Origin of the sequence: Rhizobium sp. AN68 (assembly GCF_030758035.1) — a bacterium.
In the GTDB taxonomy this organism is placed as follows: Bacteria; Pseudomonadota; Alphaproteobacteria; order Rhizobiales; family Rhizobiaceae; genus Agrobacterium; species Agrobacterium tumefaciens.
Window position 1 is genome coordinate 334124 of sequence record NZ_JARWMI010000002.1, and the last position, 57671, is coordinate 391794.

Consider the following 57671-nt stretch of genomic DNA (forward strand, 5'->3'; position numbering starts at 1 on the left):
AGATACGTCCCGCAGCCGAGGTGGCGTCGATCCACATCGCGCAATGGCCGGATGCGAACAGCGTCTGGTTCTCGTTAAAGCCGTTGGTCGCCGCACCGGGCGGGCCGTAGGAGGTCATCAGCGCAACATAATCCGAGATCGCCTTTTTCCACGGCTCGCTCGTCAGCTGCGGCTTCCAGTCCATGTCGAACCAGCGTCCACCATAGGTATTGATCATGGTACCGAGGAAAGCCATGTTCTCGCCCCAGCCCGGCTTGCCGCGCAGGCAAATGCCATATTGCTGTTTCGACTTCTCCGTCAGCTTGGCCGCGAAGTCCTTGATCTGGTCGTAGCTCGGATTATCAGGCATTTTCAGGCCGGCCGCGTCGAACAGGTCCTTGCGGTAAAGGGTGAACGAGCTTTCGGTATAAAACGGCACCGCGTAAAGCTTGCCGTCCACCGTCAGGCCCTTTTTGATCGGATCGAGCAGATCGGCGTAATCGTAATCGTCGCCGAGATCATCGACCGGAGCCAGCCAGCCCTGCTTGCCCCAGATCGGCGCTTCGTAACCGCCGATGGTCATGATGTCGAACTGGCCGCCATTGGTGGCGATATCGGTGGTGACGCGTTCGCGCAGAACATTCTCTTCCAGCACGATCCAGTTGATCTTGTTTCCTGTTTCCTTCTCCCAGGCGCTGGAAAGCTTCTGCATGATGATCATGTCGCCATTGTTGACGGTGGCGATGTTGATTTCTTCCGCCTGCGCAAGTCCGGCCAAAAGGCCCGCTCCAACCACAGACGACGACAGAATTCCAATGAATTTGCTCATGAGACCCGCTCCTCCTTTACGGATGTCCACGCATAACAATACATGCGTAAATTTTTATCTCGCAAAATCGCGCCATTTGTCAACATCCAAAAATAAAATGTGACGTGAGCACTCTTGGATATATTGCTATAAATAGCTGTTTTAAAGTCGATAATGTCATCAAAAATAATTACATGATCCGCTTTACTTGTTGCATCGCAACAAAAACACCATCAAAAAATATCTTGACGCGCGTAAATTTTAACTGATATCCGGAAAATAACAGAGCCGGGACGCCGGGGATTTGCACCCACCGGAAAGGTGGGAGCCGAATGCATATGGAGGAGATGATGAGGCAGGTATCCGCACTTGCGCCGCACGCGAAAGGCCCGACCATTACGGCGGGTGAAATCCTCGTGGAAATCATGGCGACGACAGTGGGCGACGGCTTTCTCGAGCCGCAAACGCTGATCGGCCCCTTTCCAAGCGGCGCGCCCGCCATTTTCATCGATCAGGTCGCGCGTTGCGGCGGCAGCGCCGGCATTATCGCGGCTGTTGGCGATGACGATTTCGGCCGCCTCAACATCGAGCGGCTGCGCCGTGACGGCGTGGACATATCGGCCATCGCCACCATTGCGGACCGGCCGACCGGCAGCGCTTTTGTCCGCTACAGGGAAAACGGCGCACGGGATTTCGTTTTCAACATCGCCCATTCGGCAGCGCGCGAAACGCACATGACTGATAAGGCGCAGGCTCTCATCGAACAGGCGGGCCATGTGCACGTCATGGGATCGGCGTTTGCGATTGCCGGTATCGGCGAGATCATTCTCGAGGCGATCAAAAGCGTCAAGGCGCGCGGCGGCTCGGTGTCTTTCGATCCGAACATCCGCAAGGAACTGGTGCAGGGTAACGAGGGCCGCAAGCTGATCGACGATCTCCTTGATGTCACCGACCTTCTGCTGCCTTCCGGCGAAGAACTTCAAGCTGCCTCCGGTCTGGATGACGAGGACGCAGCGATAGAAAAGCTCCTCGCCTCCGGTATCGGCGAGATCGTGCTGAAGCGCGGCGCGCAAGGCGCCAGCCACTTCAGCCGCGCCTATGGCCGCATCGACGCCCCCGGACTGACGGTCTCGGAAATTGATCCGACCGGCGCCGGCGACTGTTTCGGCGCAACTTACCTCACCTGCCGCCGCCTCGGCATGCATCCCGAAAGAGCGCTCACCTATGCCAATGCATCAGGCGCGCACAACGTCATAAAGCGCGGCCCCATGGAAGGCGCTGCCAGCCTTGCCGAACTTGACGCCTTCATGACCGCGCTATTGTCGGAGGAAGTCCTATGACCGCCATTCTGGAAAATCTCGCCGCCGCGCGCCGTGCCGGCAAGCCGGCAGGTATCACTTCGGTCTGCTCTGCCCACCCCGTTGTCCTGCGCGCCGCAATTCGCCGCGCCGCTGCCGGTCAAACAGCCGTGCTGATCGAGGCCACCTGCAACCAGGTCAATCATCTCGGCGGTTATACCGGCATGACGCCGCGCTACTTCGTTACCTTCGTCAATAGCATTGCGCAGGAAGAGGGACTGCCCGGCGAGCTCCTGATTTTCGGCGGCGATCATCTCGGTCCCAATCCCTGGCGCGAGGAGAAAGCCGAGGACGCGCTGACAAAAGCAGCCACCATGGTCGAAGCCTATGTCACAGCCGGTTTTCGCAAGATTCATTTGGATGCGTCGATGGGCTGCGCCGGTGAGCCGGCCGCACTGGATGACGTTACGATTGCCAATCGCGCGGCAAAACTCGCGGCTGTCGCCGAAAAGGCAGCCGCCGAGGCGGGGCTGCCAAAACCGCTTTACATTCTCGGTACCGAAGTGCCGGTGCCGGGCGGCGCCGATCACGTGCTCGACACGGTGGCGCCCACCGAGCCGCAGGCGGCGCGCATGACCATTGACCTGCACCGTGAGATATTCGCGCAGTACGGTCTTTCCGATGCGTTCGAACGGGTCATCGCCTTTGTCGTGCAGCCCGGCGTGGAATTCGGCAGCGACAATGTCGTCGCTTACAATCCGGATGCGGCCACGGCGCTCAGCGCCGTGCTGGACGGCGAACCGCAACTGGTCTTTGAGGCACACTCGACGGATTATCAAACGAGAGCAGCGCTTGGCGCCCTTGTGCGCGATGGATATCCGATCCTGAAAGTCGGTCCGGGGCTGACCTTCGCTTACCGCGAAGCACTCTACGCTCTCGATATGATCGCATCCGAGATGGTCGGCGACTATGGCGACCGGCCGCTGGCGCGGACCATGGAACAGCTGATGCTCGGCGCGCCCGGCGACTGGCAGGGTCATTACCATGGTGATGACATCACGCTCAGATTGCAGCGTCACTACAGCTACAGCGACCGCATTCGCTATTACTGGACAAGGCCCGAGGCGCTCGCAGCCGTTTCCGCCTTGCATAAGGCGCTTGACGGGAAGACAATTCCCGAAACCCTGCTGCGCCAATACCTCGGCGAGCTGCCGCTCGCCACGGTTGCAGGCAAGGATATGGAGGAGGTTCTGATCGCCGCGGTGGATCAGGTGCTGGCAACCTACCATGCGGCGACGGGCGAAGGTCGCGGCTAAGACAATCGTCAAGTTAAATTCGGATGCCCCGGCGGAGACGTTGCGGGTATCGGTCATGGAGGGGACTACCAATGGCAACACGAAACACGAGCGGTCTGGCGCGGGTTATGCTTACGCCTTCGGTGCTGCTTTTGCTGGTGTGGATGATCGTGCCCCTGGCGATGACGCTGTGGTTTTCGTTCCAGAACTACAATCTGCTCAACCCTGCCAATGTCAGCTTCGCGGGCCTGTTCAATTACCAGTATTTCTATACCGATCCGGCCTTCTTCCAGTCGATCTTCAACACGCTTGCCATCGTCGGCGGCGTGCTTCTCATCACTGTCATCGGCGGTATTGCGATTGCGCTTCTGCTTGACCAGGACATCTTCGGTCAGGGCATCGTGCGCATCATGATCATCTCGCCCTTCTTCGTCATGCCGCCTGTCGCGGCGCTGGTGTGGAAGAACATGATCATGCATCCCGGTTACGGCGTGCTTGCCGATCTGTCGCGCTTCTTCGGCCTGCAGCCGGTCGACTGGTTCGCGCAGTTTCCGCTGCTCTCCATCATCATCATCGTCGCCTGGCAATGGCTGCCCTTTGCCACGCTGATCCTGCTCACCGCCCTCCAGTCGCTCGATGGCGAGCAGAAGGAAGCGGCCGAGATGGATGGCGCCAACTTCATCAACCGCTTCATCTACCTGACGCTGCCGCATCTTGCCCGCGCCATCACCGTCGTCATCCTCATCCAGACGATCTTCCTGCTCGGCGTTTACGCGGAAATCCTCGTCACCACCAATGGCGGCCCCGGCTATGCCTCGACCAACCTTGCCTTCCTCATCTATCGCACGGCGCTTCTGGGCTACGACGTCGGCGGCGCATCGGCCGGTGGCATCATCGCCGTCGTGCTCGCCAATATCGTCGCCATCTTCCTGATGCGCGCCGTCGGCAAGAACCTCGACCGTTAAGGAGAAGCGATCATGGCCCGCAAGACAACGACACGCGCAAAGATCGGCTTCACCATCGCGGCATGGGCCGTGGCGTTGCTGCTGTTCTTCCCGATCCTTTACGCCTTCCTCACCTCGATCAAGACCGAGCCGGAGGCGATCGCAGGCTTCAGCCTCATTCCCTCGGGCACGCTCGAAAACTACATCACCGTGCAGACCCAGCGCGATTACTTCAAGCCGTTCATGAACTCGGTCGTGCTGTCGCTCGGCTCGACGATCATCGCGCTCATGATCGCCATTCCCGCCGCCTGGGCCATGGCATTCTCGCCGACCAGGCGCACCAAGGACATTCTGATGTGGATGCTCTCCACCAAGATGATGCCGGGGGTGGCGGTGCTGGTGCCGATCTACCTGATCTTCCGCAATGCCGGCCTGCTCGATACCCGCATTGGGCTGACCGTCATGCTCACCTTCATCAACCTGCCGATCGTGGTGTGGATGCTTTATACCTACTTCCGCGAAATCCCCGGCGAGATTCTGGAAGCAGCCCGCATGGATGGTGCCTCGCTCTGGAACGAGATCGTGCATGTACTGACCCCAATGGCGGTTCCGGGCATTGCCTCGACGCTGCTCCTGAACGTCATTCTTGCCTGGAACAGAATCCTTCTGGACCATCCGGCTGACGACCACCAATGCGGCACCGCTGACGGCCTTCATCGCCTCCTTCTCCTCACCGCAGGGGCTGTTCTGGGCCAAGCTCTCGGCCGCCTCGATGATGGCGATCGCCCCCATTCTCGTCATCGGCTGGTTCTCGCAGAAACAACTCGTGCGTGGCCTCACCTTTGGCGCCGTGAAATAAGGAACGACAATAATGGGCAGCATTTCCCTTCAGAACGTGTCCAAGCTCTTCGGCGAGGCAAAAGTCATCCCGTCGATCGATCTCGACATCCATGACGGCGAGTTCGTCGTCTTCGTCGGCCCGTCCGGCTGCGGCAAGTCAACGCTGCTGCGCCTGATTGCCGGGCTGGAAGACGTCTCCGGCGGCAGAATAGTCATCGACGGCAACGACGCCACCGAAAAGGCCCCGGCCGAGCGCGGCCTTGCCATGGTGTTCCAGTCCTATGCGCTTTATCCGCATATGAGCGTCAGGAACAACATCGCCTTCCCGCTGAAGATGGCCAAGCTCGACAAGGCCGTCATCGACAAGAAGGTCGACGATGCCGCCCGCATCCTCAACCTCACCGATTATCTCGAACGCCGGCCCTCGCAACTGTCCGGCGGCCAGCGCCAGCGCGTGGCCATCGGCCGCGCCATCGTGCGCGAACCGAAGGCGTTCCTGTTTGACGAGCCGCTCTCCAACCTCGATGCGGCGCTGCGCGGCACCATGCGGCTGGAAATCTCCGAGCTGCACAACACGTTGAAGACGACGATGATCTACGTCACCCACGACCAGGTGGAAGCCATGACCATGGCCGACAAGATCGTGGTCCTCAACCGCGGCAATATTGAGCAGGTCGGCTCGCCCATGGAGCTTTACCGCTCGCCTGCCAACCTCTTCGTCGCCGGCTTCATCGGCTCGCCGCGCATGAACCTGGTGACCGGCGAGTACGCCCGGCAAAAGGGTGCGACCACCGCCGGCGTGCGGCCCGAGCACCTGACACTGTCGAAAGAAACCGGCCTGTGGCAGGGCAAGGTCACGGTCGCCGAACATCTCGGCTCCGACACCTTCCTCCACCTCGACGTCCCCGGCATCGGCCCCATCACCGCCAGAACCGACGGTGAATTCGAATGCAAACACGGCGATACCGTCTTCATCACACCCGATGATGCCAAAATCCACAGGTTCGATGACAAGGGCATCGCGATATGACGCCTTAAGTTCAGGCCTCGTCGATCCTTACACCGTTTCGGTCAAAAACATGAAGCCGTTCCTGCGGGAAACCGACCCGCAGGGACTTGCCCGGCTGCAACAGCGCCCGATCAGACGAAAACAGCTTGAAGGGCAATCCATGCACGGTCAGGTGCAGGATGATGCCGAGACCCGTCGGCTCGACGAGATCGACGGTCGCCTCGACAGCACCATCCGCAGGCGAGACGGTGACATGTTCCGGCCGGATACCGAGTGTAACCGGCTCACCATCGGCAAGCTTCACGTTGCGGCCGAGTTCGAGGCGTGTGCCATCGCCGAGCACGACGAAACTACCGCCATTCTCCCGCCCGAGCCGTCCTTCCAGAAAATTCATGCCAGGCGAACCGATAAAACCAGCGACGAACAGATTGGCTGGGCGATCGTAGAGATCGAGCGGTGCGCCGATCTGCTGCACATGGCCAGCATTCATCGCGACGATACGGGATGCAAGCGTCATCGCCTCGATCTGGTCATGGGTGACATAAACCGAGGTAGCGCCGAGATCAGCATGCATGCGCTTGATTTCGGCCCGCATCTGCTCGCGAAGCCGTGCATCGAGGTTGGAGAGTGGCTCATCGAACAGAAATGCCTTAGGCTGGCGCACGATGGCCCGGCCCATGGCGACGCGCTGGCGCTGGCCGCCGGAAAGCGCCTTCGGACGGCGTGCCAGATAGGGATCGAGACCGAGTTTCGCCGAAGCACCGGCCACGGCCGCCGCGATTGTTTCCTTGGTGCTGCGGCGCAGGCGCAGGCTGTAGCTCATATTGTCGGCGACGCTCATATGCGGATAAAGCGCATAGGACTGGAACACCATGGCGATATCCCGGTCCTTCGGCTTGCGGTCGTTGACGCGCTCACCGTCGATGGTCAATTCGCCCGCTGAAATCTCCTCCAGACCGGCGATCATTCGCAGCAGTGTCGATTTTCCGCAGCCGGATGGGCCGACGAGGACGATGAATTCGCCGTCCTCGATCTTCAGATCGACCCCGTGCAGGACCGCAAGGTCGCCATAGGTCTTGCCGACATTCTTCAGCTCGATGGAAGCCATGGGATTATCCTTTCACCGCGCCGGCCGTCAGGCCCTGCACGAGATAACGTTGAATGAGCAGGAAGAAGAGACAGGCCGGAATGAGCGCCAGCACACCCGCCGCCATCATCTGCCCGAAATCGACGGAAAATTTTGAAACGAAGGTCAACAGCCCGACCGGGAATGTGGCGCTCTGGTTGCCCGAAATCAGCATCAGCGCAAACAGCAACTCGCTCCACGCGGCGGTGAAGACGAAGCCCAGCGTCGCAGCGATGCCCGGCAATGTCAGCGGCAGGATGATCTGGCGGAATGCCGTGAAGCGGCTTGCCCCGTCGATCATCGCCGCCTCTTCCAGATCCTTCGGAATACCGTCGAAGAATGACTGCATGAGGAAAGTGGCAAACGGCACGTTGAAGGCGGTGTAGACGATGACGAGACCCGTCAGGCTGTTGGTGAGGCCGAGCGGCGACAGCATCTTGAAGATCGGCGCGACCAGCATGACCAGCGGAAACATCTGGGTAATCAGCATCAGCGCCACGATCCAGTATTTGCCCTTGAAGCGGAACCGCGACAGCGCATAACCGGACAGTGACGAGAGTACCGTTACGGCAAGTGCCGTGGAGCCGGCAACGATGACGCTGTTCTTAAAAAATGTCGGGAAGGCACTGTTTTCTATGACATATCGATAATGATCGAGCGTCGCGTGCGACGGCCACATTCGCACGCCTTCGCTATAAAGCAGGTCGTTCGGCGTGACCGAGACCTTGAGCAGCCAGAACAGCGGAAACAGCGCAAAGACGATATAGGCGAGGATCGCCAGGCGATGGGCAAGGGTGAGGAATATCCTTGATGTCATCGGTCAGTCCTTCTCGATAAGGCGTTGGCGCAGGAGCACGATGAGCATGGAATAGGCCAGAAGCAGCACCAGAAGTACCAGCGCGATGGCCGAGGCATAGCCGAAATCAAGCCGCCGGAAGGCCTGCGTGAAGATGTAGCTCGCAACGATCTGGGTGCGGTCTGCCGGTCCGCCATTGGTCATGACGATGATGAGATCGGCAAAATTGGCGATCCAGACGGTGCGCAGCAAAACGGTGATGGCGATGGTGGGTGCGAGAAATGGGAGGGTGATGGAGGTGAAGCGCTGCAACGGGTTTGCCCCATCGATGGAAGCGGCCTCGTAAAGATCACGCGGGATCGCCTGAAGTGCGGCAAGCAATGTGATGGCGAAGAAAGGAATGCCCCACCAGACATTGGCGATGATCGGCCCCCACATGGCAAGCTGCGGATCGGCAAGAATATTGTTGGGCGCGGAGAGAAGCCCGAGCGAGACCATCCAGTGCGGCAGCGGTCCTATGACCGGATTGAACAGCCACGCCCAGTTGAGACCGGCAAGAAAGGTTGGCACGGCCCATGGAAGAAACACCAGCGCCTGGGCCAGCCCCCTGCCCGCGAACGGCTTGTCCAGCAGCAGCGCCAGAATGAGACCAAAGAAAAACTGCAGGAATACCGAAGCCCCCGTCCACCACAGCGTATTTTTCAGCGCCCGGTAAAAGGCCGCATCCTGCGACAGTGCCTCCAGATGTTTCAAGCCAACGAAACCGCCGGAAAAAGGATTGAGCAGCTGCACGTCGCGAAACGCATAGGACAGGCCGAGCACCAGCGGCACCAGCATGACGGCAACAATGAGCACGAGAACCGGCGCACTATAGAGCCAGGGTTCGGCCCAGTCGGCAAAACGCTGCATTGCCGGCTTGCCGGCGCGGTTGCGCGCGGCCACGGGTCCGGCGCCATGGGCATAGGACATGATTGATCGCTCCTGATCGGACGGCGGGGCGGACAGGTTTTTCTAACGCTTCTGGCCAGCCGGTCCGCACGTTTTGGAATGGGGCCTGCCGTTTGGGACAGCCCGCAAGAACGGCCGCGCGGGTTCAAACCTCGCGCGGCCAACCGTGTGGTTTATTTGGAGGCGAGGAACTTCTGCTGCGCCTTCGTCATATAGTCAGCCCATTGCTTGGCGAGGTCTTCCGGTGAGATATCGCCAAGAAGCGCTTCCTGCGATGTTTTGATAACAAGCGAATCCTTGAAGAATGCGAATTCCTCAAGATAGGTCGGCATCTTCGTCGGCACGGCGTTCTTGTCCGCCAGTTCGTCGAACCAGCCCTTGAACTGCTCGCTGGCGTAGAAGGGGTCCTTCTCCGCCGACTTGTGCACCGGCAGCGCACCCGTCTTCTTGTTCCACTCGATATTGCCTTCCGGCCCTTCCAGAGTCTCGACCAGTTTCCAGGAGAGGTCCTTGTTGGCGGATGCCGACATGATCGACCAGCCGGCGAAACCGATGGTCGGGAAGGTCTTGCCGTCAGGTCCCTTCGGCATGGTCATGACGCCGAAATCTTCCGGCTTCATGCGCTGGGCAATAGCGATAAGGGCGTCCGGATCCTGATCGAGGAAAGCGCAGGTGCCGGAATAAAATCCCGCGACGATCTCGTTGAAGCCCCAGTTGACGCTGTCTTTCGGCGCCAACCCGTTCTTGTAGAGATCGATCACATAGGTCAGGCCCTTCACCCAGCCAGGGCTGTCAAAGGTGGAGGTGCCGTCCTTGGTGAAGAACTCGTTCGATCCCGCCATGGACGCGCCGAACATGACCCAGCCGTTAAGTCCGCCCGGCCCGCCACGCAGGCAATAACCGTATTTGCCGGGAAGTGCTGCGACCTTCTTGGAGGCATCGGCGAATTCGTCGAGCGTCTTCGGCGGCTCCTTCACGCCAGCCTGTTCCAGCAGTTTCTTGTTGTAGAACATGGCCCGGAGATAAAAGCCGTAGGGAAGCATATAGGCCGTGTTCTTCACATCACGGCCGAGTTCCAGCGTGCGTTCACTCAGACCCTTGGTGTATTCCCATTTGGCGAGGTAGGGTTCGAGACTTTCGAGCATGCCGTTATTGGCATAAAGCGAAAGCCAGGTGTCGGGCATTTCCATGACATCAGGCACATCGCCGGCGGAGACCATCGTGGCGAATTTCTGGAAGGCCTCGCTCCAGGGCAGCGAGATGATCTCCACCTTGGTGCCGGGATTGGCAGTTTCGAACTTCGAGACGATGCCCTTCAGCGTTTCCGTCCGTTCGGGACTTGTAATGACCTCGACCAGTTTCAAGGTCGTATCCGCCAGCGCCGTTCCGGTCATCAGGGCGGTAAAGATTGCTGCTGCTACCAGTTTTTTCATGTCGTTCTCCCCTTTTTGTCGTCAGTTTTAAGACGCGTCAGACGGCCGAGGCCGCCTTGATCGCGGGTTCGAGATCGTTCCAGAGCGCTTCCGTGCCCTCCAGTCCGACATGCAGGCGCACGGAACGCGCGCTGATGCCGAACGTGTGGGCGGAGTTTGGCTGCGCCTTCTGTTCAAGCACCACTTCACCCGGGACGATCAGGCTTTCATGCCCACCCCAGGAAACACCCAGTTTGAAAAGCTTGAGGCGGTCGGCAAAAGCGCGCACATCCACCCCTTCCTTGAAAATGAAGGAAAACAGGCCAGACGTACCGTTGAGGCCGGGCGGCAGGCGGTTCGCCAATCCCGGATGGCAAACCTTTTCCACCACATCGAGCGCCTGCAGGCGGCTGGCAATATCCAACGCCGATGCCTGATGCGCCCTCATGCGCAGCGGCAGGGTGCGCAAGCCGCGGATCAGCAACCACGCATCGAAGGGCGACATCTTGCCACCGAGATAGGGATAGGTCTCTGCACGAATGCGGTCGATCATTGCCTTTGAACCGGCAACCACGCCGGAGACCACATCGCTGTGCCCGCCGAGATATTTCGACGCCGAATGCACGACGAGATCGACACCGAGCGAGATCGGCTGCTGGAAGACAGGGCTTGCCCAGGAATTATCGATGACGGTGACGGCGCCATGGCGCTTGCCGATCGCGGCGAGCGCACCGACATCATGGGCCTCCATCACCCAGCTGGTCGGGCTTTCCATGTAGAAGAGCTTCGCGCCGGGCATAGCCTTTTCAACCGCCGCCTCGTCGCGGCCGTCGACATAGACCACCTCGACATTCATGCGCTTCATGAAGGTGCCAAACAGGCGAAACGCATCGGGATAGACATGGCGCACCGCGACGATGCGGTCACCCGGCGAAACGAAGGAGAGAACGGTGGAGGAAATGGCCGACATGCCGCTGGCGAAGCCAAGCGCATCTTCCGCGCCCTCAAGCCTTGCCAGCATTTCCTCAAACATCCTGACGGTCGGGTTGAGCCCTCGCGTATAGACCGGCCGCACCTTTTCGCCGCGATAGGTTGAAACCATTTCGTCGTAGCTGGAAAAGGTGAAAAGCGAGGTCTGCACAAGCGGCGGGACCACAGCTTCGAAAGCGTGGGTCTCATCATGGGCGACGATCAGGGAGGCGGGATCGAAGAGATCGTTGCCTTGGTTCATTTCGACATGTCCTTGATATCCTCCTCGACGACAGCGAGGATTTTCAGTGTTTCTTCACGGGCGGTCTCCGCATCGCCGGCGGCGATGGCGTTGAACAGCGTGCGGTGAAAGGGGAAGGAGCGGCTTGCAAAGTCCGGCCGGTCGAAAGGCTTCAGCCAGAAACGTTCGAAACCTTCGCGCATCTGCTCGAGCAGCTGCTTGAACAGCGAATTATGCGTGGCGTCGTAGATGGAGAGGTGGAAGGCAAGGTCGGCCTTGCCGGACGTGCCTTCAGCCAGATGCACCCGCTCCATCTCATCGAGCCGCGCTTCCATCGTGGCGATATCCTCCACCGTGCGCCGGCGCGCCGCAGCCATCGAGGCCTCAACCTCGATGCCACGCCGGACTTCCAACGTCATCAACAACGCATCGCGCAGGCTTTCGGCATCGATGGAGATAGGCATATGCACGGTTGCGGCGGAAATCGGCTTTAGCAGATAATTGCCACTGCCCTTGCGGCTGTCGATAACGCCCAGCGCCTGAAACTTACGGATGACCTCGCGAATGGTGGAACGGCCGACACCCAGCGCCACCATCAGCTCTCGCTCGGCCGGCAACCGATCTCCAGCCTTCAGTCCCGCCCTCTCGACGTAATCGGAGAGTGCCGCCTCGACCTGGCGCACACGGTCGCTGGGTGGAATAGGCTGCATCAGTTCGCGGCTGGATCTATCCAAGACTTACCCTTTGAATTGGTCTGACATCTTACCATTTCAAACGGTCGGTCGATTGTCAACGGGGAACGCAAGCAGCCTAAACAGGGAGATCACATCCCTGTTGAACTGCGTATTCGGGAAAAAATAGAAGGAAATTAGAGATTTGGGCGTTGGTAACGCTGGAGAAGGCTTACCGGTTGGGGAAAATTTGCGAGACGGCACAATCGACCTTGGGGCCTAGGACAGAAGGAAAAAACTTCTCCTCCGTCGTGCTCGGGCCTATCGCGAGCATCTGCCAGCTATTGATTTTACGATACGTGACTGGATCCTCGGAACGGGCCCGAGGATGACATCGAGTGTTGGGATACGTTAGTCAGGTGTCTGAGGGTGGCTGGTGCCACCCTCGCCCGTTTTGTCTTCTTACTGGCTAAGCACGGCCGCCTTGATGGTATCGATGTTGTGGTTGACCATATCGATATAGGTTGCGGCCGGGCCGTCGGCTGTCGAGAGCGCGTCGGAATAAAGCGTTCCGCCAACTTTCAGGCCGGTTTCCTTGGCAATCTGGTCCATCAACCGCTTGTCGGTGATGTTTTCGACGAAGATCGCCGAGGCCTTGTCGTGCTTGATCTGATCCACCAGCTTGGCGACGTCGGCGGCAGACGCTTCGGAATCCGTCGAGATACCTTCCGGCGCCAGGAATTCGAGACCATAGGCATGCTCGAAATAACCGAAGGCATCATGTGAGGTGATGATGTTGCGTTTTTCCGGCGGAATGGCGGCGATCTCGGTCTTCACCTTCTCGTTCAAAGCCGCGAGCTTGGCGATATAGGCCTGTGAATTAGCGGTGTAAGTTGCGCAACCGGCCTTGTCGACCTCGCAAAATGCGCCGGCGATGTTCTTCACGTATATTTCCGCATTCTTGATTGACTGCCAGGCATGCGGATCGAATTCACCGTGATTGTGTCCCTCATGGTCATGCGCTTCCTCTGCCTTGTGGTCGTGACCCGCCTCTTCCTCGGCTTCCGGATGTGCGTGACCGGCTGGCTCGTCGGAAATCCTGAGGGGTTTCACGCCCTTGGTCAGCTCCACGACCGGCGCCTTTGTGCCGCTGGTATCGATCAGCCGCTTCAGGAAGCCTTCGAATGCAAGGCCGTTCACCAGCACAACATCCGCCTTGCTGACGGCAACGGCATCGGCTGGGCGCGGCTCGTAGACATGCGCGTCGCCGTCAGGTCCGACGATCGTGGTGATTTCGACGCGGTTGCCGCCGACATTCTTCGCGAAGTCGGCAATGATCGAGAAGCTGGCCACGACCTTGAGTTCAGCCGCAGAAGCCTGCGCCATCAGGACCGGGGAAAGGGAGAGAAGGCTTACGCAGGTAGCAAGACGTAGGGTTTGGAACATGAAGGGTTCTCCTTTTTTCAAACGCTGTTTTCAGGCCGTTCTGTGACGACCGGAACCGAGAAGATCGCGAAGCACACCGCGTGTGCCGACGACGATGGACAGGACATAGATGACGCCTGCCGACAGGATGATCGCCGGACCTGATGGTAGCGACGCGTGATAGGACAGAAGCAGGCCTGCAAAACACGAGACCATGCCGATGCCGATCGAGATGAAGCACATTGGCGCGACGCGATTGGACCAGAAGCGGCTGGCGGCAGCGGGCAGCATCATCAGGCCAACCGAAAGCAGGGTTCCGAGCGCCTGAAACCCGCCGACCAGATTGAGGACGACGATGGCGAGGAAGAGGAAGTGCACAGGGCTCCCCCAGTTGCTGACCGAGCGCAGAAACAGGGGATCGAGGCATTCCGCCAGCAGCGCGCGCCAGAAAACCATCATCACCGTCAGCGTTACGACGCAGATACCGCCGATCAGGCCGAGCGCTTCATTGTTCAGTGCCAGCACCGTGCCGAAAAGCACATGCATGAGATCGACACTGGAGCCGCGCCAGGAGACGAGCAGCACGCCGAGCGCCAGAGAAATGAGGTAAAAGGCTGCAAGCGAGGCATCCTCCTTCTGGATGGTGAAGCGCGAAACCGCACCGGCACCCAGTGCCACCAGAAGACCGACGACCAGCCCGCCGATGGTCATCGGCAAAATCTCCAACCCGTAAAACAGAAAGCCCACCGCCGCCCCCGGCAAAATGGCGTGCGACATGGCATCACCCGTCAGGCTCATGCGGCGCAGCATCAGAAACACCCCGACCGGCCCGCAACTGACAGCAAGGATCAAGGCACCGGCAAGCGCACGCTGCATGAAGACATACTGGATGAATGGCTCGATGAAGAAATCAGACATGGATATGCGAATGCGCCTGCGAGTGTTTGGGGAAATCCTGCGGCTTTTCCGCCAGGTCGGCGTTCACCGTCGCTGGTGCGGGTTCGCACCATGGGGCGTCGCCGTCCCATGCCTCGTGAAACCGTCGTGCCTGCTGCATCATTTCGGGCCTTAAAACCTCCCGTGTCGGGCCAAAGCCCACCAACCGTCTGGCAAGCAGAAGCGTTTGCGGAAAATGCTGACGCACCAGCTCGTAGTCATGAAGAACGGCCAGAACCGTGCGCCCCTCGGCAACCCATGCTTTGATCAGCACCATGAGGTCGGCGACGGTGCGCTCATCGACAGCGTTGAAGGGCTCATCCAGCAAAATCAGCTGCGCATCCTGCAACATGGCGCGGGCAAAAAGGGCGCGCTGCATCTGGCCGCCGGAGAGTGAATCGATATTGCGTTTTTCAAAGCCAGAAAGTCCGACCGCTTCCAGCACATGGGCCATGGCCGCCCGGTCCGACTGGCGATGGCGAGCGAGCAGGCCGCGTTTGGGCCAGAGACCAAGCGCGACCAGATCGCGCACCTGTGCCGGAAAGGAACGGTCGAGTTCAGACTGCTGCGGTAGATAGGCGACGGAAACGCCTGGAGTAACCCGGCATTCACCGCCAAGTGGCTTCAAAATGCCGGCGATGCCCTTCATCAGCGTCGATTTTCCCGACCCATTGGCGCCGATCACCGCCGTGAGCGACCCTTTGGCAATATCGCCATCCAGATGATGCACCGCCGCGCGGCCGGCATATCCGAGTGTCAGATTTTTAAAGGCAAGGCACGGATCGTTCATCGATCCCTCCGGGGCATGATGTCATTTGATGACCCCCCTCATATGTAATGTTATTACATTCGTCAAACGAATATGTAATGAAATAACGTTAACTATCGGAAAGGTAGGTTCCATCTCACATTGGACAAAACCTCCAGGATCACCTCGGGGGTATGGTCGTGCCAGGTTCTGGATTCCCGGGACAAGCCGAAGGAAGCATCCGGCAAGCAATTTTTCTAAAGCCAGTTGACACGCTGCGCTTATGTAATGTTATTACGTTACAAGCAACAAGCGATGTGACCACTAGCCCCGTCGTTCTCTACCGCAAGTCGTGACGACGATGACTCCCACGCTACCACCGCTAATAAAACGAGGCCCGCATGTCGAAAAAACTTCCCGTCACTGTCCTCTCCGGCTTTCTTGGTGCCGGAAAAACAACGCTTCTCAACCATATTCTCGCCAACCGCGACGGTCTGCGGGTCGCGTTGATCGTTAACGACATGAGCGAGATCAATATCGATGCGGCACTTGTGCGAGATGGCGGCGCCAATCTTTCGCGCACCGAGGAACAGCTTGTGGAAATGACCAATGGCTGCATCTGTTGCACGCTGCGCGACGACCTTCTGAATGAGGTACGCGCGCTCGCCGAGCAGGGCCGGTTCGATTATCTGCTGATCGAATCCACCGGCATTGCCGAGCCGCTGCCGGTGGCCGCCACTTTCGATTTTCGCGATGAAAACGGTCGCAGCCTTTCCGATGTCGCGCATCTGGACACGATGGTGACGGTGGTGGATGCCGCCAATCTTCTCAACGACTACGGTTCCTCTGACTTTCTTGCCGACCGTGGTGAGACGGCGGGCGAAGGTGACAACCGAACCATCGTAGACCTCTTGGTCGAGCAGATCGAATTTGCCGATGTCGTCGTCCTCAACAAGATCGGCACTGCCACGCCGGATGAGCGGGACGCCGCCCGCAAGATCATCGTCGGGCTGAACCCGGATGCGAAACTCATCGAGGCCGATTTCGGCAAGGTGGAACTGAAGGAGGTGCTGGGCACCGGCCGCTTCGATTTCGCCAAGGCCGAAGAACACCCGCTGTGGTTCAAGGAGTTGCACGGTTTCAAGGACCACATTCCCGAGACCGAGGAATATGGCATCCGCTCCTTCGTTTACCGCGCCAGGAAGCCGTTCGATCCCGTGCTGTTCCAACGTTTTATCGACCGCGCCTGGCCCGGTGTGGTGCGCGCCAAAGGCTTCTTCTGGCTGGCCACGCGGCCAGCTTATGTCGGCGAGATAAGCCAGGCCGGCGCACTGGTGCGCACCGGCAAGATGGGCCTTTGGTGGTCCGCCGTGCCGAGCGAGCAATGGCCGCGCGAGCAGCAGTTCCTCGACATGATGAAGCCCTATCTCGACCCGGTCTTTGGCGACCGCCGGCAGGAAATCGTCTTCATCGGTTCCGATCCCATGAGCGAAGCGCGCATCCGCGCGCAGCTCGATACGTGCCTGATCGACACAGATGCCTTCACCCCGGACGCATGGCGACACCTGCCCGACCCCTTCGCCAGCTGGGACAGGCAGGCGGCTTGATTGGTTCTCAACTCAAACCTTTTTGACGAGCGGATGCCTCTTTCGCCTTCTCCCCACTGGGGAGAAGGTATCGGCAACGCAATTCAAAGAAAATTCAGCGTCACCAGCGTCAGCACAAGATAACGCCCAACCTTCGCAATGGTAACAAGCAAAAGAAAGACCGGCAGCGGCTCCTTCATGATGCCGGCCGCAACCGTCAGCGGATCGCCGATCAGCGGCGCCCAGCTGAGCAGCAGCGACCACTTGCCGTAACGCCTGTACCAGTTCTGGGCACGTTGCAGCGCGGCTTCCCCCACAGGAAACCACCGCCGATGCCGGAAGCGTTCGATGCCACGGCCGAGCAGCCAGTTGGCGAGGGATCCGGCGACATTGCCGGCGCTGGCAACAGTAACCAACAGCCAGACCGGCTGGGACTTCAAAAGGATCAGGCCGGCAAGTGCGGCCTCCGACTGCATGGGCAGGATGGTTGCCGCGACAAAAGCCGTCAGAAACAAACCCGCATATACCGCCAGATCGGCCATTCCGTACCCTTCACATTTAGCGAATCCCGCTGCTCCTGAAGTGCCGGATGACGACACCTGCCGTCAAGCGCCATGGCGTTCGATACAGATGGCCTTACGGCGGATTGGCGGCGACGGATCTGACGATATCATCACGCTCTATATCCAGCAGCGCCTGGTGAATTGAGAATTGCCGGGTTTCGCCGGATGCGGACAAAACGAGGATTACCGTTTCCTTCGGTGGGCAATCCGGCTGTACGCAGGCAATCTCGTTGACGGAAACGATCTCGTCTTCGCGGAGGGCAAGCAGCTCCCGCGTCCAGTGTTTCACAAGACGGGCCTTAGAGACTATAGCAGAGCCGCTGCGTGCAAGCGGATTTGCTCTTGCCGTCATCGGGAAACCTTTCTTGCTGCCTGCGAGGCCAATGCCTCGAAAAGATCGCGGATCGGCTGCTGCGGCATATCCATGCCGATGAGGACAACACGGGTTGCACGGTTGCCATCCGGCCAGCTTTCCAGACGGCTCAGCGGATAAAGCCGGTGCTGCACGGCATGGGCGACCACTGGACGGTCCGGATCATCCGTCGCACCGAAAACTCCCTTGAGCCGCAGAAGACCGGAATGCACATTGCTGGTGACGAGTTCGAGAAAGGTAACGATCGCCTGCGGATCGAACGCCCCATCGAACGTCAAATCGAACGCCTCGACCCCCGCACCATGACGATTGATATCGTGCCCGTGCGCCGCATGCAGGCTCAGCCTGTCGGCGGCAAGCCAGCCCGTCACGTCTTCCGGCTTGTTACGCAAGGAATAATCCGCCGGCGAAAACAGCGACATCAGATTGAAGTCGCGCGCATTGCGGTCATGCAGACGCGCGGCAGGATTGAGATCGGAGAGGCTCTCACAGCCCATCTCCGCCCCGTCAGTGAGATCGGTTTTGGTCAAAACAATGTGATCGGCAAAGGCAAGCTGTTTCCAGCCCTCGATGAAACTGTCGAGCATCGCCTGGCCGGACGTAATGTCGAAAACAGTAACGACACCGGAGAGATGAAAGTGGCGGGCGACGATATGGTCGCGCAGGCCGGCGGCAGGCGTACTGCCGGGAATCAGGCTGTTGATGATCGGCGCAGGATCGGCAAGGCCAGTGGTTTCGATGACGACACGCGATATTTCCGGCACCACCCCTTCCAGAAAGGCCTGATGCAACTCGTAAAGCGAGGTGCGGATATCGCTGGTGGCGGTGCAGCAGATGCAGCCGGTCGTGGTCCTGAAATAACGCTCCGAACCGGTGCGGACCAAGCCGTGATCGATGGGCACCGAACCGAATTCGTTGACGATGACGGCGGCACCACGCATTTCCGGTTCGCTCAAAAGCTCGTTCAGAAGCGTGGTCTTGCCCGCCCCCAGAAAGCCGGTAAGCAGTGTGACAGGCACCGTTCCGGTGGATGGGGTGACGGACGAGACGTCTTCTGGTGCAACCGCCTTCTTCCGCTTCATTCCGAACACATCCGCACTTTCAAGCAGCAAATCTTGGAGAGACTTAATACGTAATGTAATAACATATCAATACCCCTTGTTAGAAGTTCCTCTTGAACATGGCCTCCGCAGACCGCTTCCGGTATCCCGTCCCGAGCCTTGCCCGCAAGCACACGAAAAAACCAAAGCGGACCCAAAATGGAATAATAAAACCGTTTCGTTCACTTTCGTTTTTTTCGTTCCACCGTCTATTGCATTTTCATTAGAGTTCGCTTTAAATCAGGCCGCTAATACAGAAAAGCTCGCCCGCAGCTATATCGAGGAGGATAGGCTGCAATAAGGGGCTGTATCTTTTACTGTTTTTAAAATGGGAGGAATCGCCTTGAAAAAACTCAGCTACCGTCTTGCTGCGGCATCTGCGCTTTCGTTTTTTGTCACATCGAACGCGTTCGCCGCGACGGAAATTCAGTGGTGGCATGCCATGACCGGCGCCAATAACGAGGTCGTGGACGCGCTCGCGAAAGAGTTCAACGATAGCCAGACAAACTACAAGATCATGCCCGTCTTCAAGGGCACGTATCCGGAAACCCTGAATGCAGGCATTGCGGCCTTCCGCGCCAAGCAGCCGCCGGCGATCATTCAGGTCTTCGACGCCGGTTCCGGCGTGATGATGGGTGCTGCCGGCGCAATCAAACCGGTGGCGGAAGTACTGAAGGAAGGTGGCTACACCTTCAACAAGGACGAATATCTGGCCGGCATCGTCGCCTATTATTCCAAGCCTGACGGCACCATGCTGTCCTTCCCCTATAATTCGTCCTCACCGATCCTGTATTACAACAAGGACACCTTCCAGAAGGCAGGCCTTGACCCGGCAAATCCGCCGAAGACCTGGCCGGAAGTTTTCGAAGCTGCCAAGAAGATCAAGACAAGCGGCGCTGCCCAATGCGGCTTCACCTCAACATGGTTGACCTGGATCCAGACCGAAAACTTTGCCGCATGGAACAACGTCTCCTATGGCAGCAATGAAAACGGGCTGGGCGGCACCGATGTGAAGCTTGCCGTCAACGCGCCGCTCTTCGTCGAACACTTCCAGGCCATTGCCGACCTCGCGAAAGACGGCACCTTCCGTTACGGCGGGCGCACTTCGGAAGCCAAGCAGCTGTTCATGTCCGGCGAATGCGGCATCCTTACCGAATCCTCCGGCGGCCTTGGCGATATCATCAAGACCGGCATGAATTACGGTATCGGCCAGCTTCCCTATTACGAGGGTCATGGTCCGCAGAACACCATTCCCGGCGGCGCGAGCCTCTGGGTCTTCGGCGGCAAGAGCGATGCCGAATATAAAGGTGTGGCCGAGTTCTTCCATTTCCTTTCCCAGACCAAGATCCAGTCTCGTCTGCATCAGGTCTCCGGATACATGCCGGTAACGATCGCGGCCTATGAGGAAACCAAGAAATCCGGCTTCTATGACAAGAATCCCGGCCGCGAAACGCCACTTCTGCAGATGATGGGCAAGCCACCGACAGAAAACTCCAAGGGCGTGCGCCTCGTGAACCTGCCGCAGGTCCGCGACATCATGAACGAAGAGTTCGAGGCGATGCTGGCCGGCAAGCAGGACGCGAAATCCGCACTCGACAAGATTGTCACGCGCGGTGATGCGGCCATCAAGCAGGCAACCGGCAACTAAACGATCCCTGCCCCCGCCCGCATCCTTACCCGGTGCGGGCGGTATTCCCATTTCATCAGGAGATCGCCGTGCAAAGCGTCGTATTCCCCAACAAGATCCTGCCCTATCTGCTGGTCGCGCCACAGATCATCCTGACGGTGATCTTTTTCTTCTGGCCCGCAAGTCAGGCGCTCTACCAGTCGACCATGCGCGAGGATGCCTTCGGGCTGAACAGCAATTTCGTCGGGCTGGCCAATTTTTCCGCCGTACTTTCGGATGAAAGCTATCTGAACGCGTTGCACGTCACGGTTATTTTCAGCGTCCTGACCGCACTCGTCTCGATGGGGCTGGCATTGCTTCTGGCAACGGCGGCAGACCGCGTGGTGCGCGGCAAGGGTTTTTACCGCACCATGATGATCATGCCCTATGCTGTGGCACCCGCCGTCGCTGGCATGCTGTGGCTGTTCATGTTCAATCCGGCCATGGGAACCTTCTCCTATATCCTGCGCCGCAACGGCATCATGTGGGACCCGCTGCTCAACGGCAATCAGGCCATGCTGCTGGTGGTCGCAGCCGCCGCATGGAAGCAGATCAGCTACAATTTCCTGTTTTTTGTCGCAGGCTTGCAGGCAATTCCGAAATCATTGCTGGAGGCGGCCTCCATTGACGGCGCACGTGGTTCGCGGCGCTTCTGGACCATCGTTTTCCCGCTGCTGGCGCCGACAACATTCTTCCTGCTGGTCGTCAACACCGTCTATGCCTTCTTCGATACGTTCGGCATCATCCACGCAGTTACTGGCGGCGGCCCTGCCAAGGCGACGGAAACACTGGTCTACAAGGTTTACAATGATGGCTTCGTTAACCTGAACCTCGGCTCTTCCGCCGCGCAATCCGTCATCCTGATGGTGATCGTCATTGCGTTGACCGCCTTCCAGTTCCGCTTCGTCGAGAAGCGCGTGCACTACGGCTGAGGATTTCCTGATGATTGAAAATCGCCCGGTCGCCCGCGTGATCGCCCATCTGATGCTGGTTCTCGGCATCATCATCGTGGCCTTCCCGATCTACTACACCTTCATCGCGTCATCCATGACGTCGAATGACATCATTCGCCCACCGATGTCGCTGCTGCCCGGCGACCATCTTGGTGAAAACTATACAGACGCCATGGTCGGCGGCGTCGAAAGAGTGGTCGGCGTCAGCCTTGAACGGCTGCTGTTCAACAGCTTCGTGGTGGCGCTCGCCATTGCCATCGGCAAGATCGTCATTTCTTTCCTGTCGGCTTTCGCAATCGTGTTTTTCCGTTTTCCCTTCCGCATGGGCTTCTTCTGGATGATCTTCATCACGCTCATGCTGCCGGTCGAGGTGCGTATCCTGCCCACATACAAGGTCATCGTCGACCTCGGGCTTATCGATACCTATGCGGGACTGACGCTTCCGCTGATGGCGTCCGCGACGGCGACGTTCCTGTTCCGGCAGTTTTTCCTGACCATTCCCGGCGAAATGGTCGAGGCGGCTCGTATCGACAATGCAGGGCCGTTCCGCTTCATGCGCGATATTCTGCTGCCGCTGTCGAAAACCAATATCGCCGCTCTCTTCGTGATCCTGTTCATCTATGGCTGGACCCAGTATCTCTGGCCGCTGCTCGTGACCAACGATGCCAAGATGAACACGATCATCATCGGCCTCAAGCGCATGGTGGATTTCACCGACGCTTCGACGCCCTGGAATTATGTGATGGTGACGGCGATCCTCGCCATCATCCCCCCGATTATCGTTGTGGTGCTGATGCAGCGCTGGTTCGTCAAAGGTTTGGTGGAGACCGAGAAGTAATGGCAAAAATTGCGCTGAAAGACGTCCGCAAGGTTTACGGCGGCAATGTCGACGCCATCAAGGGCGTATCGATGGATATAGCCGATGGCGAGATGATCGTATTGGTCGGCCCCTCTGGCTGCGGAAAATCGACATTGCTGCGCATGATCGCCGGGCTGGAAAGCATATCGGGCGGTGAGATCGTCATCGGCGACCGCGTCGTCAACGATCTCGAACCGTCAGACCGTGATATTGCCATGGTGTTCCAGAACTACGCGCTATACCCGCATATGACAGTGCGGCAGAACCTCGCCTATGGCCTCAAGAACCGCAACACGCCGAAGGACGAGATCGACCGGCGTATCACCGAGGCAGCCAAGGCGCTGGAAATCGAACAATATCTGGAGCGCAGGCCGCGCCAGCTCTCGGGTGGCCAGCGCCAGCGCGTGGCAATGGGCCGTGCCATCGTGCGCAAGCCCGCCGCATTCCTGTTCGATGAGCCGCTGTCCAACCTCGATGCCAAGCTGCGCGTGCAGATGCGCGTCGAAATCCGCCGCCTGCAACGCTCTCTCGCCACCACCAGCGTCTACGTAACCCATGATCAGATGGAAGCCATGACGCTGGCCGACCGCCTCGTGGTGCTGAATGCCGGCCGCATCGAGCAGATCGGCACTCCGATCGAGCTTTACGAAAAACCGGCCACCACCTTCGTCGCCACCTTCATCGGTTCGCCCTCCATGAACCTCCTGCCCTACGGCACCCCATCGGCTAACGGCGCATCCGGGTGGTCGGTGAATGGATCAGGCGCGCTGCCGCAAACCACCGCAACACTGGGCATCCGGCCGGAAGACATCACGCTCGCGGAAACAGAAGCTGCCGATGCCGCTTTCACTGGCACCGTGCGGGTGGACGCTGTGGAACTGGTGGGCGCGGAAAGCTACGTGCACGGCTCCTTCACCGACGGCACCACCATCGTCTTCCGCGTTCCCGGCCGCTCGCAGCTTGGCATCGGCGAAAACCTGCGGATTGCCGCCCAGACGAAGGACTTCCATCTGTTCGATGCGGCGGGGAAGCGGATTTAGGGTCTGTGTGTCGGCATTGCCGTTACCTGCGGCAATGCCCGGCCTATTTTACGCCGATGAGACCACCTCATGAGCAGACTGGCGGGACGCCAACTTCTTTCCGAACTTCTGGGACGGCAATTCAATGAAGTTATAGCTCAAATAAGCCATGACCACCGTTAGAACCCAAGCCAATACGATCATGACATGAACCGGATAGGGAGCCAGTTGTCTGTACGGAAGAATGTATTCCACGACAGGCTGGGCTACGGGCCCAAGTAGATAGACAGAATAGCTTATCGCGCCAAGCCAGACAAATATCGGATGCGTGATACGAAGTTTTGTCGTGAACAGAGCAAAAAGTGCCATTCCTGAATAATAGGCGATGGTATAGCGATACCAAGTCTCACCAAAGCCCATATCAACATTATAGCTCAGAAAACTGACGAGTGGCACCGTAAAGACCACAAGAAGGGAAGTGAATATGATAAGCCGCCGCATATACACATCAGCCTGATCAACGGCTCCGTGACGCCACAACAAACCCCAAAACATCACAGTAAGCCCAAGCGGAATAGCGACCGGTAACTTGATGCCCGAAGCATAACGCGCAGCACCCATGGCAACCGCGCACAGCAGGAAGAACACCACCGCGCCGACCGCACCCTCTGGCTTATGGAGGAGGCTAACATAAAACAGCATTGCGCTGACGACATAAAAAACGATTTCTATCTGTAGCGTCCAGTAAACACCGAGAATATTTTGCTGTCCCAGAAATTGCTGCAGCATCGTTACATTGGCGAGGATTTGGGTTATCGTAAAAAGATCTCCTCGCACGAGTGGAATGATTGCCACGGCAAGGGCTATCGACACCCAATATGCGGGATAAAGCCTGAAAAATCGGGAAAATGCGAAGCTGCGCAAGGGCGCTTTACTCGCCTTCAGAAGAGAAAATGGGATAACAAAACCGGAAACAGCGAAGAACATGACAACGGCAATTTTTCCGATATCAAAGTATTCACTAAAAATATTAAACAAAAAATACTCAACCGCATTATTTGTGTAGTTATTTTTGTAAGCTACTTCTGCAATGTGAAAATACACCACTGCCAAAGCCGCTATACCGCGAATAGAATCGACATATAGCCAACGACCAGGAACACGATCTTCGCTCATAAATACCTCATTTAGAAAATATATAAAATATAATAAATGTATATTTACAACATACTACAATGCGCTCGAAACGCAAATAGCGGGCAGTCGTTTCTTTCATCTACTTCAGCGAATGACGACGTGCAGGCACTATCAAAGTCCACTCTCCACGGGCACAATGACATCAGCGACGCGAGTGTAGCACCTGTTAAATGCATCCCGGCCCACGACCGGAATGCAGTGCTATCCATGTTGGCCCAGCCTGTGAGGCATCACAACAGCCTATGCCCGTTTCCCTACCAGACCAGCTCAACCTGTGGCCTACCGTTGGAGGTTTTCTCCACCGTGCGTCCGGACGTATCGATATTGCAGTGGATACGCTGCCGGAAAGCCGAGAAGCTTTCGAAGGTCACCACATCCACGGGATCGTCGAGATGCAGGGTCAGCCGGTAGCGTTCCGGGTCGCCGCCTATCGTTTTCACGCCCAGAACGGAGGCTACGAAGGGCTGGCCTAGATAGAGGCCTTCCACCCGCGAACCAAGAAGATAGGGATTGAATGCGGGACGGTTTCCCGCCGTGGCATGCAGGGTGTTCCAGTCGCGGAAGCCATATTGCGCGGCGATGAGTTCCAGTGCCTTTGAATGGGTGATTGCCTGCCCCTGCCCTTCAAGGGCGGCGCGCAGCCGTTTTGCCTGCTCTTTCAGTCCCTCAAGCGCGGGAAGCGGTTTGGACACGTTCATAACGGTTCTCCAACATGCGCATGCCGTATTTTTCCGAAGGGGTCCGCGTTGCCATCGACGACATGCAAAACATGGGGATGACCGTTATTCCAAAAAGAGCTTCACCAAGGGCGTAAACGCCTGCGGACGGCCGGGGCTCTTCTGCCCGTGGCCGTCCATATAGCTTAGAAAGCGCCGCCCGTCAAAGGCAGCGACGGCGCGAGGCCAAGGGGTCAGAAGCGATAGGTGATACCCGCACCGATCAACCAGGGATCGAGTTTCGCTTTGCCGCTGATTGACGTGCCGCCAAGTTCTGCGGTCCAGTCGGTCTTCAGGAAAATCTTCTTCACGTCGAAATTCACGCCCCAATGTTCGTCCAGCATATAGTCGAAACCCACCTGCACGGCCGCGCCGAACTTGTTCTTGACATCAAGATTGCTGAAGCCGGGTTTTTCGGACTGGTTGTAGAACATCGAATAGTTCACGCCCGCGCCGATATAGGGCTTGAAGGCGCCGAAATCAGTAAAGTGATATTGCAGGGTCAGCGTCGGCGGCAGCAACCATGTCTTGCCCACCTGCGTGCCGGCCAGCACACCCTCGCCGTTGATCTTGGCGTATGTGGTACCGAGGATGAGTTCGGCAGCGATATTCGGGGTGAAGAAATAGCTGATGTCGAGTTCAGGAATAACCGTATCCGAATAGGAGAGACCCGCACCAGGCACACCGTCAACGCTGCCGCTGTCATGGGTGATGACCCCGAGACCACGCACGCGCAGCATCCATGGGCTCGCCGCCGCAATCGCATCTTCAGCGGTGGGGGCTGGTGCCGGCGGGGCCAGATCTGCCGCCATCGCGTTGGCCGACATCAGCATCGCCGCGACGCTCACCGTCACACTGGCAAGCAAGGCGGTTTTTTTCTTCCTGTTCGTCATTCCATCTCTCCTATCGCGCGCCGCAGCCGGGCAAGCCCGGGAAACCGGCTGATGGCGGCGGGCCTTCGCGAATCCTCGCTTGCCGCAGCCGCTACGGCCACTATCGCCAAGGGAGAGGTGAGCGGATTGAGATGGATCAAACCGAAAGGCGAACGATAAGCCAGGGCAGCTAGCCGGCGCTTGGTGTGACAAATACGCAACGGATAGCCATGACAACGGTCAAAATAGCGGGCCCGGCAGTCGGAAGTTGGCCTGTTTCACAAGCTCTCTTTTGCAATCTCAGGCGGCCTGCGGTGCCAAAGTCGCGGAACCCGGCTTTTTGAGAAGCAGCACCGAGACAGCAGCGATCATGCACATCACGCCGGCAATCTGCAGTGCGGGCATGTATGTGTCGAAGTCGCTCTTGAAGAAACCTGCGCCAAAGGCAGCGGTGGCGGCCCCCAACTGATGCCCCGCAAACACCCAGCCGAAAACCAGGCCCGCTTTTTCGCGGCCGAAACTCTCAGCGGCAAGCTTCACCGTTGGTGGCACGGTTGCCACCCAGTCCAGCCCGTAAAACACGGCGAAGACCGAAAGCTCCACGAAGCTGAAGCCCGAGAAGGAGAGATAGATCAGGGACAGCCCGCGCAGACCGTAAAACCAGAAGAGCAGGAAGCGGTTGTCGAAACGGTCGGAAAGCCAGCCGGCGAAGATGGTGCCGAAGAAATCGAAAATGCCGATCACAGCCAGCGTGCCGGCCGCCGTGACCGCCGCCATACCGAAATCACCGCAAATGGAAATCCAGTGTGTCTGGATAAGGCCGTTGGTGGAAAGTCCACAGACGAAGAACGTTCCGAAAAGCACCCAGAAAACCGGGTTTCCGGACACGCTCTTCAACGTCAGTATCGGGGATGCCAGTGTTGCAAGAAACTTGTGGTCCTGCTTCGGCGGTTTTACCACCACCGTCTCGCCATAGGCTGGCAGGCCGACATCGGCGGGATGGTCACGCATCAAGAGCAGCACGAGAATCATGGCGATAGCAATCACCGCAACGGATAGCGTCAGCGCGGTGCGCCAGCCATAGGCCTCCGTCAGTGCCGCGAGCAAAGGCAGAAATACCAGCTGGCCGGTGGCGTTACTGGCCGTCATCAGGCCGATCACCAGTCCCCGGCGCTTCGAAAACCAGCGCGACGCCACGGTCGCGCCCAGCACCAGTGCCGTCATGCCGGTGCCAACACCGATCACCACGCCCCATAGCAGCAACAGCTGCCACACCTCAGTCATTAAGAAAGAGGCGACGATGCCGCCCATGATCAGCGCAAGGGCCGTCGACACGACCTGGCGAATACCGAAATGGTTCATGAAGGCAGCGGCAAAGGGCCCGAGCAGGCCGAAGAGCACCAGCCTGACCGCCATGGCAGATGAAATATCGGCAATATCCCAGCCGAACTCCTGATGCAGCGGCTGGATCATCACCCCGGCCGATCCCATCGCGCCGGCGGTTGCCAGCATCGTCAAAAAGGTAGTTGCGGCAACAAGCCAGCCATAATGTATGTTTCTGTTGGCCATCCAGCTGGCAAGGCGTGTGGAGAGCATGTTCGAAATCCCTTTCCAGCGGCCAGCGGCCGAAATTTTACGGGTATATACCCTATATTGCGGGCAGATACCCGTTTTATCATCAAAAAAATTACAGGGCTGCGAGTAGTTCCTGCAATTGAGCGGTTTTTTCCGGGCCAAGCCTGGCCTCGATTTCGTCCTGTACTCCGTCCCAGAGGGGCGCGCCTGTTTTCAGGATCTCCTGCCCCTGCTCCGTCACAGTCAGCATCGCTTCGCGCTGATCCTCGCCATGGCCGATGGCCACCAGCCCCATGCGGGCTAGCACCTTGGTATTGCGGCCAACGGTCGAGCGGTCCAGCTCCACCCGCGCGGCGAGATCGGTGAGCGACACCGGCGCCATGCGGTTGATGTTCCGCAACAGGCTGAACTGGCCGATATTGACGCCAAGCGGCGCCAGCGCCTCATCGTAATAGGACGAGACCTTTCGGGATGCTCTTCGCAGCAGAATGCAGTGACAACTATCTTTTGGCATTTGTCTCGGGTATATACCCGCAAAATGCTGAATGCAAGAGGCACTATAAGATCACGCAGGGACAATGACCGACTACAGCGCCGCGGCACTTCAGAAACGCAGCCGGAGAAGACCGTAGACCGCCAGAACCGCACAAACAGCGGCTCCAATCAGATAGGGCATATGCAGCGCCTCGATGCGGCCGAAGGCCGGTTCGGCAATGGTGACCAGAACGCCAGCGGCAAATGCGCCGAACGACATCGCACCCCAACCGAAAAACCGATAGACGGAATTGACGCGTCCAAGCAACTCGTCCGGAATGAGCCGTTGCCTGTAGCTCACGGTCACCACATTCCACAACATACCCGCCGCAGCCTCGAGAAACAGGCCGACTGCTACCAGTGGCGCGGAACTCGAAAGGCCGAGCACCAGATTGAACAGCGCAAATGTGCATAGCGCCAGAACGAGGCTTGTCCTCGCGCCCAGTCTACGGGCGAACCACGGCGAGGCCAGCCCGCCAAGAACACCGCCAACCGCGCCGCATGTCAACAACACGCCATAGGCTATCGCGGAAAGATCGAGCACCTCCTGCGCGTAGAGAACGAGGACCGTCATTCCCCCAACGAATATGGCGTTGACTGCCCCCAGCATGATGGCAAGCCGCAGGATCATCGTATTGCGCCGCATCCAGCCAAGCCCCTCTCGCAATGCGGGCCAGAAAGAGACTATGCCGGACGGTTTGCGTGGCGGCAGCACGATAAGCCAGACCAATGCCGCCGAAACCGCGTAAAAACTGGCATCCAGACCAAAGGGAATGGAAATGCCTGCGGCAATCAGCAAGCCTGCCAGTGGCGGGCCGATGAATTGGCCAGTGACCTGTTCGGCGCTCCACATCTGACCATTGGCATGTTCGAGATCGCTCGGTGCGACAAGTGAAGGCAATATCGTCTGGGCTGCATTGTCCCGCACGACCTCAGCGCAACCGAGAAGGAAAGCGATTACCGCTAGTGAAAAAATAGCCGCCGATCCCGATTCTGCCGGGGACGGCAGGTTTGCAGTGGTGGAGATCATGCCGACCGCGCAGATCATCAGCGCCAGCCGAACCACATCGGCCCGCACTATAAGCAGGCGCCGGTCACTTCGATCCGTCCAGACACCGACGGGAAGCGCGAACAGCAGCCAGGGCATCCGTTGCGCCACCGCAATCATAGAGATCAAGAGCGGATCGCTGGTCAGCAGGGTTGCAAGCCAAGGTATCGCCACCATCGAAATGCCATCGGCAAGATTGGATACGGCGCTCGCGGAAAACAGAAGACGGTAGTCACGGTTCGTTCTGAGTAGAGCTGCCTGCATAGCTGATCTCCGCTTTTGAAATCACGCGGGTGCAGACATATCCGATGCAATGTCCAAAAAAGCCAAATGCAACTTTGTCGCCGCCCGAACCGGTATCACGTCCGAACCCGCAGCTTTGCATAAAAGAACATTTTGCAGCAATCCAATTTCAGCCGGATCAACCCCGGCCGTTCAGCCGGGGCATTAGATACGGATATCGTCTCAGGCAGAGAGCCTGCGGCCGCTTGCGACCAGCATACCAGCCGCACCTTCCAGCCAGCCGGCTTTGAGTTCAAGCGCCAGAAAACGGCTGCGCTCGAACGGGCCGGGCATGATCAGGTGCTGGGCCTTATCGGCAAAAAAGCCGAAGCGCTCATAATAGGCGGCGTCGCCGACCAGAAGAATGCCGCCATGGCCACGTTTGGTTGCCTCGGAGATTGCTGCACGCATCAGCGCCGAACCGATGCCCTTGCCTTCATGGGCAGCATCAACCGCAAGCGGGCCAAGCAACAGCGCTTCGACAGCGCGGCCTTCGCGCGAAATACCAGCTTCGACATTCCACAGGCGCACCGTGCCGATAACATGGCCGTCCTCGTCACGGGCGACGAGCGCCAGACCTTCCGCTGGCACTCGGCCGGCGCGCAGCTTTTCGGAAGACTTGCGGCGGCGGCCAGCGCCCATGGCGCGGTCAAGCAGGTTTTCACGGGCAACGACATCGCCCGGATTTTCCTGATCGACATGAAATGTCTGCGGGGTGAAAAATGCACGTACCGAATTCAGAAGAGCGGCCATCTCTCGGCCCTCCATCACACAACCGCCCACACGCGGCCCTTGATCAAAAATGGTGGAGCCGTTCCGGCCCGCCGACACGCTTTCCTCGGCTGGAAGAGGAGCAGCAAGCAGGGATTTGCGCAACAGCACAATCGGCAAAGCCGGAACGGAAGCTTGTTCGAGACGCCGCCTTACTCAGCGGGCGGCGTTCGGATCAGATGACGTAGGCTTTCAGCGGCTCGAAACCGTTGAAGGCAACCGCCGAATAGGTCGTCGTATAGGCACCTGCGCCTTCGATCAGAACCTCGTCGCCGATGGTCAGAGAGACCGGCAACGGGTACATGTTCTTTTCGTACAGCACGTCGGCGCTGTCGCAGGTCGGACCGGCCAGAACGCAAGGCTCCATCTCGTCCTGATCGCGCTCGGTGCGGATCGGGTAGCGGATAGCCTCATCCATCGTCTCGGCGAGACCGCCGAACTTGCCGATGTCGAGGAACACCCAGCGATGGTTGTCGTTGTCGGACTTGCGCGACACGAGAACAACTTCCGCCTTGATGACGCCAGCGTTACCCACCATGCCACGGCCCGGCTCAATGATCGTCTTCGGGATCTGGTTGCCGAAGTGCTTGCGCAGCGCCGTGTCGATAGCCTGGCCGTATTCTTCGGCAGCAGGAACGTCGCGCAGGTACTTGGTCGGGAAACCACCGCCCATATTGACCATCTGCAGGTGAATACCCTGCTTGGACAGCGAAGCGAAAACGCGCTTGGCATCGCCCAGCGCTGCATCCCATGCGTCGAGATTCATCATCTGCGAACCGACATGGAAGGAAACGCCGTAGGATTCGAGGCCCAGCTGATGTGCGTAGACCAAAACATCAACAGCCATCTGCGGTACGCAACCGAACTTGCGCGACAGCGGCCATTCGGCACCTTCACCGTCCGTCAGCACGCGGCAGAACACGCGCGCGCCAGGAGCGGCACGGGCAACCTTCTCGACTTCCTCATGGCTGTCGACGGCGAAGAGATCGATGCCGAGCGCGTAAGCGCGGGCGACATCGCGTTCCTTCTTGATGGTGTTGCCGAACGAGATCCGGTCGGACGTTGCACCTGCATCAAGCGCCATCTGGATTTCAGCCACTGAGGCGCAATCGAAGTTCGAGCCGAGCGAAGCAAGCAGCTTCAGGATTTCGGGAGCCGGGTTTGCCTTGACCGCATAGTAGATCGCGCTGTTCGGCAGGGAATGCCGGAACGCGTTGAAATTGTCGCGCACGACGTCGAGGTCGACGACGAGGCAAGGGCCTTCGGGACGTCGGGTCTTGATGAAATCGAGAATGCGTGCAGTCGTCATCGATATATTCCCTATAAAACCGGCTCCGGAAAATCCGGAGGACAAAGGACGCTCGAGATATGCATACGAATCAGCCGGTGGAGGCGCAGAATCGATAGCATACGCTCAAGGCGCAAATATGAATGACGCCCTGCCAGAGCATCATTCGGCTTTGTCTGCCATCGATTGGAGGGAATGACCCGACCGCACTTCAGGCAATGATGGTGTGCCTCTTCAGTACCCCGGCTGATGGAAAGCCGGCAGAGAACCAGAAAGGCCCGCACCGTCGTTGCTTCATATGTCCTCGCATTTCCCGGTTGGCCGGAATAGCGACTGGAGGGGTTAGTTCCAGGTACCTTACCGAACTCCTCACCACATCGAGGACTCGGCGGACACACATGGGCACGTGCGACTTTGGGCAGCACGGGAGATAAGAATATTCGCCGTCATAATCAAGAGGATTTTTTCACCATATAGCGGATTTTTTCGGCAACCATTTTACGGGTTGAACAGTCACGCCTCAGCGTTCAATTATATGGAACGAACCGGAGGATTTTTATGGACACTCTCACCCGCATCCGCGCCTTTATCGACGTTGTCGAAGCGGAGGGTTTTTCCGCCGCTGCCCGCAAGACCGGGCGTTCCAAGGCGCTTTTGTCCAAATATGTCCGGGAACTGGAAGATGATCTCGGTGCACTGCTTCTCAACCGCACCACCCGGCAATTCTCGCTGACGGAGGCCGGCCATACATATTACCGCACCGCCTCCGACATTTTGAAGGAGATCGACAACCTCGCCGATCTGGTGCGCGAGAAGAATGCCGATCTGAAGGGCAAGCTTAGAATATCCGTTCCGCGCACCTTCATCGACGCCGATGTTGGCCAGAGCCTCATCGATTTCGCCAAGGAAAATCCGGAACTGTCGCTGGAAATCGTCGCCGATGACCGATTCGTGGATCTGATCGAGGAAGGGTTCGACCTTGCGATTCGCATAACGCGTCTGGAAGATTCAGGCCTCATCGCCCGCAAGATCTCCGATTTCCGGGTCTATGCAGTAGCAACGGCGGATTTTGTCGCCAGACACGGCCCGCTCAATGGTCCGCAGGACTTTTCCCGCGTGCCCTTCATCATCGACACCAACACCCGCTTCCACAACACCGTGCGTTATCTTGAAGCGGATGGCGGCTCGAACTCCGTTACCATCAGTGGACCGATCGAGGTGAACAGCCCGCAGGCGACACTGCGCGCCGCCCGCGCAGGGCTTGGCATCGCCATGGTGCCGGACTTCATTGCAAGACCCTTCATCCAGTCCGGCGAGCTTGTGACCCTGTTCGACGACTATATTTCAAAAGACCGCGGCATATATGCCGTCTACCCCCACCGCCGTTACCTTCCCGCCAAAGTGCGCAGCTTCGTGGATTATCTCTCGGCGTGGTTCAGGAAAAATGGATGAAGAGCGGGGGAGCGGTATAGTTTCCGCCGACCTTCCCCTCGTCATGCCGTATTTAATCCGGCATCGAGCCGCGGCGCGCCCGCGCTATGAAGGACTCTATCGCGATCAACGACCTGATCGCGCTGCACCCCGAATCTGGTCCGGGGTGCAGGAGTGCGGATGCAACGCCTGCCTTTCAGCGGGCGTTGCTTAGCCGGAAACGGCTTATCAGAACGGCGAATCCGGGAAGTAGAACTGCTTGGCATTGTCCTTGGTGATGAGCGTAGCGTCGAGAATATACTCGCCAGCAACAGGCACCTGATCGTAAAAATGACCTGCCGTAAGCTGCATGGCGGTCGCCACCATCGCCGGCGGATAGAGCACGTCGACCGGAATTAGCTTGTCGCCGTCCATTACGCGCTTGATCATGTCCTTGGAACCGGCGCCAGCAACGATATACTTGATATCGGTGCGTTTCGCCTGCTGGATTGCCTCCAGCACGCCAACCGCCATGTCGTCGTCCTGACACCAGACCACGTCGATCTTCTTGTATTTGGTCAGGTAGTCCTGCATCACGCGGAAGGCGTCGTCGCGGTTCCAGTTGCCGTACTGGCGGTCGAGAACCTTGACGCTGGAGCCGGCAATACCCTTGTCGAAACCATCCTGGCGCTGTTGGTCGATCGGGATCGGCAGACCGCGAATGACCACCACTTCCGCATCAGGCGTGGTTTTCTTGATGTATTCGCCTGCCACTTGTCCGAGTGCCGGATTGTTACCCGCAACGTAGAGATCGCGGATCGAATTGTCGTTGACGCTCGGCGCGCGGTCGACGAGCGCGACAAAGGTGCCCTTGTCCTTGATCTCCTTGATGGCGTTGACGAGCGGATCGGGATCAGACGGCAGCACGACCAGTGCGTCCAGCCCCTGCACGGCAAGATCCTGAAGCGCGTTTGCCTGGTTGGCGGCATCCGGCGAGGTCTTGACGATGACGTTCAGACCTGGGTGCTCCTTCATCAGAAGCTTTGCCACCCGTTCGGCATGGTAAACGACGCCCGCCGTCCAGCCGTGGTCGGCCGCCGGAATGGATACCCCGATCGTTACCTTCTTCTCCTGCGCATGGGCAGAACCCGCAAGAACGGCAGCCAGCGCGACAAATGCCACGCCGATGAATTTTCTACGCATAGTCTCTTTCCTCCCAAGACCGGGGCGTTCCTCCTGTTTAAACCGCGCATGCCCCAGATTGCGCGGCCAGATGTCTCATCGATCGTCCGGCTATCTGCGGCTGAGCGAACGCTGCACCAGCATGGCGATGATGATGATCGCGCCCTGAATGGCACCGATCAGATATTCGCTGACGAAGTTCGACAGGATCATGATGTTGCCAACGATTTCCAGAATGAAGGCGCCGCAAATCGTACCCCAGATGCGGCCCACACCACCCCGTAGCGCCGTGCCGCCGACGACGACGGCGGTGATTGCCTGCAACTCCCACAACATGCCTGTAGTGGCCGAAGTGGAGGCAAGACGCGGCACGTAAAGCAGGACGGCAACGGCGACGCAAAGCCCCTGAACCACATAGGCAATCGTGCGGACGCGAACGACCGAGATACCGGAGTAACGCGCCACATCCTCGCTGGAACCTACCGCCGTCAGATGCCTGCCGTAACGAGTACGGTAAAGCACGAAAGCGGCGATGGCGGCAGTGACGAAGATGACGATGACCGGCACCGGCACACCGATCACATTCCCGAAATAGACCGGGCGATAAAGCGTCTGGATTTCCGGGTTGCGCAGCGTGATCGCGCCACCCTGCGACAGCCAGGTGGTCAGCCCACGATAAATGCCCATGGTGCCAAGCGTGGCGATGAAGGGCTCGATGCGGCCGATGGTGGTGATGAGGCCGTTTGCAAGCCCGCAAGCGGCGCCGATGGCGATGGCCAGCGCCATGGCGGCCAGTAGCATCACCAGCGGATTGGCAATAACGCCACTGTTCATGAACAGGATCATCAGGCTGGCAACGAAAGCCACCATCGCGCCGACGGAGAGATCAAGTCCGCCGGATGTGATGACATAGGTGGCGCCGAGCGCAATGATGGCGATGAAGGCGCTGCGGGTAACCACGTTCAGCAGATTGTCGATACCGATGAAATTCGGATTGGCGACGGCGCCGAGAACCAGCAGCAAAGCCAGCGCCACAAAGGGCGCAACGGCGCGCAGGTCCCAGTCTTTCGAGGTCTTCGGCGTTTTGCCGTTATCAAGTGCGGCCTCAGTCATAGTTCCCCTCAATTGTCTTTTCTTCAGGCCAATCTGCCGGGACATCAGCCCTCAGGCAAATTCCTGCGTGTGCACGCCAGTCGCGAGTGCCACGATATCGTTTTCGGTCATGCGTTCCCCCGTCACCTCGCCGACGATCCTGCCGGAGCGCATTACAAGGACGCGGTCGCAGATGCCGATCAGTTCCGGCATCTCCGAGGACACGACGATGATCGACCTGCCCTCGTCTGCGAGCTTTGCTATGAAACGGTAGATCTGTTCCTTGGTGCCGATATCGATGCCGCGTGTTGGCTCGTCGATGATGACGATCGATGGATCGAGCAGCATCATCTTGGCGAGCAGCAGCTTTTGCTGGTTACCGCCGGACAGCTGGCCCGCGAGCAAGTCCTTACTTCCCGTGCGAATATCGAAATCACGCACCGCATCATCGAGCGCTGCCTTCTCTCGACGGATATCGATCTGGAACAGGCGGCTGAATTTCCTCAGCGAGGCGAGTGTGAGATTGACCCGCAAATCCTTCGTCAGCAGCAATCCCTTGCCCTTCCGATCCTCGCTCAGATAAACGATACCGGCCTTCAGACTGTCTTCCGCCTTTGCAAAATGCACAGGCTTTCCGAGATGGCGGATCGTCCCCCGCCCTGGACGCAGGCCAAGCACGCCCTCCATAAGCTCCGTTCTGCCCGCGCCGACGAGACCAGCAAAACCGAGGATTTCGCCCTTTCGCAGGCTGAAACCGGCATCCTGCGCATAGCCGGGAACGGTGAAATGCTCCACCTGCAAGACAGGCTCGTGCTCGCCGCCGGCGTTCCTGTCCGGATAGAGCTTGGCGACATCGCGTCCCACCATCAACCGCGCCATATCGGCGGGCTCAAGCGCCGATATCGGGTGGGAGCCGACCAACCTGCCATCGCGCAGAACGGTCACACGGTCGGCAATCTCCTTCACCTCCGGCAGGCGGTGCGAAATATAGAGCACGGCCACGCCCTTTGCCCTTATGTCCCTGATAACGTTCAACAGCGCATCGGTTTCAATGGGCGTGAGGCTTGCGGTCGGCTCGTCGAAAATGACGACGCGATGCGGCACGAGCAGAACGCGGGCTATCTGCACCAGCTGGCGCTGGGCAATCGACAGGCTGCCGACGACGGCATCGGGATCGATCGTACCGCCGAGATCGGCGATAGCCCTCAGGGCGCCGGCACGCATGGCGCGGTCGTCCATCATCGGGCCTTTGCACAATTCGCGGCCCAGATAGATGTTCTGAGCCACCGTCAGATCCGGGGCCAGCAATATTTCCTGATGCACGAGAACGATGCCGCGATGTTCGGCGTCGACAGGTCCGCTCAACGTAACTGCCTCGCCATCGATCCTGATTTCCCCACTCGAAGGCTTCTCATTGCCCGCAAGCAGTTTCATCAACGTCGATTTACCAGCGCCGTTCTCGCCAATGATGGCGTGAACTTCACCGGCGCGCACGGCAATCTCTATATCCTTCAGAACCTGGACGGGACCGAAAGACTTGGACAACCCGACAGTCCGTATAAGGACCTGATCTGGAGATTCCTCAGCAAAAGCCATGTGTCGTCACCGGTACACGGTGCGAATGAACGGATCTTGCCCCTCGATTTTACTTGAAATCATCATGCACGAACTCCTCCCAAAGCTCTTGGGAAGAAGCTAACGTCCGTTTTGAGGTACGTAAAGCAAATTTCGCTGGTCTTTTAGAATACACTCAAATTTGACCAGGACGACGGCGCCTAAAGGCCAAAAAACAGGCCGCCATGGTCCCGCAGAGCGTTGGAAATCCTCAGTGAGGCAAGGCACCCACGGGATGCCTGTGGCTAGAGAAGGCGCTTCAGGGAGCTGGCTTCCGGTTGCGGGGAGGCCTTCGTTGTATCGCTGTTGTCGGCAGACCTGTTGCGCATCGCGGCGTAATAGGCGTTTTTCTGCTCGTACATATGCATGTCTGCACGGCGCACCAGCGATTCCATCGTCTCGCCGGCCTCGCTGGTTGCCACGCCCAGCGAAAGACTAAGCGGCGCATTGGAGTAGAACTGGTTGTTGATCTTCAGCAGTTCGTAAATGGTATCCACCATCGCCGCGGCGATCTGCTTGTCTGCGCCGGGCAAAAGGATGGCGAATTCATCACCGCCAATGCGCGCCGCATGGTTTGGCGCAGTAACGACACCGTTCAGGACTTCGCCAAGGCGCCGCAACAGCGCGTCGCCTGCGTCGTGCCCTAGCTTGTCATTGGCGTCCTTGAGGCCATTGAGATCGATGACGATGGCCGAAACGGGCCGGATCGTGCTGCGTTCCAGCCTGTTCATTTCGTCCGAATAGAAGGCGCGATTGTGCAGCTTGGTCAGCACATCGTGCTTGCCGAGATATTCGAGATAGGCTTCCGCCTTTTTCCGCGCCGTAATATCAGTCAGCGCCACCTGCACCAGTGACCAGTCGCGTTCGTGGCCCGGAAAAACGGAGAAATGCAGCAGCACGTGCCGCTCTGAACCATCCAGCGCGTAGTTCACCACTTCGCGATGATGGTTAAGATTGCCGTTCCACAGCTCCATCAGCTGTTCGCGGAAGGGCTTTTCCATTTCACCCCGGAAAATATCGCCAAGCCGCTGCAACAGAACCTGGCGGTCCGGCGCACAAAACAGGTCAAGTGTTGCCCGGTTGACGTCGATCACGCGGATTTCGCTCATGCATTGGCGCACGAATTCGGGATGCACATCCATGAACACCCGGAAGTCGATGATGCCGCGTTCCCTGACCTCCTCGATCAGACGCCGAACCCGGCTGAAATCCTCCACCCACAGGGAAACGGGCGAATGTTGGAACATGCCTTCAGCATAACGGCGGTTGAAAAGCTCCTTGCGGCGAGCCTCCTCACGTTCCGTCACATCCTCTGTGGTCAGCAGCAACCGCCCGAGTGTCTGTTCGTAGCCGGGTATGACCGCACCGCGCAGCTGGATATCCAGCCGCTTTCCGCCAATCGAGTAATTGACGGCGTTGCTGATGAATTCTGTTTTTCCAGCCCAAAGCTCGGAAAGCTCGTTCACATGGCTTTCAAGCATGTCATCGCGGAAAATCCGGTGCAGATTATCGATCAGATGCGCCTTGTCCCGCGCTTCGAACAGTTCAAGTGTCTTGGCATTAACCTGAACGACGCGGATTTTTTGCGAGCACGCCGCCACCCGCGACAGATCTTCCAGCAAAAACGCCCGGATATCCTCGACGCCCTGCGCCCGCCAGATATCGAACTGGCTTTTCACCTCGCTGAAATCCTCGATCCACATCGCCACAGGGGCAAGATTGAAGATATTGGTATCGATCGTTTCAATCATACGGGCAGTCTTCTTCAGGATAATAAGGGCGGATGCCGAATGCCGAAATCGTGCGAGACAGCGATGACTGACCGCATATCTGGATTTATTAGGGATATTCGATCCAACGCAAGCCTTTATCGCGCAAGCCAACGGATTGCGCGATAAATCTCGGTTTCGCCAAGATTCCGCCCGTTACCAGAGCTTCACGTGGCGGTTCACATCCTTGTAGAGCAGGTAGCGGAAACGGCCCGGCCCGCCTGCATAGCAAGCCTGCGGGCAAAAAGCGCGCAGCCACATGAAATCACCCGCCTGCACTTCCACCCAATCCTCGTTCAGCCGGTAAACCGCCTTGCCTTCCAGCACGTAAAGGCCGTGCTCCATGACATGGGTTTCCATGAAAGGAATGGTAGCGCCCGGCTCCAGGCTGACGATGTTGAGGTGCATGTCGTAACGCACGTCGTCGGGATCGATAAACCGGGTAGTCGCCCATTTGCCGTTCGTATCGGGCATCGCCGACAGAGCGTGTTCATCTTCATGCGTGAAGATAGCCGGCGGCAGCTCCAGCCCGTCCACCGCCTGAAACGCCTTGCGGACCCAGTGGAACTTGACCGGTGCCGTGCCGGAATTGCGCAGCTGCCAGCGCGAGCCGGCGGGCAGGAAGGCGAAGGAGCCGGTCCGCAATGCATGCTGCACGCCCTCAAACTCCACGGTCATTTCACCATCAACGACAAAGATCGCCGCTTGCGCCCTTGCGTCCGGCTCCGGCCGCTCGCTGCCGCCGCCGGGCTGCACTTCAACGATATATTGCGCAAAAGTCTCGGAAAAACCGGTCATCGGCCGGGCGATGATCCAGGCCCGGGTCCCTGTCCAGTGCGGGAGCACGCTCGTCACGATATCGGACATGACGGTTTTGGGGATGACCGCATAGGCAGTCTTGAAAACAGCCTTGCTCGACAGCAGTTCCGTCTGCCCCGGCAGACCGCCCATATCCGAATAATATTTCTTCATTTCAGCCATTCCATTCTGCAACGCATTTCGCGCGAATTCTTAGGCCTGTAGCGACGTTTAATCAAATAATTATTGGCGTGCACAAGCCTTGCCGCCCGCATGGTAAAATGCGGGCGGCCTATTTCGCGCGGACATGCGAAATGAGGTTGGGCTCAGGCCTTTTTGCGCATCGTGGCATAGACGATATTGTGGTTTTCGCCGAAAAATACCTCCGCCTCGATACTTGCGGGATCGGCGCTGGCGTTGACGATCCGCCACATATCCGCCTTCGAACGCAACAGCAGCGCCCAGTTCATGAAGGTCTCCATGTAGCCATCGACCACAATGTCTTCGGAGAAGTTGGCGAAGAGGAACATTCCGCCGGGCTTCAGCATCTCCATGCAGCGCCGCGTGAGCTTGATCGCCACCTTGTCGTTCAGGTAATCGTAAAGACCGGCGGCATATACCAGATCGAATTTGCCGAGCTCATGCGAACGCAGGACGATGTCACGCACCGAACCGTCAATCGCCTCGATGCAGCTGCCGTTGAAATCGCGGGCAACGGAACCGACACTCAGGGGATCTTGATCGAGCGCCACCCAGCGCCGGATCTTGCCCTCTTTCAAGGCCACGGATGCATCCGCCTCGCGCAGATGTCCCGATGCAATGGTGAGGATTTCCGTTTCGCTTCCATGCCGGGCCGCAGCCTCGTCAACAAACCGGGTCAGCAAATCCCGCCGCTCGCGGACAGCGACCGAGGAACTGGCGTCCTTCGTATAATTGTAGAGAGCCGCGCCAAGCGGCGTTGCGTTCTTCACCTTATCGGCAACGCTGTCGTGACCGTAGATGAAGTCGAGAAGCTGCGCATCGCCCGAATAGCCCCGCGGCTTTTCGAACGACCAGCGCGTGAAGGGATCTTCCAGAAAATAGTCCGACACGGAGTGATTCTGCACCAGGGGAATCAGTTCAGCCCACACGCTTGAGTGGAGCTTTTCGCGCAGGCCATGCAGTGCGCCTGCCGTTCGATGTATTATCTCATGTGCTGAAACACCATTTTCGAACTGCTGTTGTGCCAATTCGAGAATGATCGCGATCTCTGCTTTCGCAACTGCGAAATGCTCATCGAACGCTTCCGTTTTCCGTGCAAAAATCTCTTTTGCGACAGTATCAGGAGTGATCAGACTTGCCCCGTCCAGATTTCTTTTCTTTACCTGCCTCACTTCAGCCTCCAGTATTAACACATTGTTAACTATACGTTTCTGGCAGACGGAAGGCCACTCGCTTTCGATTTTTGAGCAGTGTAGGGATACATTAGTTTATTAGCGTATTTTTTTGGTCACACTCGTGGACCGGAGGAGAAAGCGGATACGCGATTTAGTGAAACTTAATGTTGCGAGCGTATGATGCGCTCTTGCTTTTCATGTTTCCGCCCGCATGGAGAGAAATCGGCAGGAAATCGCGCTTAGCGTGAAAGTACACGCAAAGGTCGAATAAGCAGTTACTTGATAAAGTATACGCAACACTATGGGAAAGTGCATGAAGCACACGTTAGGCGAGGTGAGTGGACAGCAAGAATATCGGCGGCCGGACGCCCGGTTTTCTGATGAACTTCTTGCCCTTTACCAGCAGGAAGGTGAGCGTAGCCGCCGGGGTTCGATCAGGCGGGGCCTGTGGACGGCTGTTTTCATCTATCTGCTATTTGCCATTACCGACATCATTCTGGTGCCCGACGTCGCCTTTTACACCATAATCGCAAGAGTTATCGTCGTCCTGACGTCCCTGCTGACGCTCGAAATTCAATTGCGCATGGGCGCGAGCACCGCCGCACTTGACCTCACCTGCGCCACTGCGCTCGTCATGGGCTATATTGGCTGGCTTGTGCCCTCGCTCTTGACCGACAATCTCGAAAACATGTCCTATTACATGGTTTTCGGGGCGATCTTCATGATGGGCGCCAATCTGTTTTTCACCTTCCGCTTCCATCTTTCGCTCGTGTCATCGGGCATCATTCTCGTCACCTACTTTCTGGCGGCGACGCAGTTTCCCGAAGATGCGTTCTACAAGCTCGCTTTCGGCACCTTCTATATCTCCTGCTTCGTCTTCACCTCTTACGTGAACTGGAACCTGAACCGGGAACGCTACCACGTCTTTCTCAACGCACTGGAGGCCAAGGCCCAGCAGAAAGCGGCCGACGAGCGCGGGCAGGCGCTGTTGCGGCTTTCAAATACCGATTCCCTGACAGGCCTGCAGAACCGCCGCGCCATCGACCAGCATCTGCGCCTGTTGTGGGACAATTGGAGCAAGAAGGGGGAAGGTTTCGCCGTCTTTCTGATCGACGTGGATTTCTTCAAGAAATACAATGATCGCTACGGCCACCAGGAAGGCGACAAGTGCCTCGTGACAGTGGGCAACGCCCTGCAGGACGCGATCATCGACCATGGCGCCTCCATCGGCCGTTATGGCGGTGAGGAGTTCATCGTACTCGCTCCGTTCAAGTCCAGACAGCAGGTGGGTGAGCTTGCCGAAACCATCCGCCACACCGTCGAAGACCTGTCGCTTTCGCACGATCAGCGCCGGGACGGAACCTTCATCGTCACCGTCAGCATTGGCGCGTCTTTCACCCGTCCCAATCCGGATGGCAAGCTCGAAAAGATCATCAACGAGGCGGACCGGGCGCTTTATATTGCCAAGGCCAATGGCCGCAATTGCATGAAGCTGTTCGATCCGGACGATCCGCAGACCAGCGACGAAACCGAAAATATCGCCGCACTTCTGAAAATCGCTGTCGCGGAAAACCTCGTTTCTCTCGTTTATCAGCCGATCCTCAACATATCGACCAACGAGACGGCGGGAGCCGAAGCGTTGATGCGGCTTCGCCTGCTCGACGGTGGCTCCGTTTCGCCCGGCACCTTTATCCCGATTGCCGAACGCACCGGCACGATAATGGAGCTCGGTCTCTGGACCATAAAGACCGCCTGCCGGCAGATACTGGCCGATGACAAGGTATCGGTGGTCAGCGTCAACGTATCGCCGATGCAGCTGAAGAACCCTGGTTTTGCCACTTCGGTCGCAGCGATCCTCGTTGAGGCGGGGATTGCCGGCGGCAGGCTGGCCTTCGAGATCACCGAGGGTCTAGATATGGAGATGCATTCGGATGTATTACGCTGTCTGAACGATCTGAAGACGCTCGGCATCAATATATGGCTGGATGATTTCGGAACCGGATTTGCGGGCCTTTCCTGGCTGCGGATGACGGATTTCGATACCGTAAAGATTGACCGCTCCTTCCTGCATGACAGCAAGACACCCCGCGGCCGGGCGATGTTGCAGGACATGATCCGTCTCATCCGCAATCGCGGCCACAAGATCCTGATCGAAGGCGTGGAGACGGAAGAGCAGCTGAGGCTCGTGCGCCAGCTAGAGATCGATTATGCGCAGGGTTATTATATCGGACGCCCGGTCGTCGCCGAAAGGCTGAACGTGGCGACTACCCCCTACCCGCAGCCCAAAATGTTACAGCGCCCCGCCTGACGATGCGATGGCGGCGGCAAGCGCCGTCACCGACACGCCCCGTCTTAGTGATATGCGGGCGGAATGATCGAGAATTTTGCCGCAAGTTCCGAAAACGCAGCACGCGTGACGGGATCGACAGGTGCGCCTTCCCTCTCCCGCTTTGCCGCTACCGCCCATTCCCGATCGCCCGGCGCCATGACCTTGCAGTCCTCCCGCGCTGGCGATCCCCGCAGTACCTCGAGATAGCGTTTCATGCCCTCGTCGAACACTTCGCGTTCAAGAAAGGCTTCCGGCTTCAACGCCAGGACGAAGGCCCCAAGCCCGCGCGGCTTGGAAAAATCTGGCCCCGACATTGGGGCGATATCGAAACTGAGCTTCATGCCGCTGAGAACGGCGCTAAAGATTTCCACCATTCCCGCAAGCGCCGCTCCCTTGAAACCAAAGGCACCGCCCAGCGGAGCCAGCATTTCAACGGCATTGGGGTTCTGCGTGTCGATACCGTCGCCATCAGACGCAACTCCTTCCGGCAATTGTTGTTCCAGGCTGCGGTAAAGCAGAACCCGGTTATAGGGCACGGCGCTGGTGGCCATGTCCAGAAGCCAGGGCATGTCATCGGCTGCCGGCACGCCGACTGCAATGGGGTTGGTGCCGTGGAAACGCATCGCGCCGTCATGCAGGCGCACGAAACTGTCGGAGTTGCAAAAGGCAATGCCGATATAACCCTGCCGCGCCGCTTCCAGCACGTAAGCGCCGGCCGGGCCGAAATGCGAGGAATTCCTGATCGCAACGGCGCCGATGCCGAATTTCCCAGCAAGCGCCATGGCGCTGTCCATGGCCGCATAGGTAGCGCGGGCGCCATGGGCATGGTCGGCATCGATCGTCTCCACCGCGCCGAAACCGGACACGCGGCTGATCTGCGGCCGCGGATTGAGACGCCCGCCTTCAAGTCCTGCGATGTAGTGAGCAAGAAGCCGAACGCCGTGGCTGTCTACGCCCAGCCGTGTGCCATGCATCATGGCGCGGGTCGCCGCATCGGCGGTTTCATCATCGGTGCCGACAGCCAGGAAAACGGAACGGCAAAACCGCTCCAGTTCATCCAGCCTTGCGAGGACGGTGACATTTTCATTGCTGTGCGACATCAGGGGAACCTCCCGATTCCAGAATCCATGCCGCACAAGCTAGTCACGGGGCGCGTTTTTGCAATCGAATATCGCGCCCCGAATGGATCAATCAGTCGTCGCCGCCAATCGCCTCGTAGGTGTCGCGCTCACCGGCGATGATGGCGCGCTTGCCGACATGGTTGGCGGGACCGACAATGCCTTCCTGCTCCATACGCTCGACCAGGGAGGCGGCACGATTGTATCCGATCGACAGGCGGCGCTGGATATAGGAGGTGGAGCATTTCTTGTCGCGCATCACCACCTTAACGGCCTTTTCATAGAGATCGTCGCTATCGTCGTCGCCCATCGATGTCTTGTCGAAGACCGCCGTTTCCTCTTCCGCCTCGTCGTCAGCCTCGTCGGCGTCTTCCGTAACGGTGCCGAGATATTCAGGCCGACCTTGGGTCTTCAGATGCGCCACGACCTTTTCCACTTCCTCGTCCGACACGAACGGACCGTGGACACGGGAGATGCGGCCGCCACCCATCATGTGCAGCATGTCGCCCTGGCCGAGCAGATGTTCGGCGCCCTGTTCGCCAAGGATGGTGCGGCTGTCGATCTTCGAGGTCACCTGGAAGGAAATGCGGGTGGGGAAGTTGGCCTTGATCGTGCCGGTGATGACATCGACCGAGGGGCGTTGGGTGGCCATGATGAGATGGATACCGGCAGCGCGCGCCATCTGCGCCAAGCGCTGGATCGCGCCTTCGATCTCCTTGCCTGCGACCATCATCAGGTCGGCCATCTCGTCGACGATGACGACGATATAGGGCATGGCGGTGAGGTCCATTTCCTCCTGCTCGTAGACAGCTTCGCCGGTTGCGCGGTCGAAGCCGGTCTGCACGTTGCAGAACACCGTCTCCCCTTTGGCGCGGGCGGCAGCGGCCCTTGCGTTGTAACCGTCGATATTGCGCACACCGAGACGCGACATCTTGCGATAGCGGTCTTCCATTTCGCGTACGGCCCATTTCAGTGCCATGACCGCCTTCTTCGGATCGGTGACGACCGGGGTCAGAAGATGCGGAATGCCGTCATAGACCGAAAGCTCGAGCATCTTGGGATCGACCATGATCAGCCGGCATTCCTCCGGCTTCAACCGGTAGAGCAGCGACAGGATCATGGTGTTGATGGCGACCGACTTGCCCGAACCGGTGGTACCGGCAACGAGCAGATGCGGCATCTTCGCCAGTTCGGCGATGACAGGTTCGCCGCCAATGGTCTTGCCAAGGCAAAGGGCTAGCTTCTGGCGGGTCTCGCTGTAATCGGTCGCTTCGATAAGCTCGCGCAGATAGACCGTCTCGCGCACCGGATTGGGAAGCTCGATACCGATGACATTGCGGCCGGGCACGACGGCGACACGCGCCGAGAGTGCCGACATCGAGCGGGCGATATCGTCCGACAGGCCGATAACGCGCGAGGACTTCACGCCGGGCGCGGGCTCGAATTCGTAAAGCGTCACAACTGGGCCGGGGCGCACATCGATGATCTCGCCCTTGATGCCGAAATCCTCCAGCACGCTTTCCAGCAGACCGGCGCTTTGCTCGAGCGCCTCTGGCGTCATGGTCGTGGTCTGCTGGACGCGGGCCTGCTGCAGAAGATCGATGGAGGGGTATTCATATTCGCCGTCTGCAAAGACCGGCGCTTCCCGGAACATCGGCTGCGAGGCCTGGATGGGCGCGCGGGGCGTGAAACGCGGCTCGGCAAGGACTCTTTCCGCCAGCTGAACCTGCTCAACAGGTCTCTGCGGCTCAGCAACTGCGACCGTCTCCACGACCGGCTGCGGAACGATCTCTGGTTCAACGACCTGAGTTGGGGCTGGAATTGCAGGATGATGCACGCCGATTTCGCGGTAAAGCCTGATCGCTGAACCACCCGGAATCCTGATGACGGGCGGTACGGCCGAAAGCCGGATTGCCGGTGCGACCGGAGATGCGGATGCCAGCGTCGGGGCAATCGCAGGCGCCGTCAGCAACGGGTTTGCGAGAACGGTGCGCGCAGATGCGGGAAGGCCTTCGCCGGCGTCATCCGGCAGATCGAGCGTCATCACTTCCCAGAAAAGCTCATCCGGCAGATGGGCGGCAAAGGCGGGAATGGATGCCTGCGGCGTTGCAACCTGTTCAACAGATGCAACCGACGCGGCGGGCAGCGGCTGAACAGGTGAATCGTTTCCCGGTACCGGCGCTTCGAAGACGGCGGCTGCGTCAACCGGCTGAGGCGGCATCAGCGCTGCTGCAGCGGCTTCTTCCGCCTGTTTGCGCGCAAGCTCCAGTCGTAATTTGTAGGTCAGCGCCCTTGCGCCCCGCGCATCCGGCGGCTGCGGCAGAAACGGCATGCGTGGCGGCTGAATGCGCGGCTCCGGCGACTTTACCACCGTCGCAAGTGCAGGCTCCTGTACAGTAGCCTCCGGCTGCACGACCATCTCAGGCTCGGCAGTTTCAGACAGGATGTCGGTGGGTGCCTCCTCTTCCGCAAGATGCGGCGTCTCGACCGGCATGCGCCGGCTAAAGGCGCTTTCCGGCGTGCGGGTGAAACGCACATTCGGGCCAAGCACGAAAGCATTCTGCCAGCCCGGCATTTCAGCGCGGCCTTCGATGGCGTCCGCAGCGCTGACATCGGCATTCGGCCGGGGCACAACACCCGCCTTCATTGCCGCGGCCTGGTCCTGACCGGCAACGGCCTTGCCGCCGGCATGACGAGCCTTATCGCTCCCCTCCCCTACGCTATTGGACGAATTCTGGAATCTGGATCGGGAGAAGCTCATGGCAGCGTGCACACTCATCATAAACGTACATATTTCGGTCTCCCTGAAATAGAAAATAAAGGTTAATTACCCCTTTCCAAACCGGGTCACGCAGGCAGAATTTCGCTTTAGCCACAGGTGAGACGTGACATGCACCAGCAAGGAATCGGCACTCCAAGCCTCTATATTTATTGCGTTAAATCAGTTTTTCATCGCCGTTTTACGGCAACCGGCGCGGCTTAAGAAAAGGGGAGTGACGCCTTGGAGCATATTGTTTCCGCAAGCGGTCGCGCAACGTAAAATCATTGCTGTAAAGCCCGTGAATTAACGTGGACACTGCTGCGGTTGCAGTCTTAAGATCGGGCAGGCCGCGGCCCAGCGGAAAGGCCCGCCCGCCCTCATTCCGGAGTGAACCTCATGTCGCCTGTCCACCTGTCCCGCCGCTCGCTTCTCAAAACCTCGCTCCTTCTTGCCGCAACCACCGGACTTGCGGGCATTGCCGCCGCGCAGCAGTCAAAGCCCGGTGGGCGGTTGATCGTTGCGGCCGATTCGGAGCCGAAGAACCTCAACCCGGCCATCGTTGCCTCCAACGGCGTGTTCTACATCTCGAGCAAGATCGTTGAGCCGCTGGCGGAAGCCTCCTTCAATGGCAGGGACGGGCTGGAACCAAGGCTTGCGACGGAATGGCATGGATCGGAGGACGGCTTGAGTGCCACGTTCAAGCTGCGCGAAGGCGTGACCTGGCATGACGGCAAACCCTTCACCTCCGCAGATGTGGCCTTTTCCGCACTTTCTGTTTGGAAGCCGCTGCAAAACCTTGGGCGGCTGGTCTTTGCCAATCTTGAAAAAGTGGATACGCCTGATGACCACACGGCCATTTTCCGCTTCTCCAAGCCGACACCCTTCCAGCTCATCCGCAACGCTTTGCCGGTTGTCACCAGCGTCGTGCCGAAACATCTTTATGAAGGCAGCGATATCGCCACCAATCCGGCCAATACGAAACCAGTCGGCACCGGACCTTTCGTTTTTGCGGAATATAAGCCCGGCGAATATTACCGCCTGACCCGCAATCCCAATTACTGGGGCAAGAACCAGCCGCAACTCGATGAGATCATCTATCGCGTTCTGCCCGACCGGGCGGGCGCCGCTTCTGCGCTTGAAGCCGAAGAAATCCACCTCGCGGCCTTTTCCGCCGTGCCGCTTGCCGATCTTGCCCGCATCGCGAAGGAGCCGGGCATCAAGGTCATCCCGGAGGGTTACGAAGCCCTCACCTATCAGCTCGTCGTGGAAATCAACCACCGCCGCAAGGAACTGGCCGACCTCAAGGTCAGGAAGGCGATCGCCCACGCCATCGACAAGAAATTCGTCATCGACAAGGTCTTCCTCGGTTACGCCACAGCATCGACCGGCCCCGTACCGAAAAATGCACCCCAGTTTTACACGGGAGACGTTGAAACATACGATTTCGACGTCGCCAAGGCGAACGCCCTGCTGGACGAGGCGGGTTATGCACGCGGAGCGAACGGAACGCGATTTTCACTGAAGCTTCTGCCGGCGCCTTACTTCAATGAAACCAAGCAATTCGGTTCCTATCTTCGCCAGGCGCTACAGGAAATCGGCATCGATGCTGAGCTGGTCAACAATGATGCCGCCGCGCACCAGAAGGCCGTCTATACCGACCATGCCTTCGATCTCGCCATCGCGCCCCCGGTCTTCCGTGGCGATCCGGCGATCTCCACCACCATTCTCGTGCGCTCCGGCATTCCAGCCGGCGTCGGCTTCTCCAATCAGGGAGGCTATGAGAACAAGGCGCTCGATGCACTGATCGACAAGGCGGCGGAAACCGTGGATACGGCAGCCCGCACGGTACTATACAAGGATTTCCAGAAGCAGGTCGCCGCCGATCTGCCGCTGATCAATGTCGCCGAATGGGGTTTCATCACGGTTGCGCGCGATACTGTCAAACACGTCGCCAGCAATCCACGCTGGGCCGTTTCCAACTGGGCGGATACGGTGGTCGGCACCTGAGGAAGCGCCGTGAGGCGCGCGGCGACATTGCTACGGCGAAGGGTGATCAGCGCCATTCCAGTGCTGCTGATCGTTCTGGTCTTTACCTTCGTGCTGCTTGAAAACGCATCCGGTGACGCGGTTGACGCCTATCTCGTCTCCATCGGCGGCGGCGACGCCGGACTGCGGGATGCCCTGCGCGAGCAATATGGTCTGAACGGTTCGGTGTTGGCCCGCTTCTGGCTTTACGCCAGCTCGGTGCTGCGACTTGATTTCGGCTGGTCGCTTGCGTTTGACCGACCGGTGCTGGGGCTGATACTCGAACGGCTGCCGAACACGCTGCTCCTGATGGGCAGTGCCACCGCACTTGCTTTCATCATCGGCACCGCGCTCGGCATCCTGGCGGGCGCCCGTCCCGGCGGGTTGACCGACCGGGTACTCTCGGCCCTGTCGCTGGCGCTTTACGCCACGCCGGGCTTCTGGCTCGGCCTTGTGCTCGCCATCGTCTTTGCCGTGCAACTGAGGTGGCTGCCAACATCCGGCATCGAAACCATCGCATCCGGAAAACAGGGATTTGCAAGGGCGCTCGATATTGCCCGCCATCTTGTCCTGCCGGTCGCCAGTCTCGGGCTGATCTATCTGGCGCTTTTCCTGCGCGTCATGCGTACTGCCATGGCGGCGGTCTGGCCGCTGGATTTCGTGCTCTTCGCCAAGGCCAAGGGGCTTTCGAGACGGCGGATCGTGCTGCGCCATGTCGCACGCAACGCCGCACTGCCCCTCGTCACCGTGCTTGGCCTGCAAGCGGCAACCATGCTCGGCGGCAGCGTGGTGATCGAGAGCGTTTTTGCCATTCCCGGTTTTGGCCGGCTTGCGCAGGAAGCCGTCAGCGGCCGCGACACACCGCTCTTGATGGGCATTATTTTGACAAGCGCCGTTTTCGTTATCCTGATCAATCTCGTCGTTGATATTCTCTATGCCGTGTTCGATCCGCGCATCGGCAGCGGGGAGCAACAGACATGAGTTTCACTCTCCGGCTCCTGCGCAGTTTCGAAGGTGCGGCAGGTGCCATCATCCTGACACTGCTAGCTGTGACGGCGCTCGCCGCTCCCCTTCTGTTTCCCGGTGACCCGCTGTCGATCGTCGGTGAGCCGCTCATCGCGCCCTTCTCCCACGCCGCCTCCCCCTCGGCACCGACCGGTTGGGCCGCGATGTACTGGCGGGACTTGCCCACGGTGCGCAGGCATCCCTGCTCGTCGGCATCGGCGCTGCCGCTGCCGCCCTCATGATCGGCACCGTCGTCGGCACAATTGCCGGATTTGCCGGTGGCCTCGTGGATGAGGCGCTGATGCGTGTTACCGACGCCTTCCAGATCGTGCCGAATTTCCTTCTGGCGCTCGCCTTCGTCAGCACCATCGGCCCATCCATGCCCATCGTCATCCTTGCGATTGCGCTTGGCGCCTGGGCGGATCCAGCACGGCTGATGCGGGCGCAGGTGTTGAGTATCCGCGAGCGGGATTACGTGCAGTCCGCCCGCGCCATCGGGATGCATCCGCTGGAGATCGCGTTTCGGCAAATACTTCCCAATGCGCTGCCGCCGGTTCTGGCGCTCGCCGCCATCATCGTCGCAGCCGCTATCCTAACCGAGGCGGCATTGTCCTTCCTCGGCCTCGGCGATCCGAATATCGTCACCTGGGGTTCGATGATCGCGGAAGGACGCAACGTCCTGCGCTCGGCGGCGTTTCTCTCCGTCATCCCCGGCATCGGTCTTCTGGTCACGGTTCTCGGCGTCTATCTTCTCGCGGAGGGAATCAACAAAGCGATGGCGACGAGGAAAGAAACGCCATGAGCGGCAATGCACTCTGCAGGATCGACGATCTCAGCGTCCGCTATGCGGCCGGCGACGGACCGGCGCTGCAGGATATTTCGCTGACAGTCCGGCAGGGACAAAGGCTGGCGATCATCGGCGAAAGCGGTTCGGGCAAATCGACGCTCGCCAAGGCAATTGCCGGGCTCCTGCCTTTGAGCGCACGGGTTTCCGGCGATATTTCCTGGAGCCGCGACAGCGGTCTTTTCACAGACAGGCCGCAGCCGGGCCGCGATATCGGCTATATTTTTCAGGATACCGGTGCGACGCTGAACCCGGTTCTCACCATCGGTGAACAGGTGGCGGAAGGCGCTGTGCGGCATCTGGGCCTTTCATGGAAGCAGGCACGAGATCTTGCCCGCGATCTTCTGGAACGGGTGCGGTTGCCGCATCCCACCCATCTCCTCGGCGCCTATCCGCACCAGCTTTCCGGCGGGCAAAGACAGCGTGTGGCGATTGCAGCCGCCATTGCCGCGCACCCCGCAATCCTGATCGCCGACGAGGCGACGAGCGCGCTCGACACGGTAAGCCAGGCCGCCATTGCCGCACTGCTGGATGGGCTGGTGCGTGAAGAAGAAAGAACGCTGGTCTTCATCACCCATGATATTGGTCTTGCTTCCGGCCTTGCCGACGAGATCGCCGTTCTGCATGCCGGACGGCTGGTGGAGCACGGCACCACCAGGCGGGTGTTATCCGCGCCTGCGCACGACTATACGCGCGCACTGCTCTCCGACTATCTCGACCTTTCGACACCGCCTCTGATCAATGAGGCAGCATCATGAACGAAGCCCTTCTGAGCGTAGAGAACCTCTCGAAAACCTACCGGACCGGCGCACGCACGGTGGAAGCACTGTCCGATATATCCTTTTCGCTTCAGCCCGGCGAGACGCTTGGGCTTGCCGGCCCCTCCGGCTGCGGAAAATCGACACTGGCACGCATCCTGATGCGGCTGATTCCGGCCGACGAAGGCACAGTCCGTTTTGAAAATCGCGACTGGCTGGCGCTTGATGGCGGCGAACTGCGCGCGGCGCGGCGGCATATGCAGATGGTGTTTCAGGATACGCATGGCGCGTTCAACCCGCGCGCCAGCGTCGAGGATGCCATAGGCGAACCGCTGCGTATTCATCGCATCGTCGAACGACGCGAACGCCCGGCGGAAATCCGCCGCCTTCTCGAGCGAGTCGGGCTGCCCGCCAGCTATGCCGGCCGCTCGGTGTTCGAGCTTTCCGGCGGCCAGCGGCAGCGCGTGGCAATTGCCAGAGCCATTGCACTCAAACCATCCCTTCTCATTCTGGACGAGGCCGTTTCAGCGCTCGATGTCTCCGTACGCAGACAAATTCTCGAACTGCTGGTCGAAATACAGCGAGAGACGGCCGTCGCCTGTATTTTCGTTTCCCACGACCTCGCGGTCATCCGCGCCGTCTGCCACCGCGTCGCCATCATGGAGGCGGGTCGGATCGTCGAGATCGGCAGGACAGCAAACATCGTTTCCACGCCGCAATCCTCGACCGCCAGAACCCTGATCGAGGCTGCGCCGCGCCTGACCATCACCACGCAAGGATAAGACATGCCCGCCCCGGATTACGCATTGCTGCTCGACCCGCCCGCCTTTCCAGCAGACCGTTACGCCGCTCTCGCCGACCGGCTGGCGGCGCTGATGGGCACGAAGAACGATGTGCTTCTGGTACAGGCGGAAGCAGTGCTTGCGCTTGAAGCTGCGGCCACCAGCCTCGCGCGGCCTGGTCTGAGAGCGCTCAATATCGTCACTAGTCCCTATGGCGCGTGGTTTGGTGGCTGGCTGGAGCGTGGCGGCGCAACGGTTCGCAACCTGACCACCGCTCCGGCAAAGCCGATATCACTTCACGAGGTCGAGAGAGCGCTGGACGAAGGGCCAGGTTTTGATCTTCTCGCTATCGTGCACGCGGAATCCGCAAGCGGCATTCTCAACCCCCTGCCCGCCATTGCCGCGCTCGCCAAAGACAGAGGCATCGTCACGGTCGTCGATGCCGTCGCTTCCATCGGCGGCCATACCTTCGAGGTTGACCAGCTCGGCATAGATATTGCGGTCATCGGCCCGCAAAAGGCGCTGGCAGGCCCGGCGGGCTTATCCGCCATCTCCGTCAGCGAAAGTGCCTGGAAACTTCTTTCACATGGCAATGCACCTGAGAACTCCATGCTTTCACTTCTCGACCAGAAGAAACTCTGGCTCGATACCGGCCGCGGCGCGCTCCCGGGAACACCTGCGCCGCTGGAATTCTATGCGCTGGAGGCGGCACTCGACCGGATAGAGGCAGAAGGTCTGGCATCCGCAAATGAACGCCACGAACGAGCGGCGACAGCCACTCGTAACGGCATCAAGGCCCTTGGCATGTCGACGTGGGTGGAGGAGACTGACGCGTCTGCTCTGGTTTCGACAGCGATCTTGCCGGACACGGTGGATACCGGCGCATTTCTGGCGGCTGCGTCCAGGGAGCAAGGTGCGGATGTCTCGGGCGGTGTCGGTCGCGGTGCGGAACGGCTGATAAGGCTCAATCACACCGGCCGGCGCGCCAATCCGGATTCGGTGCAAGCCAATATAACCGCTGTTTCAAGCGCCCTGAGAAGCCTCGGCCATGCCGCAGATACCGATTCCGCGCTGGAAGCGGCCGAAAAAGGCTATTCCGGCACCTCCTCGAAGGGTCTCTGACAGCGCCGATAAACGTTCGTTGCGCGAAATCGGGTGCTGGCGGAACGTCAGTCACGCCATTGTTGTTAAAAATGGTAGACAAATTCCTTGGTCAATCTTGACGAAATCATGGCAACGCGCGAAACTTAACGCACTGTTAACTCGCGTGAAGAAGGGAAATGGCCATGGTAGCAGGGTTCAACATGCTCTCCTTTGACCTCTTTGGCATCGGCCGAAGAACGCCCGCCATAAACGAGCGGGTCGAGAAGGATTTGCAGGACAGGACGCCACGCAGACCGGACGACCAGTCCAACGATGACGACCGTGATCAGGAATACGAACTGTTCTTCTGGTCGCTTTATCCTGTGATTTAAGTTTTTAAGCGCAGGCTGACGGGGCGGTTGAAACGTCGTTTTCCCGTCCTGCGGCCTTGGGCCGAAATGTGTTCAGCGTAGCCTCAAACACGGTGAAACAATCGATCCGTGAAGTACACGTTAAACATATGCGACGTCATCCTCGGGCTTGACCCGAGGATTTACAAAATCTCGAAAAATCAAACATTTGCAGATGCTCTGGACAAAGTCCGGGCATGACGATGGAAAGGGCAAAGCCCTTTCCATCAAAGAGCCGTAAACGGCCCTGCCTTAGTGGTTGTCGCGCGGCAGACCCTTGGTCTGGGCAATGCGCTGATACTTAACGGCCGGTTCAAGAACCGCGCCGGTTTCCATCTGGCTGACGATGCCGCGCTGGATTTCCTGCCATGGCGTCTGGTGATCGGGGTACTTGAAGCCGCCCTCGGCGGAGAGCGTTTCGTAACGCTTGGCCAGTTCCTCGCCGGAAATCAGGATGTCGGCCTTGCCACGACCCACATCGATACGAACGCGGTCACCCGTCTGCAAGATGGCCAGACCACCGCCTGCCGCTGCTTCCGGAGAAGCGTTGAGGATGGACGGGCTGCCAGACGTGCCGGACTGGCGGCCGTCACCGATGCAGGGCAGCGAATTGACGCCTTCCTTCAAGAGATAGTCCGGCGCACGCATGTTCACCACTTCTGCCGCACCCGGATAACCGATCGGACCGGCGCCGCGCATGAAGAGAACGGTGTTGGCGTCGATCTTCAGCGACGGATCGTCGATGCGGTGATGGTAATCTTCCGGACCGTCGAACACCACGGCACGGCCTTCGAAGGCTTCCGGGTCGTTCGGGTTGGAGAGATAACGCTTGCGGAATTCTTCCGAGATCACGCTCGTCTTCATGATGGCAGAGGAGAACAGGTTGCCGCGCAGAACACGGAAACCGGCGCGCTCCTTGAGCGGCTGGTCATAGGGACGGATGACCTTTTCGTCTTCGATGATGGCACCACGGCAATTGTCGCCGATGGTTTTGCCATTCACGGTCATGGCGTCTTCCATGATGAGCCCCTGGGTCATCAGCTGGTTGACGACAGCCGGAACGCCGCCGGCATGGTAATAATCCTCGCCGAGATATTCACCGGCCGGCTGCAGGTTGACGAGCAGCGGCACGTCTTCACCGTAGGTCTGCCAGTCATCGACCGTCAGTTCAACGCCGACATGGCGTGCAAGGCCGTTCAGATGGATCGGCGCGTTGGTGGAGCCACCGATGGCCGAGTTGACGCGGATGGCGTTGATGAAGGCATCCTTGGTCATGATGTCGGAAGGCTTAAGGTCTTCCTTGACCATTTCGACGATGCGAAGGCCGGTGAGATAGGAGATTTCCTGACGGTCGCGGTAAGGCGCCGGAATGGCGGCCGAGCCGGGCAGCTGCATGCCGAGTGCTTCGGCAAGCGAGTTCATCGTCGTCGCCGTGCCCATGGTGTTGCAATAGCCGGTGGAAGGTGCGGAAGAAGCGACGAGCTTGACGAAGCCTTGATAATCGATCTCGCCCTTGGCCAGCAGTTCACGCGCTTTCCAGACGATGGTGCCGGAACCGGTGCGCTCGCCACGGAACCAGCCGTTCAGCATGGGGCCGACGGAAAGGGCGATGGCCGGAATGTTGACGGTGGCCGCCGCCATAAGACAGGCAGGCGTGGTCTTGTCGCAGCCGATGGTCAGAACAACGCCGTCGAGCGGATAGCCGTAAAGCACTTCCACGAGGCCGAGATAGGCGAGGTTGCGATCGAGACCCGCCGTCGGGCGCTTGCCGGTTTCCTGGATCGGATGCACCGGAAATTCAATGGCAATGCCGCCCGCTTCACGAATGCCTTCGCGCAGGCGATGCGCCAGCTCCAGATGGTGGCGATTGCAGGGCGAAAGGTCCGAGCCGGTCTGCGCGATGCCGATGATAGGGCGATCGGACTGAAGCTCGGCCTGGCTGAGACCGAAGTTCATGTAACGCTCGAGATAAAGCGCGGTCATATCAGCGTTTGCGGGGTTATCGAACCACGCGCGCGAACGAAGCTTGCCTTGGGTTGCGGGCAGATTGTCGGATTTGGTCATGATGCGGTCTCCAGCCGGAAGTGGCCAACGGTAAAATATTACGAAATGCGACAAGCTTATGTTGTGCGCAAGGAAAATGGAATCAGCTTCTCGGAAGCACGCATAACCGACAGACGAGCGCCAGACGAGTGACCTGGAGCCGTTCTTCAGCTTTAGCCGAATATTTTTCGGTGTTTACGACCATACCGACGTTGCGCAATGGCCTCTTCCCTCCCTGCCTTGCCGGATTGTAACTGACCCCGAGGCCCCACATTCCGTCACGACGTGACTTGCTTATTTGTATTACTATTAGATAGCGTCGCGGCCTGTCAAGCCGGATCAGACTATATTACGGGCGAGTTTTGCGCGGCGAAGAAATTAGAACACACACAATAAACCATTGATTTCTAATAATTTAATGCTGCGCCTCAATAAAATCGGCATCACGTGAATTGGAAATCCGCTAAAAAACCCTTTTCAAGAGTATTACTATATGCTCATAGTGACGTTGTCACGCTGACATCATTTCTGGGAGGATAAGATGAGAAAAGCTCTTGCGGCAATCACTGTCGCCGTTTCCGCATGCCTTGCATCCAGTGTTTCCGCACAATCGCTGACCGTCGGCTTCTCGCAGATCGGCTCCGAATCCGGATGGCGCGCCGCTGAAACCACTGTCACCAAGCAGCAGGCCGAAAAGCGCGGCGTTACGCTGAAATTCGCCGACGCACAGCAGAAGCAGGAAAACCAGATCAAGGCCGTTCGCGGCTTCATCGCGCAGGGCGTCGATGCGATCCTGATCGCACCTGTCGTCGCAACCGGCTGGGATGCCGTGCTGAAGGAAGCAAAGGAAGAAAAAATTCCCGTCATCCTGCTCGATCGCCAGATCGAAGCGCCGGATGATCTTTACCTGACCGCGGTCACCTCGGATCAGGTTCACGAAGGCAAGGTTGCCGGCGACTGGCTCGTCAAGGATGTCGGCGCGAAGGACTGCAAGGTTGTCGAATTGCAGGGCACAACCGGCTCTTCGCCCGCCATCAACCGTAAGAAGGGCTTCGAAGAAGCCATCGCTTCGCACAAGAACATCAAAATCGTGCGCTCGCAGACGGGTGACTTCACCCGTACCAAGGGCAAGGAAGTGATGGAAAGCTTCATCAAGGCCGAAGGCGGCGGCAAGGATATCTGTGCCGTGTACGCTCACAATGACGACATGGCCGTCGGCGCGATCCAGGCGATCAAGGAAGCCGGCCTGAAGCCGGGATCCGACATCAAGGTCGTGTCCATCGATGCCGTACCTGACATCTTCAAGGCCATGGCCGCCGGTGAAGCGAATGCGACGGTGGAACTGACACCTGACATGGCCGGTCCTGCCTTCGACGCTCTCGAAGCCTATCTGAAAGACAAAAAGGCACCGGCGAAGTGGATTCA

General features: G+C 58.7%; 48 protein-coding genes and 2 pseudogenes (2 of these 50 running past the window's edge). 20 read left to right on the forward strand and 30 right to left on the reverse strand.

Features of this window, described 5'->3' with window-relative positions:
- Nucleotides 1-808 carry the 5' portion of an ABC transporter substrate-binding protein gene (locus RBH71_RS05010; protein ID WP_111803014.1) on the reverse strand. Its footprint begins 506 nt before the window's first position, so 808 of the gene's 1314 nt are visible here — the first part of the coding sequence; the start codon lies at nt 806-808; its stop codon lies beyond the left edge, outside the window.
- A 311-nt stretch (nt 809-1119) separates the two neighbouring features.
- Between RBH71_RS05010 and RBH71_RS05015 the strand changes: the two genes are divergently transcribed.
- The 5 genes and pseudogenes from RBH71_RS05015 (at nt 1120) to RBH71_RS05035 (ending at nt 6194) form a co-directional block, all read left to right on the forward strand.
- Nucleotides 1120-2127 (forward strand): sugar kinase, encoded by a 1008-nt coding sequence (locus RBH71_RS05015; protein WP_162632374.1) that lies wholly within the window; start codon nt 1120-1122, stop codon nt 2125-2127.
- Complete coding sequence (locus RBH71_RS05020; RefSeq protein WP_323687187.1) at nt 2124-3401, forward strand: D-tagatose-bisphosphate aldolase, class II, non-catalytic subunit; 1278 nt, start codon at nt 2124-2126, stop codon at nt 3399-3401. Before RBH71_RS05015 ends, RBH71_RS05020 begins: the two co-directional genes overlap by 4 nt.
- A 71-nt stretch (nt 3402-3472) precedes the next feature.
- Entirely contained in the window at nt 3473-4345 is an 873-nt protein-coding gene (locus RBH71_RS05025; RefSeq protein ID WP_111810036.1) for a carbohydrate ABC transporter permease, read from the forward strand.
- A 12-nt stretch (nt 4346-4357) separates the two neighbouring features.
- Nucleotides 4358-5183, forward strand: a pseudogene (locus tag RBH71_RS05030) (carbohydrate ABC transporter permease).
- 12 nt (nt 5184-5195) lie between these two features.
- Nucleotides 5196-6194, forward strand: coding sequence for an ABC transporter ATP-binding protein (locus RBH71_RS05035; protein ID WP_112175752.1), 999 nt, complete (start codon nt 5196-5198; stop codon nt 6192-6194).
- 10 nt (nt 6195-6204) lie between these two features.
- Here the strand turns inward: RBH71_RS05035 and RBH71_RS05040 are convergent, their stop codons facing one another.
- The 9 genes from RBH71_RS05040 to aztA form a co-directional block, all read right to left on the reverse strand.
- Nucleotides 6205-7281: an ABC transporter ATP-binding protein gene (locus tag RBH71_RS05040; RefSeq protein ID WP_111802554.1), complete on the reverse strand. Its 1077-nt coding sequence runs from the start codon at nt 7279-7281 to the stop codon at nt 6205-6207.
- Nucleotides 7282-7285: 4 nt separating this feature from the next.
- Nucleotides 7286-8116, reverse strand: a complete 831-nt coding sequence (locus tag RBH71_RS05045) for a carbohydrate ABC transporter permease (RefSeq protein ID WP_003510396.1) — start codon at nt 8114-8116, stop codon at nt 7286-7288.
- Nucleotides 8117-8119: 3 nt separating this feature from the next.
- Complete coding sequence (locus RBH71_RS05050; protein WP_003510618.1) at nt 8120-9064, reverse strand: carbohydrate ABC transporter permease; 945 nt, start codon at nt 9062-9064, stop codon at nt 8120-8122.
- A 152-nt stretch (nt 9065-9216) separates the two neighbouring features.
- Nucleotides 9217-10476: an ABC transporter substrate-binding protein gene (locus RBH71_RS05055; RefSeq protein WP_003510621.1), complete on the reverse strand. Its 1260-nt coding sequence runs from the start codon at nt 10474-10476 to the stop codon at nt 9217-9219.
- A gap of 37 nt (nt 10477-10513) precedes the next feature.
- Nucleotides 10514-11686 (reverse strand): PLP-dependent transferase, encoded by a 1173-nt coding sequence (locus RBH71_RS05060; RefSeq protein ID WP_111802555.1) that lies wholly within the window; start codon nt 11684-11686, stop codon nt 10514-10516.
- Entirely contained in the window at nt 11683-12375 is a 693-nt protein-coding gene (locus RBH71_RS05065; RefSeq protein ID WP_003510624.1) for a FadR/GntR family transcriptional regulator, read from the reverse strand. The genes RBH71_RS05060 and RBH71_RS05065 overlap by 4 nt, the downstream gene beginning before the upstream one ends.
- Nucleotides 12376-12798: 423 nt before the next feature.
- Nucleotides 12799-13782 carry a zinc ABC transporter substrate-binding protein AztC gene (gene aztC, locus RBH71_RS05070; RefSeq protein WP_003510626.1) on the reverse strand — a complete coding sequence of 328 codons (984 nt, stop codon included), beginning with the start codon at nt 13780-13782 and terminating at the stop codon, nt 12799-12801.
- A 30-nt stretch (nt 13783-13812) separates the two neighbouring features.
- Nucleotides 13813-14679, reverse strand: a complete 867-nt coding sequence (gene aztB, locus RBH71_RS05075; RefSeq protein WP_003510628.1) for a zinc ABC transporter permease AztB — start codon at nt 14677-14679, stop codon at nt 13813-13815.
- Entirely contained in the window at nt 14672-15487 is an 816-nt protein-coding gene (gene aztA / locus RBH71_RS05080) for a zinc ABC transporter ATP-binding protein AztA (RefSeq protein ID WP_111802556.1), read from the reverse strand. The genes aztB and aztA overlap by 8 nt, the downstream gene beginning before the upstream one ends.
- 359 nt (nt 15488-15846) lie before the next feature.
- On the opposite strand from aztA, the gene zigA reads away from it, so the two are divergent.
- On the forward strand, nt 15847-17052 hold the full coding sequence (gene zigA / locus RBH71_RS05085) for a zinc metallochaperone GTPase ZigA (protein WP_111802557.1): 1206 nt from the start codon (nt 15847-15849) through the stop codon (nt 17050-17052).
- An 83-nt stretch (nt 17053-17135) separates the two neighbouring features.
- On the opposite strand, the gene RBH71_RS05090 is transcribed toward zigA, so the two are convergent.
- The 3 genes from RBH71_RS05090 to RBH71_RS05100 form a co-directional block, all read right to left on the reverse strand.
- Entirely contained in the window at nt 17136-17573 is a 438-nt protein-coding gene (locus RBH71_RS05090) for a YqaA family protein (RefSeq protein ID WP_003510639.1), read from the reverse strand.
- 94 nt (nt 17574-17667) lie between these two features.
- Nucleotides 17668-17946, reverse strand: coding sequence for a hypothetical protein (locus tag RBH71_RS05095; protein ID WP_013761449.1), 279 nt, complete (start codon nt 17944-17946; stop codon nt 17668-17670).
- The gene (locus tag RBH71_RS05100) at nt 17943-19049 is read right to left on the reverse strand and encodes a CobW family GTP-binding protein (protein WP_162632347.1); all 1107 of its coding nucleotides are present in this window, start codon (nt 19047-19049) and stop codon (nt 17943-17945) included. Before RBH71_RS05100 ends, RBH71_RS05095 begins: the two co-directional genes overlap by 4 nt.
- Before the next feature lie 355 nt (nt 19050-19404).
- Between RBH71_RS05100 and ugpB the strand changes: the two genes are divergently transcribed.
- The 4 genes from ugpB (at nt 19405) to RBH71_RS05120 (ending at nt 23585) form a co-directional block, all read left to right on the forward strand.
- Nucleotides 19405-20715 (forward strand): sn-glycerol-3-phosphate ABC transporter substrate-binding protein UgpB, encoded by a 1311-nt coding sequence (gene ugpB / locus RBH71_RS05105; RefSeq protein WP_025595901.1) that lies wholly within the window; start codon nt 19405-19407, stop codon nt 20713-20715.
- Nucleotides 20716-20783: 68 nt separating this feature from the next.
- A complete protein-coding gene (gene ugpA, locus RBH71_RS05110; RefSeq protein ID WP_003510646.1) occupies nt 20784-21665 on the forward strand; it encodes a sn-glycerol-3-phosphate ABC transporter permease UgpA in 882 nt (293 codons plus the stop codon).
- A 10-nt stretch (nt 21666-21675) separates the two neighbouring features.
- The gene (ugpE, locus tag RBH71_RS05115; protein ID WP_003510648.1) at nt 21676-22524 is read left to right on the forward strand and encodes a sn-glycerol-3-phosphate ABC transporter permease UgpE; all 849 of its coding nucleotides are present in this window, start codon (nt 21676-21678) and stop codon (nt 22522-22524) included.
- Nucleotides 22524-23585 carry a sn-glycerol-3-phosphate import ATP-binding protein UgpC gene (locus tag RBH71_RS05120; protein WP_080850041.1) on the forward strand — a complete coding sequence of 354 codons (1062 nt, stop codon included), beginning with the start codon at nt 22524-22526 and terminating at the stop codon, nt 23583-23585. The genes ugpE and RBH71_RS05120 overlap by 1 nt, the downstream gene beginning before the upstream one ends.
- Nucleotides 23586-23633: 48 nt before the next feature.
- Here RBH71_RS05120 and RBH71_RS05125 read toward each other — a convergent pair whose 3' ends face one another.
- The 8 genes from RBH71_RS05125 to odc2 form a co-directional block, all read right to left on the reverse strand.
- Nucleotides 23634-24740 carry an acyltransferase gene (locus tag RBH71_RS05125; RefSeq protein WP_323687188.1) on the reverse strand — a complete coding sequence of 369 codons (1107 nt, stop codon included), beginning with the start codon at nt 24738-24740 and terminating at the stop codon, nt 23634-23636.
- A gap of 275 nt (nt 24741-25015) precedes the next feature.
- Nucleotides 25016-25459 (reverse strand): glyoxalase superfamily protein, encoded by a 444-nt coding sequence (locus RBH71_RS05130; RefSeq protein WP_111802560.1) that lies wholly within the window; start codon nt 25457-25459, stop codon nt 25016-25018.
- Between the two features lie 212 nt (nt 25460-25671).
- Entirely contained in the window at nt 25672-26370 is a 699-nt protein-coding gene (locus RBH71_RS05135) for an OmpW family protein (protein ID WP_323687189.1), read from the reverse strand.
- A 279-nt stretch (nt 26371-26649) separates the two neighbouring features.
- Nucleotides 26650-27945, reverse strand: a complete 1296-nt coding sequence (locus RBH71_RS05140; protein ID WP_111802562.1) for an MFS transporter — start codon at nt 27943-27945, stop codon at nt 26650-26652.
- A 91-nt stretch (nt 27946-28036) separates the two neighbouring features.
- Nucleotides 28037-28438: a MarR family winged helix-turn-helix transcriptional regulator gene (locus tag RBH71_RS05145; protein WP_111802563.1), complete on the reverse strand. Its 402-nt coding sequence runs from the start codon at nt 28436-28438 to the stop codon at nt 28037-28039.
- 90 nt (nt 28439-28528) lie between these two features.
- A complete protein-coding gene (locus RBH71_RS05150) occupies nt 28529-29770 on the reverse strand; it encodes an MFS transporter (protein WP_323687190.1) in 1242 nt (413 codons plus the stop codon).
- Between the two features lie 201 nt (nt 29771-29971).
- Entirely contained in the window at nt 29972-30541 is a 570-nt protein-coding gene (locus RBH71_RS05155; protein ID WP_013761478.1) for a GNAT family N-acetyltransferase, read from the reverse strand.
- Nucleotides 30542-30734: 193 nt separating this feature from the next.
- Nucleotides 30735-31868 (reverse strand): ornithine/lysine decarboxylase, encoded by a 1134-nt coding sequence (gene odc2, locus RBH71_RS05160; RefSeq protein WP_003510663.1) that lies wholly within the window; start codon nt 31866-31868, stop codon nt 30735-30737.
- Between the two features lie 537 nt (nt 31869-32405).
- On the opposite strand from odc2, the gene RBH71_RS05165 reads away from it, so the two are divergent.
- Nucleotides 32406-33299 (forward strand): LysR family transcriptional regulator, encoded by an 894-nt coding sequence (locus RBH71_RS05165; RefSeq protein ID WP_003510664.1) that lies wholly within the window; start codon nt 32406-32408, stop codon nt 33297-33299.
- A 207-nt stretch (nt 33300-33506) separates the two neighbouring features.
- On the opposite strand, the gene RBH71_RS05170 is transcribed toward RBH71_RS05165, so the two are convergent.
- The 6 genes from RBH71_RS05170 to RBH71_RS05195 all read right to left on the reverse strand — a co-directional run bounded on the left by RBH71_RS05170 (nt 33507) and on the right by RBH71_RS05195 (nt 41085).
- Nucleotides 33507-34460, reverse strand: coding sequence for a substrate-binding domain-containing protein (locus RBH71_RS05170; protein WP_003510665.1), 954 nt, complete (start codon nt 34458-34460; stop codon nt 33507-33509).
- A 90-nt stretch (nt 34461-34550) separates the two neighbouring features.
- Nucleotides 34551-35552 (reverse strand): ABC transporter permease, encoded by a 1002-nt coding sequence (locus tag RBH71_RS05175; RefSeq protein WP_025595778.1) that lies wholly within the window; start codon nt 35550-35552, stop codon nt 34551-34553.
- A gap of 51 nt (nt 35553-35603) precedes the next feature.
- Nucleotides 35604-37127: a sugar ABC transporter ATP-binding protein gene (locus RBH71_RS05180; RefSeq protein ID WP_003510667.1), complete on the reverse strand. Its 1524-nt coding sequence runs from the start codon at nt 37125-37127 to the stop codon at nt 35604-35606.
- A 263-nt stretch (nt 37128-37390) separates the two neighbouring features.
- Nucleotides 37391-38896, reverse strand: a complete 1506-nt coding sequence (locus tag RBH71_RS05185; protein WP_003510668.1) for a sensor domain-containing diguanylate cyclase — start codon at nt 38894-38896, stop codon at nt 37391-37393.
- Between the two features lie 174 nt (nt 38897-39070).
- Entirely contained in the window at nt 39071-39895 is an 825-nt protein-coding gene (locus tag RBH71_RS05190; protein WP_111802565.1) for a bifunctional allantoicase/(S)-ureidoglycine aminohydrolase, read from the reverse strand.
- Between the two features lie 143 nt (nt 39896-40038).
- Nucleotides 40039-41085 carry a class I SAM-dependent methyltransferase gene (locus tag RBH71_RS05195; protein WP_038493893.1) on the reverse strand — a complete coding sequence of 349 codons (1047 nt, stop codon included), beginning with the start codon at nt 41083-41085 and terminating at the stop codon, nt 40039-40041.
- Between the two features lie 316 nt (nt 41086-41401).
- Here RBH71_RS05195 and RBH71_RS05200 point away from each other — a divergent pair, with 316 nt between their 5' ends.
- Nucleotides 41402-43396, forward strand: coding sequence for a putative bifunctional diguanylate cyclase/phosphodiesterase (locus RBH71_RS05200; RefSeq protein ID WP_013761485.1), 1995 nt, complete (start codon nt 41402-41404; stop codon nt 43394-43396).
- Nucleotides 43397-43440: 44 nt separating this feature from the next.
- On the opposite strand, the gene RBH71_RS05205 is transcribed toward RBH71_RS05200, so the two are convergent.
- Both RBH71_RS05205 and RBH71_RS05210 read right to left on the reverse strand, forming a co-directional pair.
- Nucleotides 43441-44517, reverse strand: coding sequence for an Ldh family oxidoreductase (locus RBH71_RS05205; RefSeq protein WP_003510674.1), 1077 nt, complete (start codon nt 44515-44517; stop codon nt 43441-43443).
- Between the two features lie 91 nt (nt 44518-44608).
- Nucleotides 44609-47317, reverse strand: coding sequence for a DNA translocase FtsK (locus RBH71_RS05210; RefSeq protein WP_111802566.1), 2709 nt, complete (start codon nt 47315-47317; stop codon nt 44609-44611).
- A 375-nt stretch (nt 47318-47692) separates the two neighbouring features.
- Between RBH71_RS05210 and RBH71_RS05215 the strand changes: the two genes are divergently transcribed.
- From RBH71_RS05215 to RBH71_RS05245, 7 genes and pseudogenes are all read left to right on the forward strand, one after another.
- Nucleotides 47693-49303, forward strand: coding sequence for an ABC transporter substrate-binding protein (locus RBH71_RS05215; protein WP_035199376.1), 1611 nt, complete (start codon nt 47693-47695; stop codon nt 49301-49303).
- A gap of 9 nt (nt 49304-49312) precedes the next feature.
- Entirely contained in the window at nt 49313-50302 is a 990-nt protein-coding gene (locus RBH71_RS05220) for an ABC transporter permease (RefSeq protein ID WP_035251436.1), read from the forward strand.
- Nucleotides 50299-51128, forward strand: a pseudogene (locus tag RBH71_RS05225) (ABC transporter permease). The gene RBH71_RS05220 and the pseudogene RBH71_RS05225 overlap by 4 nt, the downstream one beginning before the upstream one ends.
- Nucleotides 51125-51928 carry an ABC transporter ATP-binding protein gene (locus RBH71_RS05230; protein WP_111801421.1) on the forward strand — a complete coding sequence of 268 codons (804 nt, stop codon included), beginning with the start codon at nt 51125-51127 and terminating at the stop codon, nt 51926-51928. Before RBH71_RS05225 ends, RBH71_RS05230 begins: the two are co-directional and overlap by 4 nt.
- Entirely contained in the window at nt 51925-52710 is a 786-nt protein-coding gene (locus tag RBH71_RS05235; protein WP_111802567.1) for an ABC transporter ATP-binding protein, read from the forward strand. The genes RBH71_RS05230 and RBH71_RS05235 overlap by 4 nt, the downstream gene beginning before the upstream one ends.
- 3 nt (nt 52711-52713) lie before the next feature.
- On the forward strand, nt 52714-53832 hold the full coding sequence (locus tag RBH71_RS05240; protein ID WP_111801423.1) for a pyridoxal-phosphate-dependent aminotransferase family protein: 1119 nt from the start codon (nt 52714-52716) through the stop codon (nt 53830-53832).
- A 158-nt stretch (nt 53833-53990) separates the two neighbouring features.
- A complete protein-coding gene (locus RBH71_RS05245) occupies nt 53991-54185 on the forward strand; it encodes a hypothetical protein (protein ID WP_013761494.1) in 195 nt (64 codons plus the stop codon).
- 270 nt (nt 54186-54455) lie between these two features.
- On the opposite strand, the gene RBH71_RS05250 is transcribed toward RBH71_RS05245, so the two are convergent.
- A complete protein-coding gene (locus RBH71_RS05250; protein ID WP_003510695.1) occupies nt 54456-56267 on the reverse strand; it encodes an IlvD/Edd family dehydratase in 1812 nt (603 codons plus the stop codon).
- A gap of 520 nt (nt 56268-56787) precedes the next feature.
- Here RBH71_RS05250 and ytfQ point away from each other — a divergent pair.
- A protein-coding gene (gene ytfQ / locus RBH71_RS05255) for a galactofuranose ABC transporter, galactofuranose-binding protein YtfQ (RefSeq protein ID WP_003510698.1) crosses the window boundary here: on the forward strand, nt 56788-57671 show its 5' portion. It continues 76 nt past the right edge of the window; only the first 884 of its 960 coding nucleotides appear in the window; it begins with the start codon at nt 56788-56790; the stop codon falls past the right edge of the window.

What these genes read in the sequence shown, in the direction of transcription:
- RBH71_RS05015 (WP_162632374.1), top strand. Translation starts at nt 1,120, where the DNA reads ATGCATATGGAGGAGATGATGAGGCAGGTATCCGCACTTGCGCCGCAC.
- RBH71_RS05020 (WP_323687187.1), top strand. Translation starts at nt 2,124, where the DNA reads ATGACCGCCATTCTGGAAAATCTCGCCGCCGCGCGCCGTGCCGGCAAG.
- RBH71_RS05025 (WP_111810036.1), top strand. Translation starts at nt 3,473, where the DNA reads ATGGCAACACGAAACACGAGCGGTCTGGCGCGGGTTATGCTTACGCCT.
- RBH71_RS05035 (WP_112175752.1), top strand. Translation starts at nt 5,196, where the DNA reads ATGGGCAGCATTTCCCTTCAGAACGTGTCCAAGCTCTTCGGCGAGGCA.
- RBH71_RS05040 (WP_111802554.1), bottom strand. Translation starts at nt 7,281, where the DNA reads ATGGCTTCCATCGAGCTGAAGAATGTCGGCAAGACCTATGGCGACCTT.
- RBH71_RS05045 (WP_003510396.1), bottom strand. Translation starts at nt 8,116, where the DNA reads ATGACATCAAGGATATTCCTCACCCTTGCCCATCGCCTGGCGATCCTC.
- RBH71_RS05050 (WP_003510618.1), bottom strand. Translation starts at nt 9,064, where the DNA reads ATGTCCTATGCCCATGGCGCCGGACCCGTGGCCGCGCGCAACCGCGCC.
- RBH71_RS05055 (WP_003510621.1), bottom strand. Translation starts at nt 10,476, where the DNA reads ATGAAAAAACTGGTAGCAGCAGCAATCTTTACCGCCCTGATGACCGGA.
- RBH71_RS05060 (WP_111802555.1), bottom strand. Translation starts at nt 11,686, where the DNA reads ATGAACCAAGGCAACGATCTCTTCGATCCCGCCTCCCTGATCGTCGCC.
- RBH71_RS05065 (WP_003510624.1), bottom strand. Translation starts at nt 12,375, where the DNA reads ATGCAGCCTATTCCACCCAGCGACCGTGTGCGCCAGGTCGAGGCGGCA.
- aztC (WP_003510626.1), bottom strand. Translation starts at nt 13,782, where the DNA reads ATGTTCCAAACCCTACGTCTTGCTACCTGCGTAAGCCTTCTCTCCCTT.
- aztB (WP_003510628.1), bottom strand. Translation starts at nt 14,679, where the DNA reads ATGTCTGATTTCTTCATCGAGCCATTCATCCAGTATGTCTTCATGCAG.
- aztA (WP_111802556.1), bottom strand. Translation starts at nt 15,487, where the DNA reads ATGAACGATCCGTGCCTTGCCTTTAAAAATCTGACACTCGGATATGCC.
- zigA (WP_111802557.1), top strand. Translation starts at nt 15,847, where the DNA reads ATGTCGAAAAAACTTCCCGTCACTGTCCTCTCCGGCTTTCTTGGTGCC.
- RBH71_RS05090 (WP_003510639.1), bottom strand. Translation starts at nt 17,573, where the DNA reads ATGGCCGATCTGGCGGTATATGCGGGTTTGTTTCTGACGGCTTTTGTC.
- RBH71_RS05095 (WP_013761449.1), bottom strand. Translation starts at nt 17,946, where the DNA reads ATGACGGCAAGAGCAAATCCGCTTGCACGCAGCGGCTCTGCTATAGTC.
- RBH71_RS05100 (WP_162632347.1), bottom strand. Translation starts at nt 19,049, where the DNA reads ATGAAGCGGAAGAAGGCGGTTGCACCAGAAGACGTCTCGTCCGTCACC.
- ugpE (WP_003510648.1), top strand. Translation starts at nt 21,676, where the DNA reads ATGATTGAAAATCGCCCGGTCGCCCGCGTGATCGCCCATCTGATGCTG.
- RBH71_RS05120 (WP_080850041.1), top strand. Translation starts at nt 22,524, where the DNA reads ATGGCAAAAATTGCGCTGAAAGACGTCCGCAAGGTTTACGGCGGCAAT.
- RBH71_RS05125 (WP_323687188.1), bottom strand. Translation starts at nt 24,740, where the DNA reads ATGAGCGAAGATCGTGTTCCTGGTCGTTGGCTATATGTCGATTCTATT.
- RBH71_RS05130 (WP_111802560.1), bottom strand. Translation starts at nt 25,459, where the DNA reads ATGAACGTGTCCAAACCGCTTCCCGCGCTTGAGGGACTGAAAGAGCAG.
- RBH71_RS05135 (WP_323687189.1), bottom strand. Translation starts at nt 26,370, where the DNA reads ATGACGAACAGGAAGAAAAAAACCGCCTTGCTTGCCAGTGTGACGGTG.
- RBH71_RS05140 (WP_111802562.1), bottom strand. Translation starts at nt 27,945, where the DNA reads ATGCTCTCCACACGCCTTGCCAGCTGGATGGCCAACAGAAACATACAT.
- RBH71_RS05145 (WP_111802563.1), bottom strand. Translation starts at nt 28,438, where the DNA reads ATGCCAAAAGATAGTTGTCACTGCATTCTGCTGCGAAGAGCATCCCGA.
- RBH71_RS05150 (WP_323687190.1), bottom strand. Translation starts at nt 29,770, where the DNA reads ATGCAGGCAGCTCTACTCAGAACGAACCGTGACTACCGTCTTCTGTTT.
- RBH71_RS05155 (WP_013761478.1), bottom strand. Translation starts at nt 30,541, where the DNA reads ATGGCCGCTCTTCTGAATTCGGTACGTGCATTTTTCACCCCGCAGACA.
- odc2 (WP_003510663.1), bottom strand. Translation starts at nt 31,868, where the DNA reads ATGACGACTGCACGCATTCTCGATTTCATCAAGACCCGACGTCCCGAA.
- RBH71_RS05165 (WP_003510664.1), top strand. Translation starts at nt 32,406, where the DNA reads ATGGACACTCTCACCCGCATCCGCGCCTTTATCGACGTTGTCGAAGCG.
- RBH71_RS05170 (WP_003510665.1), bottom strand. Translation starts at nt 34,460, where the DNA reads ATGCGTAGAAAATTCATCGGCGTGGCATTTGTCGCGCTGGCTGCCGTT.
- RBH71_RS05175 (WP_025595778.1), bottom strand. Translation starts at nt 35,552, where the DNA reads ATGACTGAGGCCGCACTTGATAACGGCAAAACGCCGAAGACCTCGAAA.
- RBH71_RS05180 (WP_003510667.1), bottom strand. Translation starts at nt 37,127, where the DNA reads ATGGCTTTTGCTGAGGAATCTCCAGATCAGGTCCTTATACGGACTGTC.
- RBH71_RS05185 (WP_003510668.1), bottom strand. Translation starts at nt 38,896, where the DNA reads ATGATTGAAACGATCGATACCAATATCTTCAATCTTGCCCCTGTGGCG.
- RBH71_RS05190 (WP_111802565.1), bottom strand. Translation starts at nt 39,895, where the DNA reads ATGGCTGAAATGAAGAAATATTATTCGGATATGGGCGGTCTGCCGGGG.
- RBH71_RS05200 (WP_013761485.1), top strand. Translation starts at nt 41,402, where the DNA reads ATGAAGCACACGTTAGGCGAGGTGAGTGGACAGCAAGAATATCGGCGG.
- RBH71_RS05205 (WP_003510674.1), bottom strand. Translation starts at nt 44,517, where the DNA reads ATGTCGCACAGCAATGAAAATGTCACCGTCCTCGCAAGGCTGGATGAA.
- RBH71_RS05210 (WP_111802566.1), bottom strand. Translation starts at nt 47,317, where the DNA reads ATGATGAGTGTGCACGCTGCCATGAGCTTCTCCCGATCCAGATTCCAG.
- RBH71_RS05215 (WP_035199376.1), top strand. Translation starts at nt 47,693, where the DNA reads ATGTCGCCTGTCCACCTGTCCCGCCGCTCGCTTCTCAAAACCTCGCTC.
- RBH71_RS05230 (WP_111801421.1), top strand. Translation starts at nt 51,125, where the DNA reads ATGAGCGGCAATGCACTCTGCAGGATCGACGATCTCAGCGTCCGCTAT.
- RBH71_RS05235 (WP_111802567.1), top strand. Translation starts at nt 51,925, where the DNA reads ATGAACGAAGCCCTTCTGAGCGTAGAGAACCTCTCGAAAACCTACCGG.
- RBH71_RS05240 (WP_111801423.1), top strand. Translation starts at nt 52,714, where the DNA reads ATGCCCGCCCCGGATTACGCATTGCTGCTCGACCCGCCCGCCTTTCCA.
- RBH71_RS05245 (WP_013761494.1), top strand. Translation starts at nt 53,991, where the DNA reads ATGGCCATGGTAGCAGGGTTCAACATGCTCTCCTTTGACCTCTTTGGC.
- RBH71_RS05250 (WP_003510695.1), bottom strand. Translation starts at nt 56,267, where the DNA reads ATGACCAAATCCGACAATCTGCCCGCAACCCAAGGCAAGCTTCGTTCG.